At 41.1% G+C, this 50055-nt stretch carries 54 protein-coding genes; 36 read left to right on the plus strand and 18 right to left on the minus strand.

Annotated features, from left to right (window positions below; all coding sequences use genetic code 11):
- Window positions 1-281 precede the first annotated feature (281 nt).
- The 5 genes from PTT44_RS07590 to PTT44_RS07610 all read left to right on the plus strand — a co-directional run bounded on the left by PTT44_RS07590 (window position 282) and on the right by PTT44_RS07610 (window position 3132).
- A complete protein-coding gene (locus PTT44_RS07590; protein ID WP_005401913.1) occupies window positions 282-590 on the plus strand; it encodes a BolA family protein in 309 nt (102 codons plus the stop codon).
- 14 nt (window positions 591-604) lie between these two features.
- Window positions 605-997, plus strand: coding sequence for a SirB2 family protein (locus PTT44_RS07595; RefSeq protein ID WP_168159529.1), 393 nt, complete (start codon window positions 605-607; stop codon window positions 995-997).
- 85 nt (window positions 998-1082) lie between these two features.
- Window positions 1083-1937: a ParA family protein gene (locus PTT44_RS07600; protein ID WP_104221872.1), complete on the plus strand. Its 855-nt coding sequence runs from the start codon at window positions 1083-1085 to the stop codon at window positions 1935-1937.
- A complete protein-coding gene (locus PTT44_RS07605; RefSeq protein ID WP_168159528.1) occupies window positions 1934-2323 on the plus strand; it encodes a hypothetical protein in 390 nt (129 codons plus the stop codon). The genes PTT44_RS07600 and PTT44_RS07605 overlap by 4 nt, the downstream gene beginning before the upstream one ends.
- Window positions 2324-2538: 215 nt before the next feature.
- Window positions 2539-3132, plus strand: coding sequence for a LysE family translocator (locus tag PTT44_RS07610; protein ID WP_005401909.1), 594 nt, complete (start codon window positions 2539-2541; stop codon window positions 3130-3132).
- Here the strand turns inward: PTT44_RS07610 and PTT44_RS07615 are convergent.
- Complete coding sequence (locus PTT44_RS07615) at window positions 3129-3773, minus strand: DedA family protein (RefSeq protein WP_168159527.1); 645 nt, start codon at window positions 3771-3773, stop codon at window positions 3129-3131. The two genes, PTT44_RS07610 and PTT44_RS07615, sit on opposite strands and share 4 nt — an antisense overlap.
- A 194-nt stretch (window positions 3774-3967) precedes the next feature.
- On the opposite strand from PTT44_RS07615, the gene PTT44_RS07620 reads away from it, so the two are divergent.
- The 8 genes from PTT44_RS07620 (at window position 3968) to PTT44_RS07655 (ending at window position 10658) form a co-directional block, all read left to right on the plus strand.
- Window positions 3968-4384, plus strand: a complete 417-nt coding sequence (locus PTT44_RS07620) for a DoxX family protein (RefSeq protein WP_168159526.1) — start codon at window positions 3968-3970, stop codon at window positions 4382-4384.
- Window positions 4385-4494: 110 nt separating this feature from the next.
- Window positions 4495-4860 carry a NirD/YgiW/YdeI family stress tolerance protein gene (locus PTT44_RS07625; RefSeq protein WP_168159525.1) on the plus strand — a complete coding sequence of 122 codons (366 nt, stop codon included), beginning with the start codon at window positions 4495-4497 and terminating at the stop codon, window positions 4858-4860.
- Window positions 4861-5007: 147 nt separating this feature from the next.
- A complete protein-coding gene (guaA, locus tag PTT44_RS07630) occupies window positions 5008-6576 on the plus strand; it encodes a glutamine-hydrolyzing GMP synthase (protein ID WP_004983995.1) in 1569 nt (522 codons plus the stop codon).
- Between the two features lie 92 nt (window positions 6577-6668).
- On the plus strand, window positions 6669-7589 hold the full coding sequence (locus tag PTT44_RS07635) for a restriction endonuclease (RefSeq protein WP_168159524.1): 921 nt from the start codon (window positions 6669-6671) through the stop codon (window positions 7587-7589).
- A gap of 230 nt (window positions 7590-7819) precedes the next feature.
- On the plus strand, window positions 7820-8767 hold the full coding sequence (locus PTT44_RS07640) for a pirin family protein (RefSeq protein ID WP_168159523.1): 948 nt from the start codon (window positions 7820-7822) through the stop codon (window positions 8765-8767).
- Between the two features lie 102 nt (window positions 8768-8869).
- A complete protein-coding gene (locus PTT44_RS07645) occupies window positions 8870-9268 on the plus strand; it encodes an OsmC family protein (RefSeq protein WP_168159522.1) in 399 nt (132 codons plus the stop codon).
- A gap of 131 nt (window positions 9269-9399) precedes the next feature.
- Window positions 9400-10041, plus strand: coding sequence for a glutathione S-transferase family protein (locus tag PTT44_RS07650; protein ID WP_168159521.1), 642 nt, complete (start codon window positions 9400-9402; stop codon window positions 10039-10041).
- A gap of 14 nt (window positions 10042-10055) precedes the next feature.
- Window positions 10056-10658: an alpha/beta fold hydrolase gene (locus PTT44_RS07655; protein ID WP_168159586.1), complete on the plus strand. Its 603-nt coding sequence runs from the start codon at window positions 10056-10058 to the stop codon at window positions 10656-10658.
- A gap of 29 nt (window positions 10659-10687) precedes the next feature.
- Here the strand turns inward: PTT44_RS07655 and PTT44_RS07660 are convergent, their stop codons facing one another.
- Window positions 10688-11290: an SPOR domain-containing protein gene (locus tag PTT44_RS07660; protein ID WP_168159520.1), complete on the minus strand. Its 603-nt coding sequence runs from the start codon at window positions 11288-11290 to the stop codon at window positions 10688-10690.
- A gap of 278 nt (window positions 11291-11568) precedes the next feature.
- Window positions 11569-13374 (minus strand): arginine--tRNA ligase, encoded by a 1806-nt coding sequence (argS, locus tag PTT44_RS07665; protein WP_168159519.1) that lies wholly within the window; start codon window positions 13372-13374, stop codon window positions 11569-11571.
- 177 nt (window positions 13375-13551) lie between these two features.
- On the opposite strand from argS, the gene PTT44_RS07670 reads away from it, so the two are divergent.
- Window positions 13552-13836, plus strand: a complete 285-nt coding sequence (locus tag PTT44_RS07670; protein WP_004684392.1) for a DUF2798 domain-containing protein — start codon at window positions 13552-13554, stop codon at window positions 13834-13836.
- Window positions 13837-13844: 8 nt separating this feature from the next.
- Here PTT44_RS07670 and PTT44_RS07675 read toward each other — a convergent pair whose 3' ends face one another.
- Window positions 13845-14444 carry a hypothetical protein gene (locus PTT44_RS07675; RefSeq protein WP_168159518.1) on the minus strand — a complete coding sequence of 200 codons (600 nt, stop codon included), beginning with the start codon at window positions 14442-14444 and terminating at the stop codon, window positions 13845-13847.
- A 273-nt stretch (window positions 14445-14717) separates the two neighbouring features.
- Between PTT44_RS07675 and PTT44_RS07680 the strand changes: the two genes are divergently transcribed.
- The 5 genes from PTT44_RS07680 (at window position 14718) to PTT44_RS07700 (ending at window position 23448) form a co-directional block, all read left to right on the plus strand.
- Entirely contained in the window at window positions 14718-16418 is a 1701-nt protein-coding gene (locus tag PTT44_RS07680; RefSeq protein ID WP_131229816.1) for an NAD-dependent malic enzyme, read from the plus strand.
- 150 nt (window positions 16419-16568) lie between these two features.
- A complete protein-coding gene (locus tag PTT44_RS07685) occupies window positions 16569-19964 on the plus strand; it encodes a type VI secretion system Vgr family protein (protein WP_168159517.1) in 3396 nt (1131 codons plus the stop codon).
- 6 nt (window positions 19965-19970) lie between these two features.
- Entirely contained in the window at window positions 19971-20504 is a 534-nt protein-coding gene (locus PTT44_RS07690) for a hypothetical protein (RefSeq protein ID WP_168159516.1), read from the plus strand.
- Window positions 20504-22924 carry a hypothetical protein gene (locus PTT44_RS07695; protein WP_168159515.1) on the plus strand — a complete coding sequence of 807 codons (2421 nt, stop codon included), beginning with the start codon at window positions 20504-20506 and terminating at the stop codon, window positions 22922-22924. Before PTT44_RS07690 ends, PTT44_RS07695 begins: the two co-directional genes overlap by 1 nt.
- A complete protein-coding gene (locus tag PTT44_RS07700) occupies window positions 22924-23448 on the plus strand; it encodes a hypothetical protein (protein ID WP_168159514.1) in 525 nt (174 codons plus the stop codon). The genes PTT44_RS07695 and PTT44_RS07700 overlap by 1 nt, the downstream gene beginning before the upstream one ends.
- 105 nt (window positions 23449-23553) lie before the next feature.
- Here the strand turns inward: PTT44_RS07700 and PTT44_RS07705 are convergent, their stop codons facing one another.
- Entirely contained in the window at window positions 23554-24474 is a 921-nt protein-coding gene (locus PTT44_RS07705; protein WP_168159513.1) for a Dyp-type peroxidase, read from the minus strand.
- Window positions 24475-24635: 161 nt separating this feature from the next.
- Here PTT44_RS07705 and PTT44_RS07710 point away from each other — a divergent pair, with 161 nt between their 5' ends.
- Window positions 24636-25256: a LysE family transporter gene (locus tag PTT44_RS07710; protein ID WP_168159512.1), complete on the plus strand. Its 621-nt coding sequence runs from the start codon at window positions 24636-24638 to the stop codon at window positions 25254-25256.
- On the opposite strand, the gene PTT44_RS07715 is transcribed toward PTT44_RS07710, so the two are convergent.
- The 4 genes from PTT44_RS07715 to PTT44_RS07730 are packed head-to-tail and all read right to left on the minus strand — an operon-like array spanning window position 25237 to window position 27804.
- The gene (locus PTT44_RS07715; RefSeq protein ID WP_078389786.1) at window positions 25237-25734 is read right to left on the minus strand and encodes a DUF523 domain-containing protein; all 498 of its coding nucleotides are present in this window, start codon (window positions 25732-25734) and stop codon (window positions 25237-25239) included. The genes PTT44_RS07710 and PTT44_RS07715 overlap by 20 nt on opposite strands.
- Window positions 25735-25738: 4 nt before the next feature.
- On the minus strand, window positions 25739-26539 hold the full coding sequence (znuB, locus tag PTT44_RS07720) for a zinc ABC transporter permease subunit ZnuB (RefSeq protein WP_004984031.1): 801 nt from the start codon (window positions 26537-26539) through the stop codon (window positions 25739-25741).
- Window positions 26540-26542: 3 nt separating this feature from the next.
- The gene (gene znuC, locus PTT44_RS07725) at window positions 26543-27325 is read right to left on the minus strand and encodes a zinc ABC transporter ATP-binding protein ZnuC (protein WP_058952383.1); all 783 of its coding nucleotides are present in this window, start codon (window positions 27323-27325) and stop codon (window positions 26543-26545) included.
- Window positions 27310-27804 (minus strand): transcriptional repressor, encoded by a 495-nt coding sequence (locus PTT44_RS07730; RefSeq protein ID WP_168159511.1) that lies wholly within the window; start codon window positions 27802-27804, stop codon window positions 27310-27312. Before PTT44_RS07730 ends, znuC begins: the two co-directional genes overlap by 16 nt.
- 141 nt (window positions 27805-27945) lie before the next feature.
- On the opposite strand from PTT44_RS07730, the gene PTT44_RS07735 reads away from it, so the two are divergent.
- The 12 genes from PTT44_RS07735 (at window position 27946) to PTT44_RS07790 (ending at window position 37670) form a co-directional block, all read left to right on the plus strand.
- On the plus strand, window positions 27946-28785 hold the full coding sequence (locus PTT44_RS07735) for a metal ABC transporter solute-binding protein, Zn/Mn family (protein WP_168159510.1): 840 nt from the start codon (window positions 27946-27948) through the stop codon (window positions 28783-28785).
- Window positions 28786-28956: 171 nt separating this feature from the next.
- Window positions 28957-29355: an ATP synthase subunit I gene (locus tag PTT44_RS07740; RefSeq protein WP_086210813.1), complete on the plus strand. Its 399-nt coding sequence runs from the start codon at window positions 28957-28959 to the stop codon at window positions 29353-29355.
- A gap of 107 nt (window positions 29356-29462) precedes the next feature.
- Complete coding sequence (atpB, locus tag PTT44_RS07745; RefSeq protein ID WP_004684418.1) at window positions 29463-30338, plus strand: F0F1 ATP synthase subunit A; 876 nt, start codon at window positions 29463-29465, stop codon at window positions 30336-30338.
- 84 nt (window positions 30339-30422) lie between these two features.
- On the plus strand, window positions 30423-30668 hold the full coding sequence (gene atpE / locus PTT44_RS07750; RefSeq protein WP_000424060.1) for a F0F1 ATP synthase subunit C: 246 nt from the start codon (window positions 30423-30425) through the stop codon (window positions 30666-30668).
- 38 nt (window positions 30669-30706) lie between these two features.
- The gene (locus PTT44_RS07755) at window positions 30707-31177 is read left to right on the plus strand and encodes a F0F1 ATP synthase subunit B (protein WP_004684420.1); all 471 of its coding nucleotides are present in this window, start codon (window positions 30707-30709) and stop codon (window positions 31175-31177) included.
- A gap of 12 nt (window positions 31178-31189) precedes the next feature.
- Window positions 31190-31726, plus strand: a complete 537-nt coding sequence (locus tag PTT44_RS07760) for a F0F1 ATP synthase subunit delta (protein WP_004984037.1) — start codon at window positions 31190-31192, stop codon at window positions 31724-31726.
- Between the two features lie 44 nt (window positions 31727-31770).
- Window positions 31771-33315 (plus strand): F0F1 ATP synthase subunit alpha, encoded by a 1545-nt coding sequence (gene atpA / locus PTT44_RS07765; protein WP_004684423.1) that lies wholly within the window; start codon window positions 31771-31773, stop codon window positions 33313-33315.
- 88 nt (window positions 33316-33403) lie between these two features.
- Entirely contained in the window at window positions 33404-34273 is an 870-nt protein-coding gene (atpG, locus tag PTT44_RS07770; RefSeq protein WP_004984038.1) for a F0F1 ATP synthase subunit gamma, read from the plus strand.
- A gap of 26 nt (window positions 34274-34299) precedes the next feature.
- A complete protein-coding gene (atpD, locus tag PTT44_RS07775) occupies window positions 34300-35694 on the plus strand; it encodes a F0F1 ATP synthase subunit beta (RefSeq protein ID WP_004684425.1) in 1395 nt (464 codons plus the stop codon).
- 26 nt (window positions 35695-35720) lie between these two features.
- Entirely contained in the window at window positions 35721-36140 is a 420-nt protein-coding gene (locus tag PTT44_RS07780) for a F0F1 ATP synthase subunit epsilon (protein ID WP_058868679.1), read from the plus strand.
- 81 nt (window positions 36141-36221) lie between these two features.
- Window positions 36222-37142, plus strand: a complete 921-nt coding sequence (locus PTT44_RS07785) for a hypothetical protein (protein ID WP_168159509.1) — start codon at window positions 36222-36224, stop codon at window positions 37140-37142.
- A gap of 207 nt (window positions 37143-37349) precedes the next feature.
- Window positions 37350-37670 (plus strand): hypothetical protein, encoded by a 321-nt coding sequence (locus PTT44_RS07790; RefSeq protein ID WP_168159508.1) that lies wholly within the window; start codon window positions 37350-37352, stop codon window positions 37668-37670.
- Window positions 37671-37701: 31 nt separating this feature from the next.
- Here the strand turns inward: PTT44_RS07790 and PTT44_RS07795 are convergent, their stop codons facing one another.
- The 6 genes from PTT44_RS07795 to PTT44_RS07820 all read right to left on the minus strand — a co-directional run bounded on the left by PTT44_RS07795 (window position 37702) and on the right by PTT44_RS07820 (window position 41772).
- Complete coding sequence (locus PTT44_RS07795; RefSeq protein WP_168159507.1) at window positions 37702-38637, minus strand: hypothetical protein; 936 nt, start codon at window positions 38635-38637, stop codon at window positions 37702-37704.
- A gap of 81 nt (window positions 38638-38718) precedes the next feature.
- Window positions 38719-39162, minus strand: a complete 444-nt coding sequence (locus PTT44_RS07800) for an AAA family ATPase (protein WP_168159506.1) — start codon at window positions 39160-39162, stop codon at window positions 38719-38721.
- Window positions 39163-39251: 89 nt separating this feature from the next.
- Window positions 39252-39842, minus strand: coding sequence for a hypothetical protein (locus PTT44_RS07805; protein ID WP_168159505.1), 591 nt, complete (start codon window positions 39840-39842; stop codon window positions 39252-39254).
- Window positions 39843-39976: 134 nt separating this feature from the next.
- On the minus strand, window positions 39977-40351 hold the full coding sequence (locus PTT44_RS07810; protein ID WP_168159504.1) for an RcnB family protein: 375 nt from the start codon (window positions 40349-40351) through the stop codon (window positions 39977-39979).
- 197 nt (window positions 40352-40548) lie between these two features.
- A complete protein-coding gene (locus PTT44_RS07815; protein WP_004984048.1) occupies window positions 40549-41094 on the minus strand; it encodes a glutathione peroxidase in 546 nt (181 codons plus the stop codon).
- Between the two features lie 123 nt (window positions 41095-41217).
- The gene (locus PTT44_RS07820) at window positions 41218-41772 is read right to left on the minus strand and encodes a hypothetical protein (RefSeq protein ID WP_087013940.1); all 555 of its coding nucleotides are present in this window, start codon (window positions 41770-41772) and stop codon (window positions 41218-41220) included.
- 335 nt (window positions 41773-42107) lie between these two features.
- Here PTT44_RS07820 and PTT44_RS07825 point away from each other — a divergent pair, with 335 nt between their 5' ends.
- Window positions 42108-43028, plus strand: coding sequence for a DMT family transporter (locus tag PTT44_RS07825; RefSeq protein ID WP_168159503.1), 921 nt, complete (start codon window positions 42108-42110; stop codon window positions 43026-43028).
- 399 nt (window positions 43029-43427) lie between these two features.
- Here PTT44_RS07825 and PTT44_RS07830 read toward each other — a convergent pair whose 3' ends face one another.
- The 3 genes from PTT44_RS07830 to PTT44_RS07840 are packed head-to-tail and all read right to left on the minus strand — an operon-like array spanning window position 43428 to window position 46353.
- Entirely contained in the window at window positions 43428-43997 is a 570-nt protein-coding gene (locus PTT44_RS07830) for an L-threonylcarbamoyladenylate synthase (RefSeq protein WP_168159502.1), read from the minus strand.
- A 45-nt stretch (window positions 43998-44042) separates the two neighbouring features.
- Entirely contained in the window at window positions 44043-45176 is a 1134-nt protein-coding gene (dprA, locus tag PTT44_RS07835; RefSeq protein ID WP_168159501.1) for a DNA-processing protein DprA, read from the minus strand.
- 22 nt (window positions 45177-45198) lie between these two features.
- Window positions 45199-46353 (minus strand): LysM peptidoglycan-binding domain-containing protein, encoded by a 1155-nt coding sequence (locus PTT44_RS07840; RefSeq protein WP_273795605.1) that lies wholly within the window; start codon window positions 46351-46353, stop codon window positions 45199-45201.
- Window positions 46354-46473: 120 nt separating this feature from the next.
- Between PTT44_RS07840 and def the strand changes: the two genes are divergently transcribed.
- The 3 genes from def to PTT44_RS07855 all read left to right on the plus strand — a co-directional run bounded on the left by def (window position 46474) and on the right by PTT44_RS07855 (window position 49654).
- Window positions 46474-47007, plus strand: a complete 534-nt coding sequence (def, locus tag PTT44_RS07845) for a peptide deformylase (protein ID WP_004684452.1) — start codon at window positions 46474-46476, stop codon at window positions 47005-47007.
- Window positions 47008-47098: 91 nt separating this feature from the next.
- Window positions 47099-47536 carry a DUF2946 family protein gene (locus tag PTT44_RS07850; RefSeq protein ID WP_168159499.1) on the plus strand — a complete coding sequence of 146 codons (438 nt, stop codon included), beginning with the start codon at window positions 47099-47101 and terminating at the stop codon, window positions 47534-47536.
- 72 nt (window positions 47537-47608) lie between these two features.
- Window positions 47609-49654 (plus strand): TonB-dependent copper receptor, encoded by a 2046-nt coding sequence (locus PTT44_RS07855; RefSeq protein WP_168159498.1) that lies wholly within the window; start codon window positions 47609-47611, stop codon window positions 49652-49654.
- Window positions 49655-50055: the final 401 nt, after the last annotated feature.

Here is a 50055-nt window from a genome sequence, read left to right on the forward strand (position 1 = left end):
AGACTCGAACTCGCGACCCCAACCTTGGCAAGGTTGTGCTCTACCAACTGAGCTATTCCCGCATAGCGCTGTATGATACAGCAAGCAAGTTCAGGGTCAATAGCTTTATGAAAAAGCTGAGTTTAATTGCATAAAATAAAGACAGTTTTAGACTGCGTATTGAGCTTTTTTAACTTTTGTTCACGAAACGCTGTGCCTCATGTTAGTGAAAAGAGTTTTACGCATTCAACATCCCGAAGGAACAGGTATACTTTGAACGAATCATCATTTTGGAGACAGGTATGAGCTTGGAGCAGCAATTGATTGAACGCTTACAACAGCTTTCCCCATCACATTTAGAAGTCGTGAATGAATCTTCTGGTCATGGCGGCTATTTCCCAGGGAAAGAATCACATTTTAAAGTAATCGTGGTGAGTGATATTTTTGCGGGATTACGTTTAGTTCAGCGCCATCAAAAAATTTATGCGGTAGCAGGAGACTTACTCAGTCCAGGTAAAATTCATGCTTTAGCTATTCATGCCTTTCTACCTGAAGAATGGCAAGGACAAGACACTTCTAGTCCAAATTGCGCACATGCCCCGAAAAGCTAAGCAGAGATTCAGTTATGGAAACACAATTATTGATTAAGATCGTGCATATGAGTGCGGTCAGCTTGGCATGTGTCGTGATTTTGGCGCGTGCCATGACGCTATTTAAAGGCGTTCAAGGCAATCAGCCCAATCCAGCGGGTCGAACAGCTTTTGTAGCCCTTCAGCACTTAAGTATGCTGGTGATTGTACTGACTGGAATTGCACTTTTGGTCATGAAAAACTTTGATGTGCAAACATGGTTTTATGCCAAAGTGGTTTTATTTTTAGTGATCTTGTCCTCTTTGTCGAAAGCTTATAAAAAAGAAGACAGCATTTTACTTGCACAGCGTCGAGCGGGCTTATTCTTGGCGGTGGTTGCGATGATATCCATTTTAGGTTTAGTTATGATTAAACCAAACTTTGGCTAATTGTTAGACATAATTATCGGCACAGCGATTGTTCTGCGCTACACTGCTATCTATAGCGGAAAAATAACAAGAGGGAGGGGATTTCATGCATACACGTGTGGTATTTAATCAAAAAGGTGGTGTCGGCAAATCCAGTATTGCAGTGAATTTGGCAGCAATAAGTGCACATCAAGGTTTAAAAACCTTACTGATTGATCTCGATCCGCAAGCGAATTCGAGTCAGTATGTGCTGGGCGATGACGCAACGTATTCGGCAGACAAGCCAGCTTTAGAACCCAATATTGAAAACTATTTTGAAGAAGTGCTTGGAACGGCTCAAAATAAAAGTCTATTGGGCAGTGCCATTGGTTCGATCCTCAAAGGACGAGCTAAAGGCTTAGAAAGTTATGTACACCAATCCCCTTTTAAAAATTTGGATGTGATTCCAGCCAGCCCAAGCCTGGGAGCATTGGCTTATGCGTTAGAGTCAAAACATAAAATTTATAAACTGCGCGATGCGTTACAACAGCTTGCTGGAAAATATGATCGTGTTTATATCGATACACCGCCAGCCTTTAACTTCTTTACTTTGTCGGCGTTGATTGCAGCCAATAAAGTCCTGATTCCGTTTGATTGTGATGTCTTTTCTAAACGCGCACTGCAAACTTTGATCGAAAATGTGCTCGAAACTCAAGATGATCATAATGATCATTTGGAAATTGAAGGCATTGTGGTGAATCAGTTCCAAGCGCAGGCCAAACTGCCGCGTGAAGTGGTGCAACAGCTGAAGGATGAAGGTCTTCCTGTACTAGAAAGTATGTTGCCCCCATCGGTGTTGATGAAAGAATCGCACCACAAAAATTTACCCTTAATTCATTTAGCACACGATCATAAATTGACGCAGGCCTATCAATCATTGTTCAATGAGATTGAGAATAATAAACTGCGAGATTCAGCATGAAAAATATCACAATTGCTTTTTTAGTGGGCAGTACGCTGTTATTGAGCGCCTGTGCCACAACGGTTAAACCAACTTATGTCTCTCCTACACAGTATCAAGCTTTGAACTGCCAACAGTTACAAGCGGAATATAATAGGATTCAGCAACATTTAGATGAAGGTGTACCCACTGCGAAACGCACTGGTATGGGAGTCGATGTAGGGCTGGGCGGTGGTTGGAGTCATGGTGGTGGTTGGGGCTTTGGTCCAAGCGTTTCACTCAATATGGGACAATCATCGAACACCAAAAAAACTGAAATTTCACGACTTTTGGGTCAGCAAGAGGCGATTGTACAAGCTGCAAAATTCAAAGGCTGTGCGATTACTGTGCAAAATAAGACGAATTAATGCCGCATTTATTCATTCTGCTGAAGGGTTCAACCTTTCAGCAGTCATTAAAATCTTAGCAAAATGTTTCGAAAATAATTTCAATAAAACAATGGACTATCGTTTTAATACGCACTTTTTTACCTCATGGGTTCTGTGTTTTTTCCCGCTTTGACTTGAGGAAACCGCTCTTTTTCGGCTAAATTGCGCATCTTTAATGCTGTTGTTGGATGTCTATGATTGAGAGTTGGCTGTTTGTATTGGCAATGATTGCTGTCTTGATGATTCCGGGACCAACCAATGCTTTACTCGCAAGCTCTGCACATCAGCAAGGTCTGGCGAAGACCAGCTTACTTGTACCCGCAGAACTGTTTGGGTATTTCTATGCCATCAATTTATGGGCACTCCTGATTCATCTCAGTACACCGACTTGGCCTTATCTGATAGACCTTTTACATGCACTGAGCGCAGTCTATGTGTTCTGGTTGGCTTTTCATTTGTGGAAAAGCTCGCACTTAGAAAAACATAATCAACGTTTTACCTCGATTCGACCTAAACAATTATTTTTTTCTACTTTGAAAAATCCGAAAGCGGTCTTATTTGCTGCGGGTATTTTTCCCTATGAAGCTTGGGATAATCCCACCAATTTCTTTTTGGTGTTTGCGGTGTTTAGTCTGGTGTTATTGCCAACGGCACTGTTCTGGATGTCTTTTGGCCGTGCCATTTTATCGGGCGAGTCCAAGCAAATAAAAGCCGATCTCTTATATAAAGGATCGGCCATGTTGTTGGTGGTGTGTATGTTTCCCGTGATTCTACGCTTTTTTGCTTAAGCTTCAGTGGTTGATTTTTTCTTTAATTTGGCACGAATAAAACCAATGATCCCCGGCAAGACACTAATAATAATAATGCCGAAAATCAGATGCGTGAAATTGTCTTTGACCACAGGCACATTACCAAAAATATAGCCTAAAGTAATGAATGAACCAATCCAGCAGAATGCGCCAATTAGGTTATAAGACAGGAAAAATTTGTAGTCCATTTTTCCTGCACCTGCTACAAAAGGTGCAAAAGTCCGCGCAAAAGGGATAAAACGCGCAAAAATAATAGTTTTACCACCATGTTTTTCAAAGAATTTTTGTGTATTAATCAGGTGTTGTTTATTGATGAAACGGGATTCGATTTCAAAAACGCGCGGTCCAATATAACGACCAATGTGATAATTCAGCGTATCGCCCAGTACAGCTGCGACAAAAAGTAAAACACCAAGAGTCCATGGATTCATTGCACCTGTGGATGCAGCTAAGGCACCTGCGGCAAACAATAAACTGTCGCCGGGTAGGAACGGCATGACCACCAAACCTGTTTCCACAAAGATGATGAGAAACAAAATTGCATAAATCCAAACCCCATAGTTGGTGATAAACTCAAGCAGATGGTCATCGACATGTAATATAAAATCAATCAGTTCCATGGGGCACAAATAAGCAAAAGAGTGCGGAAATCCTAGCAGTCTCGTTATCAGAAGTCAGTATTAAAACGTAAATAAATTTAGCTACTGGTGTTCTTATTTTGAAACGATGCGTGATGAAAATGCATATTTATTCTAAAAATAGAGAACATTAAGATAGCTACAACTTCAAATAAAACGTATTTAAAGGTGTAAAAATGTTTAATCCAAATGTTGTGGTCAAAAATATTGTCAATCAACCCAATACAGATGCAGTTTTAGCTTTAATTGCCCGTGTACTCATGGCTTATATTTTCCTTGTTGCAGGCTGGGGGAAAATTTCAGCTTATAGCGCAACTGTAGGGTATATGGAGTCTATGGGGGTTCCCGGAGCGCTATTACCTTTAACCATTTTAGTTGAGTTTGGTGGTGGCTTAGCGCTGTTATTTGGTTTTCAAGCCCGCTTTGCTGCGTTTGGCTTAGGTCTATTTAGTGTTATTACCGCGTTTATTTTTCACGATGGCGCGCAAGACAGCATTAATTTTATGAAAAATTTTGCCATGGCAGGTGGTCTATTTTTGCTAATGCTGCATGGTGCAGGAAAAATGAGTCTAGATCATCTGATTGAAAAATAATTCAAAATGAAAAGCAGCATTCACGATGCTGCTTTTCATTTTACAAAAAAGTACGGTGTGGACGTCCATTTTTGTTTTGATCAAGATCAATAAAACATGAGGAAAATAAGATGAAAAATCTTTTTAAAATAGGGTTATGTATTACAAGTTTAAGTCTTGCCGCAGGTGCATGGGCCAAGGATGACCATATCATTTTACAAGCAGCAGCAAAGAATCATGTCTCTGTGTCAGCCATTTCAAAGCTCAAAGATGAAACGGCGGTCACTTTAAAAGGGACACTGCTGAAACATCTCAATGAAGACCACTACGAGTTTAGCGATGGTACAGGAGTTATTTTGCTGGATATTGATGACGATTTATGGAAAGCATCCAATATTAAAGCAGGCGATAAGGTGCAGGTTGTGGGCGAGGTGGATACACATCGTTATAAACCGACCGATATTGAAGTCGTAAAAATAGAAAAAGTTTTGAAATAAACATCAGGCACGCGAAAGCGTGCTTTTTGGTATAAAAACCATTGGGTTTTAAGCGTTGTATAAAGCTTGTCCGAATTATGTGCGTTATGCGCGGAAAAATGCTAGAATACGGCGCTTATATTCGTTTGCCTTTCATAGTTGTTTGTCATGACTACCAATACTCAAATTACTGAAGATCGTATCCTTATTTTGGATTTCGGTTCTCAATATAGCCAGCTTATTGCACGCCGCGTACGTGAAGCTGGTGTATATTCTGAAATGTATGCCTATGACATGTCTGAAGAAGACATTCGTGCATTTAATCCAAACGGTATCATCTTATCAGGTGGTCCTGAGAGCGTACACGAAGAAGGCAGCCCACGTGCGCCAGAAGTTGTGTTCAACTTAGGTGTGCCAGTTTTGGGTATTTGCTATGGCTTACAAACCATGTCTGCACAGCTTGGCGGTAAAGTTGAGCCGGGTACTGTACATGAGTTCGGTTATGCCGAAGTAAACATCCAAGTTCGTGACAAGTTGATTGGTGATCTTGAAGACACCAAAGACCAACTTAAAGTCTGGATGAGTCATGGTGACAAAGTGACAGCGATTCCTGAAGGTTTCCAAATCACTGCGAGCACACCAAGCTGTCCAGTGGCGATGGTTTCTGATGAAACGCGTCGTTTTTACGGGATTCAGTTCCACCCAGAAGTAACGCACACTGCAAAAGGTGCAGAGTTATTATCTAACTTTGTACACAGCATTTGTGGCTGTCGTAGCCTGTGGAACTCTGAAAACATCATTGACTTACGCGTTGAACAATTACGTCAACAAATTGGCGATCAAAAAGTTCTTTTAGGTCTGTCTGGTGGAGTTGATTCATCAGTGGTTGCTGCGCTTTTACACCGTGCGATTGGCGATCAATTGACTTGTGTATTCGTTGATAATGGTCTGCTTCGTTTGAACGAAGGCGAACAAGTGATGGACATGTTTGCGAAAAACATGGGTATCCGTGTGATTCGTGCCGATGCTGAAGATCGTTTCTTGACTGCACTTGCTGGTGAGGTTGATCCTGAGAAGAAACGTAAAATCATTGGTCGTGAGTTCATTGAAGTTTTTGCTGAAGAAGCGCGTAAACTTGATGGCGTAAACTTCCTTGCTCAAGGGACAATTTATCCAGACGTGATTGAATCTGCTGCAACCAAAAATGGTAAAGCGCATGTGATTAAATCTCACCACAATGTGGGCGGTTTGCCAGATGACTTAGCTTTTGAATTGGTTGAGCCAATCCGTGATTTGTTTAAAGATGAAGTGCGTCGCTTAGGCACAACTTTAGGTTTACCGTTTGAAATGCTATATCGTCATCCATTCCCAGGTCCAGGTTTGGGCGTGCGTATTTTGGGTGAAGTGAAGAAAGAATATGCAGACATTTTACGTCTTGCAGATGACATCTTTATGCAAGAGCTTCGTGCAAGTGGTTGGTATGATAAAACTGCACAAGCCTTTGCTGTATTCCAACCTGTAAAATCTGTTGGCGTCGTCGGTGATGGCCGTCGTTATGCATGGGTGATTGCACTTCGTGCGGTTGAAACCGTTGACTTCATGACAGCACGTTTCGCACATCTTCCTTATGATCTTGTAGATAAAATTTCGACACGTATCATGAACGAAATTAAAGATGTTTCTCGTGTTGTTTATGACGTATCGTCTAAGCCACCAGCAACGATTGAGTGGGAATAATTTTCTAACGAAAATTATGTTAAAAAAAGAGCGCTTAGGCGCTCTTTTTTATTTTATACTGAATGAAAATTAGGATTCAAATTTGAGTTTTTATGTATACGCATTATGATTTAATGTTGCCTTTACTACGTATTATGCAATCACATGATGTGACATATAGTTTAAAAGAGGCTTATGAAGCATTACTGCAAGAGTTAAAATGTCCAGAAGAAGAACGTAATGAAACGATGGAAGATGGGAGAAACATCATCTTTTATCGTTTACAATGGGCGAAAACTTATTTAAAGAAAGCAGGATTAATAGATTATTCTAAAAGAGCACATTTTAATTTATCGAATGTGGGAAGAGATTTAGATTTAAGAAAAGTTGAAAAAATAGATAAGAAATATTTATCCAGATTTGATAGTTTTAATGAGTTTAGAAAAATAAATTCAAAAAATGAAAAAGTGCAAAAAATTGAAAATACACAAAAAGATAGTTCAGATTCTGAGGAATTAACACCTCCTGAGATTATTTACCAGCAATCAAAAATATTAAATAATGATTTGAAAGATGAGCTATTAAATTTAATTAAAAACAATTCCTCATCATTTTTTGAAAGACTGGTTGTCGATTTACTCGTTGCTATGGGGTATGGAGGATCGCATCAAGATGCCGCTCAAGCGATTGGCAAAACTAGTGATGGTGGTATCGATGGAATTATTAGTGAAGACCGTTTAGGTTTAGACAAAATTTATATTCAGGCTAAACGCTGGGAAAATACAGTGGGTCGGCCTGAGATACAGCAATTTAAAGGCGCACTAGCAGATCAAGTAGCTAAGAAAGGTGTCTTTATTACAACTTCCAATTTTAGTAAAGAGGCGATGGAATCGGCTAAAAAATCAGGCATTGTTTTAATTGATGGTAATAAATTAACAGCTCTCATGATTGAATTTGGTTTAGGTGTTCAAGTGGAGCGTAGTTTCCATATCTATAAAATCGACCAAGATCGTTTTGATGAAGAAAACTTCTGATTTTTCCTAAGTCATTGCTTTCCATCGCCTCTAAAACACTTTAGCAGAGCTAAAACATACCTTAGAAAGATGTAACAACATTTTTACATCCACTCATTGCCTGGTAGTTAGGTTTTGAAAACACAAGATATTGTCCCAAGTTTAAGAATCAGCATTCTATTTTTAGGGATGTGCAGTTGGGAATCTGCTTGTTATGATCTAGGACATATGGATCTGTAATGAGTAAGCACATGACGAATAATAACTATACTGAACTTTCACATTCGGATGACTGTGAAAAATACGTAAATCAATTCATTCAAGAGTTTCCACTGAGAAGTGCTGAAATCGGCCAAGGGACGGTCATCAAACGCGCGCTGCCAAGTCGCCATAAACGAATGATTGGTGCATGGTGTTTCTTAGATCATGCAGGCCCTGTAACCTTCCCTCAAGGGGACGGTTTAGATGTTGGCCCACATCCACATATCGGTTTGCAAACCTTTACATGGATGATTGAAGGCACCATGATGCATACCGACAGTTTGGGCAGCAAACAGCTGATTCGTCCAAAACAGGTCAATTTAATGACCGCAGGACACGGGATTTCCCATACGGAAGTCGCACCAGATACAGAAACCAAAATGCATGCAGCACAATTGTGGATTGCATTGCCCGATGCAGAAATTGCTGTTGAACCATGTTTCGATCACTATCCAGAACTGCCAGTGGTGGAAAAAGATGGGGTGGAGTTTACTGTTTTGGTTGGAGAGTTTTTAAATACCACTTCACCTGTGAGCGTTTATACCGAGCTATTAGGAGTGGACTTAAGCGCAACAGAAAGCACAAAAACCCGTTTAACACTCAATCCAAACTTTGAATATGGCTTTATGGCTTTAGAAGGAACGGCTACGGTCAATGGGCATGAACTGACAGAAGACAATATGGTGGTACTCGAGCAGGGTGTTAGTGCGATTGAAATTGAAATTCATGCTGGCAGCCGCTTGTTACTGTTAGGTGGTGAACCGTTTGAAAGTCCAATTTTACTGTGGTGGAATTTTGTGGGTCGTACTCAAGAAGAATTGAAAATTGCGCGTGATCAGTGGATTGCGCAAGATGAACGTTTTGGTTCAATTCCTGACTATGAAGGGCCACGACTGGAAGCACCGGCATTTCCAGACCAAATGCGTGCTTCAAAATAAAAGGAATACTGCGAAAAGTCGTTTAATAATAGAATAGGTGGATAGTTTAAATACTTGAAATCTATTCAAAATAATATCAATGAAAAATAGGATAATAAAAAAATGGCAATAATTGCGAATGCAGAAGTCAAAACATGCGTCGAAGCATGGTCTGGTGAAGTAAGTACTGGACGACATCAATTCATTACCGATAAACCAGCGTCTTTTGGCGGTCATGACAAAGGCCCAGCACCTTATGATTTTATTTGTACAGGTTTGATTTCCTGCACCATGATTACCCTACGGATGTATGCACAGCACAAAGGTATTGAGTGGGGGGCTTTTAGTGTCGAAGCAGATTTTAATGCCAATAAAGAAGGCCGAGAATGGATTAGTCGTCGTTTGTCGTTTGAGCAAACATTGACAGAAGAAGCACGCCAAAAAATCTTAGACATCTGTCAAAAAACACCAGTCACTAAAACTTTATTACGTTCCGTCGAGATTGAAACCTCAATTGTTTAACTCGCTTGACGGTTTTTTATAGGCGGTAAAGGATTTTGCGCGACTGGATATTCATGTGTATCGACAGGTGCAAAATCCAAATTTTAGCGTAAAGTGAGTGCTAGATTTCAATTAAAAGAAAAGGTAAAACAATGATCACCCTGCACCATTTGGAACATTCACGCTCTTTACGCATTTTATGGGCTTTGGAAGAGTTAGGGCTGGAGTATGAGGTGAAGTTTTATAAACGCCTACCGACCTATGCTGCACCACCTGAGTTAAAAAACATTCATCCCTTAGGTAAAGCACCCGTTTTGACCGATGGTGATTTGGTCATAGCAGAATCTGCGGTGATTTTAGAATACTTGCAAGCCACCTACGATACGGAGCACAAGTTTAAACCGAAAAATCCAAAGGACTTAATGCAATACAACTACTGGATGCATTATGCCGAAGGCTCTTTGATGCCATATTTGGTTATGACCTTGGTGATGAGTAATGTACCCAAGCATGTTCCCTTTCTAATTAAACCGCTTGCCAATAAAATTTGTGATGGGGTGAAAGGCGGTTTTATTAATCCACGCTTGAAAGAGCACAGTGCATATTTGGAAGATTATTTATCTCAACATGACTATTTTGCAGGTGATTTTTCCTTTGCTGATATTCAAATGAGCTTTCCTGTGGTGGCGATGCAAGAGCGGGTAAAAGCCCATAACCCTCAAATGGTGGCTTATGCACAGCGTATTCAGCAGCGCCCAGCATTTAAAAAAGCCAAAGAGCTCAGTGGGTTCTAATGGGTGGTGATGGTTTGAACTTGATTTTCTTACCCGGTGCATCGGGCAATACGGCATTTTGGCAACCTGTCATACAGTGTCTTCCTCAGGACTATTCAACCATGGTCGTCGCTTATCCGAGCTTTGGTGGCTATCCTGATGATGTGGATATACAGAGTTTTGAGGGCTTACAAGACGATGTATTGAATCAAATCCAACAGCCTTCTGTGGTCGTTGCACAATCGATGGGCGGCATTTTTGCAGTACAAGCTGCCTTACAAAAGCCTGAGCAGGTGCAGGCTTTGGTACTCGTGGCAACCTCAGGTGGCATTGATTTAAGTTCTTTTCAGGTGGCAGATTGGAGAGAGGATTATCAACAGAGCTTTACGGTTCCTGATTGGTTTGTTCAGCATCAGTCTGATTTGACAGACAGTCTGGAGCGTATCCAGTGTCCAGTTTTGTTGATTTGGGGCGATGCAGATCCGATTAGTCCTGTTGCGGTGGGGCAGTCCTTACACCGTCAAATACCACATGCAGAATTGCACATCGTGTCACAGGGACAACATGATTTGGCTTATGTGCATGCAGAGCATGTTGCGCAATTGATTCAAAATTTTCTCGTCAAACTCAGAGTATAAAAAAGGATGCCGAGGCATCCTTTTTTATTTTAGCGTTTGACCACAATTGAATCAATGCCGCTATGTTGTAGGGTTTGCTGTGCAATCACCGCGGCTTCTTGCGAGTCATATGGCCCTGAAATCACACGATACCATGTTTGGCCGCCTTCAACGGTTTTGACGACATCGGCAGAGAGACCATTTAAGATAATTTCTGCACGACGTGCATCGGCACTGTCAGGGTCAGGGTAACTGCGGACTTGCAATATAAAACTTGGCGCTTGCGGTGTCGGTGCTGCTTCGGTTAAACCCGGTTCAGCAGGGGTGATTTCTTCGGCAGCAGGTGCTTCAACAATCACCACAGTGCTTGGATTATCTTTGGTTTCAGGAATGGCTTGATCAGGAATTGGCGTCACTTGCTGCTGTGGCAGTAGGTCATAGAAACGGTAGTCTTTATTGGTTTCTTCTTGATAATGTTCCGAAGTGATTTGACCTTTCGGTTTCACTGGTGCCCAAGGCTTCCACAGTAACAGTGCTACAGCAAAACAGAGCACGATTAAAATGACCACAAGTGTACCGAGCCAAGCTGGAATCAGTGGCTTTTTGGGTTTGTTCGGTCTTTCAGATACACCGCGCTGCGTTTTTCCAAACACGTGGAAACCTCTTTTCTTCTAATCAATATGAGGGACTGGCCCATTCTTTTCTTTATTTTAATACTTGGCCTCAATGGATTCAAAGAGGCATCATCGTAAAATAAAGAATCGCTTTGCAAAATTCAAGTTTCACAAAGCGAGCAATACATCAGGGTTGATATGGCTACTTCGGGCAAAGCCCTTCATCTTGCGACGATGTGCAAAGCGTTGCTTTTTACATCGTTACCTCAAGCATAGCTTTCGGTCTTGCAGCCATGTGTGAAGCTTTGCTTCACTTATTACATGGCTTCAGGTGCAGACACACCTAGTAACTCTAAACCATTACGCAAAACTTGTTGTACGTTTATTGAAAGTAATAAACGGGCTTGCGAAAGGGCAATATTCTGTTCGTCGATAATTCTTGTATTATCCAAGTTATACCAACCATGGAATAATGCTGCGAGTTCTTTCAAATAGTTACCCACTTGGTGTGGTTCATAGCTATTTGCAGCACGAAGCACAATTTCAGGATAGGCCGCAAGTTTGGCAAGAATTTCAGTTTCAGCATCAAGAGTTAATAAGGTCGCATCGTAATCAGCTGCTTTGCTACGATCAAAAGGAATGCCTTTTTCAGGTGCTTTCACATCGATCATACGATTGACACGTGCATGTGCATATTGGATGTAGTACACCGCATTGTCTTTGCTTTGTGAAACCGCAAGGTCTAAGTCAAAGTCAATGTGTTGCTCAGACTTACGCATCACGTAGTAAAAACGTGCAGCATCGTTGCCCACTTCTTTACGCAGGTCACGTAAAGTCACGAACTGACCAGAACGAGATGACATTTGTACCATCTCACCACCACGCCATAGGCTGACGAACTGAACCAATAGAACGGTGAGTTTTTTCGAGTCATAACCCAAGGCATCAATCGCGGCTTTAACCCGTGAAATATAGCCATGGTGGTCTGAGCCCCAGATATCAATGATATCGGTATAGCCACGTTGTAATTTGTTCAGGTGATAAGCAATGTCAGAAGCAAAGTAAGTGGTTTGTCCATTACGACGCTTCACAACACGGTCTTTTTCATCGCCAAATTCAGTCGATTTGAACCAAATGTTGCCGTCTTTTTCGTATAAGAAACCACGTTGTTCTAAAGTTTCTAAAGCTTCATCAATTTTGTCTGTCAATGAGGCTTCGCTGAACCATTGGTTAAAGGTTACACCAAACTCGCCCAAGTCATCTTTGATGTCATCTAAGATCGCATTCAGCGCTGCTTGGTGGAATACGCGGTAAGCTTCACCGATTAAGCTTTGTGAATTATGGATTAAACCATCGATGTGCTTTTCTTTGTCGCCTGAAAGGACAACTTTATTGCCTTCAGCATCGAGTTCTTCTGCATATTGCACATCTTCAGGGACATCTTTATAGACGTCTGCCACAGGGCGGACGTAGGCATTGCCATCAGCATCAATAATACTTTGCGCGATTTCTTTAACATAATCGCCTTGATAGGCATTTTTAGGGAAAACCAGTTCTTGGCCTGTTAATTCGAGGTAGCGTAAATAGGTAGATGTTGCAAGGATGTCCATTTGACGGCCTGCATCATTCACATAATATTCACGGTCTACGGTTGCACCTGTTGCTTCAAGCAAGGTTGCAACGGTCATCCCATAGGCTGCGCCACGACCATGACCAACGTGCAAGCTAGACGTTGGGTTGGCAGAAACGAATTCCACTTGGATTTTTTTCGCAGCATTGGCTTGAGTGCGACCAAATTGCTTGCCTTGCGCTTGAATTTGATCAAGTACAGCAAAACGTTGGTCAGCATTTAAAAAGAAGTTAATAAAGCCAGGGCCTGCGATTTCTGCTTTGCTGATGTCCGCCACTTCAGGCAGTGCAGCAAGAATTTTTTCGGCTAAATCACGTGGCTTCATACCCGCAGCTTTAGAGGCAATCATCGCGATATTGGACGCGAAGTCACCGTGGCTTCGGTCTTTGGTACGCGTCAAATTACTGCTGTTGTTCCAGTCTGCTGGAAGGATACCTTCAGCTTGAAGGTTTTGCACTGCGTGCTCGAGAGCTGCTTGGATTGCCGTGTTCATATTCAGTCGAAAATTTGATGTCGCAGAAAAACGCTAAATATAGCAAATTTCCACGTCTTTAGGTGAATCCATTTTCATAGAATAAAAAATGTTCGAAAACTGCTAACGATTGCGCTGCAATAAACATGAAAAGCGCAGTATGATGAAAACTAAAACGCATACTTTTAAGGATAAAACGTGTCTGAACAGCGGCCCATGATCATTGGGAATATTCCCAAGTTACCAGCAAAATATGCCATGTTTATTTTGCCATTTTTTATCTCATTTTTTATGAGTGGCATTATCTCGATGATCAATCTTTGGCGCAATTTGGGCTGGGTGGACAATTTCCTACAGGTTTGGCTGTCCGCATGGATGATGTCTTGGGTGGTGGCCTATCCTGTAGTGCTCATTGTGCTACCGATTGTGCGCCGTTTGACCGGTGTGTTTGTTGATATGTCACATCTGAACCCACCCAAATAACCCTCATTTTAGCTATTTTCACGGCATGAGACAGGTTTGCTCAGGAGTTCCGCATTTTGGTTTTGAAAACGATACAGTTTGCCTGCATGAAAGAGCTTAATCACTTTAGTACTGGTAAGCTGTTGTTGAAAACGACTTAGGGTTTGGCGTTGAAATGGATCAAAGGGATTGCCGTAGTTTTTGTTGTCGAGTAAAAACTGAATCTGTCCTGCTTCTTTATCATAGCCATATAAGATACGTTTGCCTTGCACATCTTGAAGCTCAAATGTAGGCGGATGACTGCTGATTTTACAATTCAGACGTAGCGAGAGCACAAAGCCTTCGGTCGATTTGTTTTGTAGCTGATAAATCCCTTGTTTTTCATTCTCCAAATAGACCCATTGGTTTAACGGTAAATTTGCACTGAGTTGCTCATATTGCTCGATGGTGGCTTTACTGATATCGACAATGCCTTTGGGATCGATTTCAGGCAGTTTTTCGTTATGACCAAATAGCCCTGTAATTTTATCACTCACTGTAGTTTGCGCCGTAGAAATGGATTGGCATGCTGTCATTTGTGTGAGGTAAAGACATGTAAGGCTCAATAACATTACTTTTTTGATGATCATTTTTAATATAAAGAAGAAATAAAAGCGCTAGCTTAGCTTGAGCTTTATTTAAGTTCAAATTTTATCCATGCGCTATTTGACCGAAAAGACTGCCGCAAACTTGATTTTTGCGTTGCGTCGGTTTGATTTTTATTTTCAGACTAAATCGCTTTGATAATTGCATCACGCTTATAAATATCAAAAGATGCGCAAATGGCGCTAAGCTAGTAGCCGAATTAGATGCATAGATTCTCCCCATAGGTTCATCTAAATCTATGTATAACGAGATAGGTAATGACGACAGAATATTTAAAGACAAAACAACCCTTATACATCCCTTATGCGGGCAATACCTTACTTGAGTTGCCGCTGTTAAATAAAGGATCCGCATTTACGGAAGAAGAGCGTACTCGCTTCAACTTGCATGGTTTAATTCCGCATGTTGAAGAAAGCATTGAAGAACAAAGTCAGCGTTCTTATCAACAGTACTGTGCTTTTAATGATGCGATCAATAAGCACATTTACTTGCGTAACATTCAAGATACCAACGAAACCTTGTTCTATCACCTCATTGAAAACCATTTAAGTGAGATGATGCCGATCATCTATACCCCAACGGTGGGTGAGGCCTGTCAGCGTTTCTCGGATATCTATCGTCGCCATCGTGGCACATTTATTTCCTATCCAGACCGTGCGCATATTGATGACATCTTGCATAACATCAATAAGAAAAATGTCAAAGTTATTGTGATTACCGACGGCGAGCGTATTTTAGGCTTGGGTGACCAAGGCATTGGCGGAATGGGTATTCCGATTGGAAAATTGTCGCTATATACCGCGTGTGGGGGTATTAGCCCAGCTTATACGTTACCAATTACCCTCGATGTCGGTACCAATAATCAGCAGTTACTCAATGACCCGATTTATATGGGTTGGAATCAACCGCGCATCAGTGGTGATGAGTACTATGCTTTTGTTGATGAAGTGATTGCTGCGATCAAGCGTCGTTGGCCGAAAGCGTTGATTCAATTTGAAGACTTCGCGCAAAATAATGCCATGCCTTTATTGAATAAGTACCGTGATGAAATCTGTTGTTTTAATGATGATATTCAAGGTACCGCAGCCGTTTCTGTGGGCAGTTTGATTGCTGCATCACGTGCAGCAGGTAAACAGCTCAAAGATCAAACCGTTGCCTTCTTAGGTGCGGGTTCAGCAGGCTGTGGGATTGCTGAGCAAATTGTTGCGCAGATGAAAGTTGAAGGTTTAACTGATGCCGAAGCGCGTGCACGCGTGTATATGGTCGATCGTTTTGGTTTAATCACTGAAAATCAGCCAAATCTACTCGATTTCCAACGTAAATTGGCACAAAAACCAGAGGTGATAGCGCAATGGGGCAATGCTGAAGAAGTGATTTCACTGCTCGATGTCGTGAAAAATGCCAAACCTACCGTGTTGATTGGCGTATCAGGTCAGCCGGGCTTATTCACTGAAGAAGTGATTCGCACTTTGGCTTCGAACTGTGATCGTCCGATTGTATTGCCACTGTCTAACCCAACGTCGCGTGTTGAAGCAGTGCCAGCAGATATTATTCACTGGACGGACGGCAAGGCTTTGATTGCGACGGGCAGTCCTTTTGCTCCAGTCAACTATCAAGGCAAAATTTATAATATTTCGCAGTGCAATAACTCATATATCTTCCCAGGCATTGGGCTGGGCGTGATTGCGGCCAATGCAACTCGTGTCACAGACTCTATGCTGATTGCATCGAGTAATGCTTTGGCAGATTGCTCACCGATGTTGACTAACCCTACAGCAGATTTATTGCCTGAGATTGATGAAATTCAGAAAGTCTCTAAGTTGATAGCATTCAAAGTGGCCAAAGCAGCAATGGATGCAGGTGTAGCCCCGATTATTAGTGATGAGCAATTGCAACACGCGATTGAGAAAAACTTCTGGAAGCCAGAGTATCGTCACTATAAACGTGTTGCCTTCTAAAGCTGAAATGAGATCAAACAAAAAGGAGCATGATGCTCCTTTTTGTTTTTTGAGAGCTGCGTCTTCATTAACATTATTTTACTAGATTAAAAAAAAGACATTTTGTACACTCCGCGCACAAGTATAAAAACCAATAACTTAACAATGATCATGTTCAATTCTATTTATAAAATGCTGGAATCCTTTGGATTCGGCTCACAAAAACGTGCTGTGCATATTCATTTTTCTAATCTGGCTTTGAACACACAGGTGTTTATTCAGCGCATTGAGGGCGAACACCGAATCAATCAAGGCTTAAAAGCTGAAATTCTATGTCTATCGACCAATGCTTATCTGCCTTTAAAACAGTTCATTGGTGGACGTGTCGCGGTTGATCAGGTCACGGATGTGGGGCAGCTTTCTCGTCTGACGGGAGTGATTACCAGTGCCAGTCAGGGACAAAGTGATGGTGCGCTAACCGTTTATAAACTCACGATTGAAGATGCAACAGCGCTGTGGCATAAGCGCAGAAACAGTCGTGTGTTTATGAGTAAAAGTGTTCGTGAAATCACTGAAACTCTGTTTAGCGAGTGGCAAAGTCACAGTACATTATTTGCAGCCAGCTTAAGCCTGAACTTAGATGGTTTGAGCCGTGATTATGATGTACGCCCCTTTGTCATGCAGTCTAATGAAACCGACGCTGAGTTTCTCACTCGACTATGGCGGAGTGAAGGGATTAATTGGTTGATCGATGAACAAGCTCCGACGGTGCTCAGTTCGTCGGAACCGATTCAGGCACAGCAACTTCGTTTGATGGATGATAATCAAGCTTTTACAGCACTGGGTCGCCGAAAGATTCGTTTCCACCGCAGCCATGCCACTGAGCCTTTTGATAGCATCACCAGTTTTATTGCTGAACGTCACTTACAATCCACCACGGTACAGACGCAGCGTTGGCAAGCGCAACATTTAGCTCAAGATCAGAGTCAGGCTGTATTGAGTGCGCATCAGCACAGTGATCAACAAGACAATGAAAGTTTGGGTCTGGAACAAGTCTGGTGTGTCAGTCCAGCATGGACGGCTGATCTACAAGGTGAGGATCAGGCCACGTCTGCCAATAGCAGTCAACTAGATCGTCTCAACCAACAACTGAACCAATATCATGAGCTTCAGGCCAAATATTTCACAGCAAAAAGTAGCGTTCGAGATGCGCAAGTGGGCTATTGGTTTGAAATGGTGGATCATCCTGAAATAGAACAGCATGTGTCCGCAGAGCGTGAATTTCTCATTTTAGGCAAAGTTTTTTATAACCAAAATAATTTACCCAAAGAGTTATTACAGCAAATCAATCTGTTATTAAAAGGAAGTCGCTGGCAAGGTCTGAATGAGGAACGGCAAGCCAATGAACTCTTTGTCGTACGCCGTGAGGTCAAAATTGTTCCTGAATATCAAGCGTGGATACACCGTCCAGCAGCCTATCCTTTACGTGCCAAAGTTGTCGGGCCTGAAGGGGAAGAAATTTATGTGGATGCATGGGGACGGATTAAAGTTCGCTTTATGTTTACACGTAGTGATGACCATGCTCATGATGGTGGGGCGGGTGCAAATGACAATGACACGGACTCGGCTTGGGTCGATGTATTGACCCCATGGGCGGGTGAGGGGTATGGCGCACGTTTTCATCCGCGTGTTGGAGAAATTGTGGTCATCGACTTCTTTGAGGGGGATGTCGATCGACCCTTTGTAGTAGGACGCATTCATGAGGCCGAGCGCCACCAAACCATGTTTGATGTGAAAGGGACATTGCCTGCGACGAAAAAACTCAGCGGGATTCGTTCACAAGAGGTTGCAGGGCAAGGCTTTAACCAACTGCGTTTTGATGATACGACAGGGCAAATTAGTGTGCAGCTACACAGCAGTCATGGAGCGAGTCAGCTCAATCTCGGTAACCTCAGTCATCCAAAAGAAACTGAGAACAGTGATGGGCGTGGTGAGGGGTTTGAGCTAAGAACGGATCAATGGGGAGCCATGCGTGCAGGCAAAGGCCTCTTGATTAGTACCTATGCACAGGATCAAGCGGTCGCAGATCATTTGGCTGCATCCGAAGCCCAGTCCATCTTGCAGCAAGGTCATGACAGTATGCACATGCTGAGTACTTTGGCTGTTAAACAACAGACTGATGCACTGAATGTGATCAATCGTCTGCCTAAATTGATTCAGTCTGTAGAGCTAAAAGGGGCCAATCAAGCCCTCCAAGCAACTGTTGGTTTATTTAAAACTGCAGTCAGTCAGGATCCGATTTCGGCATTAAAAACGTGTGGTGGTTTTATTGAGGATATTCAAAAATTTGGTCAAGACACAGACAATTTGATCAATGAATTTAAAGATTATTTTCAGGATGCAGAGGCTTCAATAGAAAATTTAAAAGCCTTTATTGATAACCTCGAAGAACATGGTACAGATGCTTTAAAAAGTCAGTTGCAAGGCGTGAAAGACAATTTGAATGCGGATCCACTCGGCGCTTTAAAAGATGTTGGTAAAGTGATTGCGAATGTTGATATGAGAGACTTTGACCTGACCAGTGCTTGCGGAAGCTTTAATAAAGGCAGCAAATTGGATGTTAATCCCATGCAGGCATTGGGCTCCATGCAAGGTTTTATGGAGACATATGCTCAAGAGGCAGAGCAAACGCAGGATACTCAGAATCAAGCTCAAGCGAAGATCTTTCGTCAGGCTTTAATGCTGCTGGCTTCCCCCAATGGTATTGCTTTAACGACGCCTGAAGATATTGTTTTACAAGCTTCTCAAGACATTGCTGAAAGCGCACAGGGGTCCATTAACTTAAGTGCCCAGAAGAATATTATTGCGCATGCGCAGGATAAAGTGAGCTTATTTGCTGCACAAAAAGGGCTAAAAGCATTTGCAGCAAAAGGAAAAGTCGAATTACAGGCACAAGATGATGCAATAGAAGCGATTGCGCGTAAGGTGATTAAGCTAATTTCAACAGAAGATAAAATAGAAATAACCAGTCCGAAAGAAATTGTACTCACTGCTGGTGGTTCACAGCTCAAAATCAATGGGGATGGAATTTTTACGACAACAGGTGGAAAGTTTGAAAGTAAGGCGGGGCAGCATAGTTTTGTGGGTGGGGCTACAGTAAATGCTGAATTACCTAAAATGCCTGAAAGTGGAATCTTTAGTCGACGCTTTGATTTCAGTGAGTTGATTAATAATGATCTGTTGAAAGACGGGTTCAAATATAAAGTTATTAATCATGCAAAGAAAACAGAATACATCGGTTTTCTTGATCAGTTTGCAAGGACAGAAAGGATCTTTAGTGATAATGCGGATAACGTTGAAATTCTTCTACTTGGTAAGAGTAATAATAGCTCCGATAAATTACAGCTTATAGAGGAGAAAATTACAGAAGACCAAAGTAAGTTTCCGGATGAAACCTGTTGTGGCGGTGATGATGAACATGGTTATAACAATAGGCAGATTGCTGAAGAGTTAAATGAAGATGATGATTTGAAATTAGATTTTGAAAATTTTGGGCTCAAGGATTAAGTTAAAATGAAGACGTTAAAGATAGTGCTAGGTTCATATATTCTATTTAATAGTATGAATTTATATGCGGAAAACGTTAACGAGTGTATGAAATATTGGAGTGAGCCAGCTGTACAAATACGTGTTCTACCAGATGTGCAATGTTTCGATATCTGGGAAGAAGGTTTTAGTAATGAGAATAAAAAAATAGCAAGAAAAATTGGTTTTAATCTCAAAGATAAAAATTGGATGTCTACAGGGATATGTAATCATATCCAATATAAAAATAAAGATTACTATGTTTACTGGGCTGATATGAAGGATGATAGAACTGATCTTATTATGATTTATAATGAGGATAATTCATTTGCTTATTCAAGGAAGATAGACCAAAAAAATATTAAAAATGGATTTAGAAAAGAAGATCAGGTTGATGTGAATTTATCTTGCGGAAAAATAGGTGATGATATAAAAATTGCATCAGTTCTAAATGGTTATATATTTAAAGAAACATCTATTAGTAATATTTTTAAATATAAAATGTATGATAGGTTTAAGTGATGAATAAAATAATAAAATTTAAAGATGGTACGCTGCAAGATTTCAATTTGGATAGAAATGGTTTTATACAAGCTGTTAGTTATAAAGAGTCTAGTGCTGATTTAAAGTTAAGCCCAAATCATAAGATAAATATAATAGCTTCAGCTAAAAAAAGTGCAGGGGGGCACCGTGGATTTTTCCAGATGGGTGAGTCTGCTTTATTTGAAACAGGATATTACTTGGGAGATCTAGGTGTAGATTTTAGAAAGTTAAACCCAGAAAAAGAGCGGGGGAAAATAAATACTATTAGATCAACTTTTGGTAAAAATGACTGGAAAGGAGAGTGGTCTGGTAAAAATGGAATCTATTCACTTAATGATTTTCTTACAAAACCTGAATTACAATTAATGGCAGTAAATGATTGGATTAATCATTTGTGCAAACGCATGAGGATATTAAACTTTAACCAATATTATGGACAAATTATTAATGGGGTTGAAGTAACAGAGTCAGGAGCAATTGCTGGTGCACACTTGATGGGGGAGGGGGGGTTAGCTACTTTTCTTGGTTCACCTCAATTTAAGCAAAAATCTGCTGTATCTGATGCAAATGGTACGCATATTTCCTCATATATATCGATGTTTGGAGATTTTGACTTAGAAACTTGTTGCAAAAGAAAAATCTATATTACTTTAAAAGATAGCTCTGGTTTAGAGTTGAAAGATAAAGAAGTAATAATCATTTCTAAAAATAATGGAAAATATATTTCAGGAGAAACAAGAGTTAAGGTTAAGAGTGATGAGAATGGTAACCTTCCTGTTATTGTTAGAAATCCAAATACTGAAATAAAAATTGTTGCTAACGGAAAAGAGTCAAATAGCATCATTCAAAAAGCAAATGAGAAGCAAAAGGCAGTTTTAAGTGATTTTAAAGTTTCTAGCTACCCTGCTGTTCTAGAAGCAAATAATACCCCTAATCCAAGGCATCAGACTAATAAAACACCTCAAGAAGTAAGAAATGAACAAGCACAGTCTACTACATCTAAAGATGAAACTGATAAAAATTTAGTACAAAAAGATGTTAGTTTTAATATTCAAATTGTCGAAGGTGACTCTGCTAAACCAATTTCAAATATGAATTTTTATCTCACTTATAAGGGTAATATTAAAAAGCATACAGCTGATGGTACTGGCATTAAACAAGGTATTATTGCAGAAGAAGGACAGGATATTGAGGTTTCTGTTGAAGGAAGCGGGCAAAAACAGGTCATACATCACTTTAGGGTCAGTGCTGCATTAAAAAATCAAACGATTAAAGTGAAATTGCCCGTACATACTTTTAAGGTTTCAGTGATACATGATGGTAATGTTATTCCAAATACACTTTTCAGTATTTTTTATAGGGGGCGTGAAATTCATAAACGAACAAATAGCCTTGGCATTATCAATGTTCGAATGTTAATAGGTTTTGTTTTTGGTTTTGGAGTTAAAGGGAAAAGTCTAGTTTTAAGCCGGGTTGAAAAAGCAATTAAGATACAGAATTTTATAGTTAATAATAATGCTATACAAGCATCAAAAATGTATGAAACTGCGGATGCAAAATACAGGCAAATAGAAGATTTGAAAAACCAGCAAAAACAAAAAGAAGCTCAAGAAAATAAAGCGAAAGAAAAAGCAGAAAGTGCTAAGAGTGAGACTGATAAGAAGAATCAAGCAAAGCAAAACGATACGTATACTGAAAATGGAGGAAAGCCATTAACTGAAGTAAGCAGTCAATCGTCAGTAACAAGTGATACTACTCGATATCATATTTATTATAGTGGAGTCATCAAAAGGGAGAATAAAGCAGCAACAGGCTTTGCTGAATTTATTTATTATGATCAGAATGGTGGAATTCATAATTTAGGAAAATCAAACTTTAATGTAACTAATAGATGGAACTCTAAAAAAGTTAAAGGGGTTGGTTCGGTATATTTGATCGATCAAAGAAAACATAAACAGTATAAAAATGGAAATATAGGCTATTTATGGAGAATAGATAGTGAAGATGGAAGGTATTATCTTTCAGGAGTTGCTCTTTCTGCTGTATTAGGTGCTATGTGCAGCCTTGGGTATGCTGAATATACAGGTTCAGGTTTTAGCTGTAAAGATGGATCACCAGGAGATAGTGTCTCTCACTTAAATGGTGAAAATGGAGATTTTAGGTATATTGCTATTAATAATAGACATATGAATGAACTAACTTATACAAGCCATAAACATTTTGATTGGGATAAAAATGTTGATTTCTTAAATGCATTATATAAATTTGGATATAAACTATTTGGTTCTAATCCTGTTAAAATTAAAGAAAATAAATTGTTACCACATTCCAAAAGTTGGAGTGGGCATAATAACCATGTTCACCTGCATGATTTTAACCCAAATTTAGAGGATATATAATGTTTTTAATGAGATATATAAAAGAAGATAGATTTTTAAAAATGGTGTGTTTCTGTTTTTTATTATCGGCATGTAATACTTTTGATAAAAATGGGAGTTCTTTCAGTAGTTTTAGTGAAGATGGATTTGAGAGTTTTAAAATTGGAGACAATAGTCAAAATTTGACAGAGGTTGATGGTAGTCGTGTAGGTGATTGTTTTATTGCAAAGGATAATAAGAACGCGGATATAGAATTTCAAATTATGAATAATAGAATTTCAATTATTTCCTCTATAGACAGTAATAGGAGATCCTATAATGGCATAAAGGTAGGTGCGCCAGAAGCAGAAATAAATAAAAAATATACAGCTAAAAATTTAGATAAGAGAACAAATCCCTATGGTGATCCTAAAAAAGACTATTCGCTTATTCATTGGAATGATAGCGCTAAAAAATTAGGAACACGTTATGATATTGAAAATGGTGTTGTTGTCGGTATTAAGGTTGGAAATAGTAACTTAACTTTAATGGAAGGTTGTGCTTAGCTAACGTATCTAAAACTTAATCTTACTTATTATGTAAAAATGTGGGTAATAGTAAGATTAAGTTTTTGAGGAAAATTTTTCAACTTTAGATACTGGCTTTAAAAATCACCCTTCCAACACTTCTTCCAACAACTCTTCGCTCGGTGCAAAATAATAAGCACCGTCCACAGGAGCCACAAAATGAAGCATACGGTCATGAATTCCATCACCACTGGTGCCGAACATACGCAGTAACATCGCATCAATAATGTTTAAATCTTTCGTATAGGCAATAAAAAATAAACCTTGCTCACCTTTACCATCGCCATAAGGAAGCGAGTGACGTAGGATTTCCATTTCTTCGCCTTCATCATCTTCAACCACGACACGTGCAACGTGAGAATTTTCAGGTTTAACGTCATCATCTAGTTCAATACTTTCAAGTTTTGTCCGTCCAAAGACTTGCTCTTGAGCATCAACCTTTAGCTTTTTCCACTTTTCCAAATCATGGCAATAGCGCTGTGCAAAGATAAAAGAACCATCTGCGAATATTCCTGCATCTTCACTTAATAAAGTCGTTGCAGCACGATCATCGGGGAACTGCGGGTTTTCAGTACCATCAATAAAACCAGTCAAATCTCGACCATCAAAATTGCGGAAACAGACTCGTTCATCTAAAACATCAACTTTATCTTGGATGCCTTCAAAGAACGATTGGCTAAGGGCAAAACAAATATCGGTACGCTGAGACGCAATATGAATTAAAACATCCGCAGGTGAAACAGGCATATTGAAAGAGCCATAAATGGGCTCTAGCTGTTTAAACCCTGCAGGCGCTGTAGGATGAAGTTGTGCCCAAAGTTCAGGGCCAAAAGCAACAGCTGTTTTAATCTGCGCATGTGGATGTTGGGTAATAAGGCGATCACGAGTTGAAAATAAATCTTCTAATTTTTCTTTAAGTTCTTCAATACTTAAATCTTTTAAACGTAAAACAATAAAACGGGCATGATCTGAAGGTAATGGTAGAATTACAGATTGGGCGGTCATTCATGGCTCCTAAAAAAATTGTTATTTCTATTGGCTGTACTTATTGTGCCTTATGCAGTTTCTGCTTCATAGCCTTAAGTGATAAATTCATTGATGAATAATAAACCCTAAAAGCATGAAAGATCATATAATCTAAAGGTCATTTTTTTCTCAATACCACTATGTCATTTCAAATTTGGCTTGGCTTTGTACTCGCATGTTGGATCATTAGTATTTCTCCAGGGGCAGGGGCCATTGCGTCAATGTCGAGTGGCCTTAACTACGGTTTTCGGCATGGCTATTGGAATGCGCTGGGTTTACAACTCGCCTTGTTGGTACAAATCGGTATTGTGGCGGCTGGGGTAGGGGTACTTTTTGCCACAACGCCGTGGGCATTTTGGGCCGTGAAGTGGTTTGGTGTGGCTTATTTATTGTATTTGGCTTATTTACAATGGATGGCACCCATTCAATCGATTGAAATTCAACAAGAACAACCGACTAAATCACGCTCTAAATTGGTGATGTATGGCTTTTTGGTCAATATGAGCAATCCCAAAGCAATCGTCTTTTTATTGGCAGTTTTACCGCAATTTTTGGATTTGTCTAAACCACAGTGGAGTCAATATGCGGTGATGGCCGTCACGATGGTCACGATTGATTTGATTGTCATGGCAGGATATACGGGATTGGCAGCGAAAGTTTTAAAACTCTTAACATCACCGCGACAGCAAAAATATCTCAATCGTACTTTCGCAGCGTTGTTCAGTTGTGCGGCGGGACTGCTTAGTTTGGTTCATCAGTAAGTTTAGTCTGCGTCAATTCTGCTAAAAACTGTTGTTCGGTAACCACATGTATACCGTGCTGACGAAATAGGGCGGCAGTGATTCCTTCCCCTGCAATTTTTTGTCCAGTAAATGAGCCATCATAAATACCATCGCTGCCACAGGATGGGCTATTGGCTTTGAGCACGGCATGCGTGACATGATTGGCTCGCGCCAATGCTAAAGCTTTGTAAGCACCTTGAATAAAGACATCGCTAATCTGCTGACCATCTGAGGAAAAAACCTGTGCGTGGCCTAATAAAACATCAGCACCTGACCCGTGGCGAATTTCTGCTGCGGGACGCGGGGTTGGAAGTCCTGCACTGACTTCAGGACATAAGCTGACATAATCTTTATCGAGCAAAGCTTGAACTAACTGAGAGACTAAGCAGTCTTTGCCGTCATAACGGACTTTTTGTCCGAGTAGACATGCACTGATAAAATAACGTTGATGGATCATTTAGTTATGTCAGTTTTTTAAACTTCTGCGCGATAAAAATCAACGCAAACAAAATCGACATGGTTAAAACAATGCTGAGCCCTGTAGAGGTATTCAGCCCTGCACTGGACCATAAACCAACGGTCACCCCAATTTGCGCAATCACAAAGGCCCAAATCACCATTTGTTTTGGAGAGTGGGCAAGCAGTCGAGCGGTAAGTGCTGGAATGACAAGCAAGGCACCCATCAGTAAAGAACCCACTGCACGAAGCGCTAAAATGGTAAATAAAGCCAGTAGCAACATAAAAATCAAACGTTGCCATTTCGCACTGACACCTTCACTGACGGCCATATCAGGATCGATCGCGATTTGAATTTGAGCCTGCCAACTCTTATAAAGCACTGCCAACGCAACAACAATAACAGTGGCAAAAACGGGCAGGTCTGCCCATGTGATCGTGAGCAAATCACCAAATAAATAGCTGAGTAGCTCAGGTCTTAAGCTTGGAATATGTTGAATAAACATCAAACCCGAGCAGAGCAAGGTCGCAGAACAGAGTGCGAGTAATGCGTCATTCGGTAACCGTGGATCATGCAAAACCCAAAGGATCGCCACCAACAAGCCCGCAATAAAAGCCACACCCATCCACAGGGGCAACGCCATTGCTCCTGCAATCGCGACACCCAGTAACGTGCCATGTGCCATGGTGTCGGCAAAGAATGACATGCGACGCCATAGCATCAAACAGCCCAGTGGTGCAGTCAAAAAGACCAGAAGCGTGCCCATAATCCATGCAGGCAACAGCAGTTGTAACCATTCCATCATGACTTAAGCTTCCGGTTCAGGGTGAATGTGTGGGCGAGCGTCATGCTGACAAGGCGTTGCACTATCACCATGTGCGCAGTGATCATGATGATGTTGATAGAACACGCGGTTAGTACCAAAAATGGCTTGATACTCAGGGTGTTGTTGCACACTTTCAGGCAGGCCACTACAACAAATGTGTTTATTCAAACACACCACACGATGAGTTCCTTGCATGACCCACTGCAAATCATGTGAAACCATGAGCACAGCACAACCATATTTGGCGGGTAAACTGCGCACATAGTCGTACAGCTCAGCCTCAGACTGAATGTCTAAGCCCTGCATCGGTTCATCGAGAACCAAAATATCGGGTTGACGTAACAGTGCACGAGCCAGTAAAACGCGTTGTCGTTCCCCACCTGAAAGCTGCTGTACTTTAGAATTTTCAAGTTTGCTGATCCCAGTATCGTGGATAATTTCTTGCTTAATTACAGGATCACATTTTTCCAAAGCTAAGAGGTCTTTCACCCTAAGCGGTAGGCTATGTGAGGGATTAAATTTTTGTGGTACATAAGAAAACTTGAGTGGCTTTGTTGTTTTAATTTCGCCAGTATTAGGGTGCACAATACCCAATAGCACTTTAATGAGCGTGGATTTCCCTGCACCATTTGGCCCAATCAGGGTCACAATTTCCCGTTCATGTAAGACAAAATCGACATGCTTTAAAATGTCGCGTTCATCGATACGAACACTAATTTGGGAGAGTTCGACCAGAACAGGATCGAGGCTTATTTGTGGCGACACTGCTGACAAATTCCTGAAATTTCGATAATGCTATGTTGTGCCGTAAAACCATCGGCTGCGGAAAGTGCATCGAGTTGTTGTAATAATCCTTGAGCAGAGGCCTCTGTCACTGATTTGCAATCAGTGCAAATGAGAAAGGCGGCTTGATGGCCTTCACGGGGATGGCAACACGGAATATAGGCATTAATCGAGGTGAGTCGGTGAATGAGACCTTTTTCTAATAAAAAGTCTAAGGTGCGGTACACCGTCGGTGGGGCAGCAGGGCGGTCGGCATTGCTTTTAATTTTAGCCAACAAATCATACGCACCCATCGGGCCTGTCGCATTTAGGATCAGTGCCAAAACTTCTTTTCTTAAGGGGGTTAAGCGCGCACCAGTTGCTGCGCACAAGACTTCTGCTTCAGCCAAACGCATCTCAACGTTGTGATGACCATGCACATCATGTAAAGCATGGTGGTGTTCGTGAGAACAAGCGCTCATAACAAACCTCAAGTGCAAAATTTATAAAAGAAAAACGACATTAAATCTTAACATGAAGCGCAGAGAGTTTCGATTAGGCATAGGTATTTTTGTCGATTTGTTATATTATAACACTAATTGTATTTCTAGTGATTGCTCCCCATGTCCCGTTTCTTGGCTTTTTTTGCGTTTGCGCTGTTTAGTAGTGTTGCTTGGACGCAAGACTTGGTTGTTTCTACACAGCCGATTTACTTGATTGCACAGGAAGTGACAAAAGGCATTGAAAAACCAACCTTATTGTTGGCCGATCAATCTGGACATGATGTGAGTTTGACCCCAATGCATCGTAAAATCATTCAGGATGCAGGCTTGGTTATTTGGTTGGGACGAGCACATGAAGCACCGCTGGATAAACTCCTGACCCCCAATGATAAAGCAGTTTCTATTTTAGATTCAGGCATTATCAATACCTTACCACTACGAAATACCCGTGGTGATGCCTTAAAAAATACCATTGATACCCATGTTTGGCTTGACCCAAACAATGCGGTACGTATTGGTTTCTTTATTGCAGGCCTCCGTTCACAGCAGATGCCTGAGTATAAGGAGCGCTACTGGAATAATGCCAAAATCTTTGCTCAGAAAATGTTGCAAGCCTCAGCTATATATAGTCAAAGTACCCAAGCTCGCCAGTATTGGTCTTTTCATGATGCCTATCAATACATTGAGCGACCTTTAAACTTACGCTTTGCAGGCGCCTTGACAGATGACCCACATATTGCCCCTACGGTTGCGCAAATCAAATACTTAAATGACAGCCGCCCTTACTCAAAGATGTGCCTTTTGGCCGAAGTGCATGCCAGTCAAGCACAATATCAAAAGTTGAACCCATTGGTTTTCCAAGCTGTTGATGAAAGCATGACTGGGGCAGGGGATTTTGTCAGCGCGTGGAAGCAATTGGCCAATCATGTGCATAAATGTGTGCTAAATGCCCGAAAGTGACGCAAAAATTAAACAATAATTGATTAGTTTAAAAGCAATTTAAACATAGAAAAAAACTCGACTTAGGTCGGGAAAAGATTGCATGTTCAGGGGTGTAACTCTATAATGCCTGCGATTAAAAATAATCATCAGCTAAACTTGTCAAGCATGATTGTTGTGAGTGAATAAATAATGAGCCGAACTAGTCGCTTGATTGACCGACGATTAGCGAAAGCTTTAGTCCTCTTACAAGCATGTATGATTCCTGTTTCAGCCTTGATCGGCTGGGTCCTGAAAGACTCAACCGCAGCCCTGAGTGCAGCATTAGGTGCGCTCGTGTGTTGGCTTGCGACTTGCTATTTTTCATGGCAGTCGTTTCGAGCAGCAGGAGCTCGCGCTTCTAAACAAGTTCTTGCGAACATGTATAAAGGCATGATGGGTAAGTTTGCAATTGTGATTGTTGGTTTCATTTTAATTTTAAGCAATGTCAAACCGTTGTCAGCGGTGGCGTTGTTTTGTGGTTTTATGCTCGTTCAAACCATGACGTGGGTTGCTCCATTTTGGGTGTCGCGTCAACAAAAACGAGTTTAATAAGCACTACAAAAAATTGAAAAGTTTTTTAGGAGATGGACGAGATATCAAGCAGCACGCGATGTTCGTTCTCTCTATTTGTATTTGACATTGACCAGGTGTGATTTATGGCTGCTGAAGAACATGCCCTTACTTCGACCGAGTATATCAAGCATCACTTGACGAATATGACTTATGGCAAAATGCCAGACGGTTCATGGAAGTTGGCTGAGACTGCTGAAGAAGCTCAACAGATGGGGTTCACTGCTATTCACTTGGATTCAATGGGTTGGTCTATCACTCTTGGTGTGATTTTCTGTTTGTTGTTCTGGTGCGTAGCGAAAGCTGCAAACTCTGGTGTTCCAACCAAGTTCCAGTCTGCAATTGAAATGATCATTGAGTTTGTGGACTCAAGTGTTCGCGACACTTTCCATGGCAAATCACGCTTAATTGCGCCACTTGCATTGACCATTTTCGTGTGGATTTTCCTCATGAACGCAATGGACTTAATCCCAGTTGACTTTATTCCGTATACAGCTCAACTGATTGGTGCAAGTGTATTTGGTATGGATCCTCATCACGTTTACTTCAAGGTTGTACCTTCTACAGATCCAAACATTACCCTAGGTATGTCTTTATCTGTATTTGTACTGATCCTGTTCTACAGTATTCGCGAAAAGGGGATTGGTGGTTTCGTTGGCGAATTAGCACTTAACCCATTTAACCCAAGTAACCCAGTTGCAAAAGCGTTATTGATTCCAGTGAACTTAATTCTTGAATTAGTAACATTCCTTGCACGTCCAGTTTCATTGGCTCTGCGACTTTTCGGTAACATGTATGCAGGTGAGTTAATCTTCATCCTTATCGCATTATTACCGTTCTGGATCCAATGGGCGTTGTCTGTGCCTTGGGCGATCTTCCACATTCTTGTTATCACGCTACAAGCATTCATTTTTATGATGCTGACTATCGTATACTTGAGCATGGCAAGCGAAAAGCATTAATGGTAATGCCTAACTATCACTGGATGGTTGGGCGCACAATTTTTTAATTTAATTTGGTATAAACCTAACCTCTGAGGAATTATCATGGAACTCACTTTAGGTCTAGTTGCAATTGCATCTGCTATCTTGATCGCTTTTGGTGCTTTAGGTACTGCGATTGGTTTTGGTCTTTTAGGCGGTCGCTTCCTTGAAGCTGTTGCACGTCAACCAGAATTGGCTCCACAACTTCAAACTCGTATGTTCTTAATCGCGGGTCTTCTTGACGCTGTGCCTATGATCGGTGTTGGTATTGGCTTGTTCTTCATCTTTGCTAATCCATTTGTAGGTTAATCAGCTTAATTCCTAAATTAAACTATTGAGGAATAGCAATGAATATCAACCTCACATTGATTGGCCAAGCGATTGCATTTGCGATGTTTGTCGCATTCTGCATGAAATTTGTATGGCCACCACTAATCAATGCGATTAGTGAGCGTCAGCGTAAAATCGCTGATGGCTTAAACGCTGCTGAAAAAGCAAAAGCTGATCTTGCGGATGCGCAAGCTCAAGTGAAAGCTGAATTAGATGCAGCGAAAGCGCAAGCGGCTCAATTGATCGAACAAGCGAACCGTCGCGGTGCACAATTGGTAGAAGAAGCTCGTACTCAAGCGTCAGCTGAAGGTGAGCGTATTCGTCAACAAGCAAAAGAAGCTGTTGATACAGAAATCAATTCTGCTCGTGAAGAATTACGTCAACAAGTTGCTGATCTTGCAGTAACAGGCGCTGAGAAAATTCTTAGCCAAAAAGTTGATGCTGAAGCTCACAATGCCATGCTGACTCAGCTGGCTGCTAAACTTTAAGAGAGGCGGATTATGGCTGAACTCTTGACGTTGGCACGCCCGTACGCTAAAGCAGCATTTGCTTACGCTTCTGAGCAAAATGCAACTGACTCTTGGTCATCTGCATTGAACTTGCTCAGTGCTGCGGTGCAAGACGAAGCATTTTCAGCTTTCTTAACTCGCCCTGAGCTTACTCCTGCTGAGCAGGTAAGTCTTTTTGCAAAAGTATTAGGCGAAGACCAAACTGCAGCAGTGTCAAACTTTTTGACATTGCTTGCTGAAAACAACCGTTTGGCGCTTCTTCCTGAAATTTCTGCTGAATACGAGCAGCTCAAATCACAGAATAACAATACTGTGGATGTAGTCATTGAATCTGCATTCCCATTGACTTCTGTACAAGAACAATTACTTGCACATGCTTTAGAGAAAAAATTCGAAGCTGCGGTAAATGTTTCTGTAGAAGTTAAACCAGAGCTTATTGCTGGTGTTGTTATTCGTGCAGGCGACCAAGTGATAGATGATTCTGCGCTTAACAAGCTAGAAAAAATGCGGACTCGTCTTCTTGCTTAATTGCATATGAAGACTGAACTTTAAAAAGATTGAGGTATAGCGCAATGCAACAACTGAATCCATCCGAGATCAGTGCGCTCATTAAACAGCGTATCGGCGATCTGGACACCAGCGCGACCGCTAAAAACGAAGGGACCATTGTTATGGTTTCCGACGGTATTGTGCGTATTCACGGCCTTGCTGATGCAATGTACGGTGAAATGATCGAATTCGACGGCGGCTTATACGGTATGGCACTGAACCTAGAACAGGATTCAGTGGGCGTCGTTGTTTTAGGTAACTACTTAAGCCTTCAAGAAGGTCAAAAAGCGCGTTGCACAGGTCGTGTATTAGAAGTTCCGGTTGGTCCAGAACTTTTAGGCCGTGTAGTAGATGCTTTGGGTAACCCAATTGATGGTAAAGGCCCAATTGATGCAAAATTAACTGATGCTGTTGAAAAAGTAGCACCAGGCGTAATTTGGCGTCAATCAGTAGATCAACCTGTACAAACTGGTTATAAATCAGTAGATACAATGATCCCTGTAGGCCGTGGTCAGCGTGAGTTGATCATTGGTGACCGTCAAACTGGTAAAACAGCTATGGCGATCGATGCGATCATCGCTCAGAAAAACTCTGGCATTAAATGTGTATACGTAGCTATTGGTCAAAAACAATCGACTATTGCTAACGTTGTGCGCAAGCTAGAAGAAACTGGCGCTATGGCGTATACCACTGTTGTAGCAGCAGCTGCAGCCGATCCAGCAGCAATGTTGTACTTGGCTCCATACTCTGGCTGTACAATGGGTGAATACTTCCGTGACCGCGGTGAAGATGCACTAATCATTTATGATGATTTGTCTAAGCAAGCTGTTGCTTACCGTCAAATTTCATTGTTATTACGTCGTCCACCAGGTCGTGAAGCGTATCCAGGTGACGTATTCTATCTTCACTCTCGTCTTCTTGAGCGTGCTTCGCGCGTTTCTGCTGACTACGTTGAGAAATTCACGAATGGTGAAGTTAAAGGCCAAACTGGTTCATTAACTGCATTACCAATCATTGAAACTCAAGCGGGTGACGTATCTGCATTCGTACCAACGAACGTAATTTCGATCACTGACGGTCAGATCTTCCTTGAAACATCATTATTCAACGCAGGTATTCGTCCTGCTGTGAACGCGGGTATCTCTGTATCTCGTGTTGGTGGTTCAGCGCAGACTAAGATCATCAAAAAATTGTCTGGTGGTATCCGTACTGCTTTGGCGCAATACCGTGAATTGGCAGCGTTTGCTCAGTTTGCTTCTGACCTTGATGAAGCAACGCGTAAGCAACTTGAACATGGTCAACGTGTAACTGAATTAATGAAGCAAAAACAATATGCTCCATATTCAATTGCTGACCAAGCTGTTTCAATTTATGCATCTAACGAAGGCTACATGGCTGACGTTGAAGTGAAGAAAATCGTAGACTTTGATGCTGCGTTAATCTCTTACTTCCGTTCAGAAAATGCTGCGTTAATGCAAAACATCGATGAAACTGGTGATTACAACAAAGACATCGAAGCTGCAATCAAAGCAGGTATTGAAAGCTTTAAAGCGACTCAAACTTACTAATTTCAACTTCAGTTGGATTTAGTTTTGGTTTGGTTCACGGATCAACCTTCGAGGGCTCGAAAGGGCCTTCGAATACTAGGTTAAGCGTATGGCAAATTTAAAAGAAATTCGCGCCAAAGTAGCTAGTATCAAAAGCACGCAGAAAATTACTCGCGCGATGCAGATGGTAGCAGCTTCTAAGATGCGTCGTGCGCAAGAGCGCATGGCTCAAGGCCGTCCGTATGCCGAAAATATGCACCGTGTAATTGCTCACTTGGTTCAAGCGAATCCTGAATACAAACACCGTTATATGGTTGAACGCCCGGTTAAGCGCGTTGGCTATATCATTGTGTCTTCAGATCGTGGCCTTGCTGGTGGTTTGAACATTAACTTGTTCAAAAAAGTGGTTAAACACGTACAACAGCAACAAGAGCAGTCAATTGAAGTTCAATTTGCTTTAATTGGTCAAAAAGCGGTTTCGTTTTTTAAAAACTACGGCGGTAAAGTGCTGGGTGCTACGACAAATGTCGGTGATACACCAAGCCTTGAACAGTTATCTGGTTCTGTACAGGTGATGTTAGACGCATTTGATAAAGGCGAGTTAGATCGTATTTATCTTGTGTCAAACGGCTTTGTCAATGCCATGACTCAAAATCAAAAAATCGAACAACTTGTTCCTTTAGCAACTGCTGAAGAAAACAAGACTCTTAACCGTCAATACGGTTGGGATTATATCTATGAGCCTGAGGCTGAAGAGCTTTTAAATGGCTTATTGGTTCGTTACATCGAGTCTGTGGTATATCAAGGCGTGATCGAAAACATCGCGTGTGAGCAGTCAGCTCGTATGGTTGCAATGAAAGCTGCAACGGACAACGCAGGTGATTTGATCAAGAGCCTACAACTTATTTATAACAAGCTGCGTCAAGCCGCGATTACTCAGGAAATTTCTGAGATCGTTGGTGGTGCCGCTGCCGTTTAACATTATTTTGAATTGAGGAGACAGCAATGAGTAGCGGTCGTATCATTCAGATCATCGGCGCGGTTATCGACGTCGAGTTTGAACGTAACAGCGTTCCTAAGATCTATGACGCTCTCCACGTTGATGGCACTGAAACTACATTAGAAGTTCAGCAACAACTTGGTGATGGCGTAGTTCGTACTATTGCAATGGGTTCTACTGAAGGCCTTAAGCGTGGTTTGAACGTAACGAATACTAACGCTCCAATCTCTGTACCAGTGGGTACAGCGACTTTGGGTCGTATCATGGACGTTCTTGGTCGCCCAATCGACGAAGCTGGTCCAGTTGCGACTGAAGCGCGTTTGCCAATTCACCGTCAAGCACCTTCTTATGCTGAACAAGCAGCTTCTACTGACCTTTTAGAAACTGGTATTAAAGTCATCGACTTACTATGCCCGTTCGCTAAAGGTGGTAAAGTTGGTCTGTTCGGTGGTGCCGGTGTTGGTAAAACTGTAAACATGATGGAGTTGATCAACAACATCGCTAAAGCGCACTCAGGTTTATCTGTGTTTGCTGGTGTTGGTGAGCGTACTCGTGAAGGTAACGACTTCTATCACGAGATGAAAGACTCAAACGTTCTAGACAAAGTAGCAATGGTCTACGGTCAGATGAACGAGCCACCGGGTAACCGTTTACGTGTAGCGTTGACTGGTTTGACGATGGCTGAGTACTTCCGTGACGAGAAAGACGAAAATGGCAAAGGCCGTGACGTACTATTGTTCGTAGACAACATCTACCGTTATACACTAGCAGGTACTGAAGTATCAGCACTTCTAGGTCGTATGCCATCTGCAGTAGGTTACCAACCGACACTTGCAGAAGAGATGGGTGTTCTTCAAGAACGTATTACATCGACTAAGTCTGGTTCGATTACGTCAATCCAAGCGGTATACGTACCTGCCGATGACTTAACAGATCCATCGCCTGCAACTACGTTTGCTCACTTAGATGCAACTGTAGTATTGAGCCGTGACATCGCATCTTCTGGTATTTACCCAGCGATCGATCCACTTGACTCAACTTCACGTCAGTTAGATCCACTAGTAGTGGGTGCTGAGCATTACGAGATCGCTCGTTCAGTTCAAAACGTTCTTCAACGTTATAAAGAATTGAAAGACATCATCGCGATTCTTGGTATGGACGAACTTGCAGAAGAAGATAAGTTGACTGTTTACCGTGCGCGTAAAATCCAACGTTTCTTCTCTCAACCGTTCCACGTAGCTGAAGTGTTTACTGGTGCTCCTGGTAAACTTGTACCGCTTAAAGAAACGATTCGTGGCTTTAAAGGTCTTTTAGCTGGTGAATATGACCACATTCCAGAACAAGCGTTCTATATGGTTGGTGGTATTGACGAAGTAATTGCTAAAGCTGAGAAACTTTAATTAGTTACCTAATTTAGGAGATTCTCATGTCGACTATGCAGTGTGATGTTGTAAGTGTCCAAGAGTCTTTGTACTCTGGCACTGTAACGATGCTAATTGCTAAAGGTGCTGGTGGTGAATTGGGTATTATGCCTGGTCACGCGCCACTAGTAACTTTACTCAAGCCGGGTACAATCCGTGTTCTGCTTGAAAACGGTACAGAAGAGTTAATCTATGTATCTGGTGGTGTTTTAGAAGTTCAACCGCATGTTGTTACGGTTCTTGCAGATACTGCAGTCCGTGCAGAAAACTTAGATGAAGCAGCAATTCTTGAAGCGCGTAAACACGCTGAACAATTGCTTGCAAATCAAAAGAGCGACTTGGACTCTGCTGCTGCTTTGGCTGCTCTTGCAGAAACTGCTGCTCAGTTGGAAACCATCCGCAAAATCAAAAACCGCGCTCAATAAGAGACGGTTTGAGATTAAAAAAAGCCACCGAAAGGTGGCTTTTTTTATGCTATAAACAATTAAAAATAAAAGGAAGATAAAGTGGCTATATTTTTAAGAATTTTTTTACTTATTAGTTTTTTAGCTTATTTAGTTTGTTTTATTTGGGGATTACATTCTTCAGAAAAAGAATATAAAGAAATATTTATTAATATGTTAACCAGTGCTGCGGGGCTAAGTATAATTGTTGCTTTTTTAGCTCTATGGTTAACATTAGAAAATTTTCTAAGAAAGACAAGTTTGAATATTTCTGGGAAATTAGAATTTTATAACTATAAAGCTCAAAAGAGTGGTTACTCATATGATACATCTTTATCCAGTTTCCAACTTAATAACTATAAGGATAAAACTGTAGTAATTTACAGAGCTTATTTATCTCTAAGAAATGGACTTTATATACAGATATTGGATGCTAGTAAAAATCCTATTTTACTAAAAGCATATGATAAACATTTAGAAAAACTAGATATGTTATTTTATTACAAACTGAATAATGAATTTAAAGTTATACAAGATTCGGATATTTCTAAAGCTAAATTGTATTTAGATACAAATGAAGGAAAGTATAAAGTTAGAAATGGTCGAAAAGCTTGGATTCCTGCTAATAATAAAACTCTATTTCCTATATCTGTAGAGCAAAATCATAATCTCAATGTTAAGTTTTGTTTTTATGATCCAGTAAAGGTATCTATGGGTAATCCAACTGTGTATCAAATTGAGTATGGCCAAAAAACTATAGATGTAAGTGGAAAGACTATAGATGTAAGTAATATTAGTAGCGTAGATGATTTAAAAGCTTTATTAAATAAAGAGAGTCCTCCTATAGCACAAGGCTATTATGTATGGGATCCAATTAAAAAACTGCATGAGCAATATCCAGATTGGGTTAATGCAAAGAAAATAAATTTTAAGAATTTTTTGATTGAAGCCATTAGAACTTGTCTAACAAAGTTCAGGAAATAGTAGAAATCCTAAACATTTAATTCCCTACATTACTGACCTTTAAAATTTCATCAAAACCTTTATCTAGCTTTGTATTTGTAGTTTTCTAAAAGAGGCTAACACAACCACTTTGAGAATATTAGACTTGATCAAAGGTCATCTAAAGTTGCATATCTTTTATTCAACAGAAGTTATATTTTGAAAGCTTCTCTGTAAGTGAAGATGAAGATGAACCTGATTGCACATGAATCCCACTTTTGGGAACTTTACCAAGATTTTGAGCATTATTATCTGAGTATCGCAGTCGATATGAGTTCAGTGGTGTCGTGTTGGGACTTGGTACTGACTTCAGAAGAAATATTACAATATGAACATCGGGGTCGCGCGAGTATTCAGGAGCTGACCAAAGTCATGATTGAGGCAGCTTATAAGGGTGATTTTTCAATGATGGAAGCACGTTTAGCCAAGCCATATGAGCGTCACGCCATGCAAAAGGCTTTTAAAGAATGGTTAGCACAGAGCAAAACTCAGGAACAGTCTTCGTTTTGATGAGCTATGAGCTTAAGGCATTGTTTTAAAATTATTTTAAAAAGCTCTGACGCAATTGGCTGAACATCATGCGGTTAACGGTATCGTGCTGCGTCTCGATCAATTTTTTGATTTGTTCAACCTGAGGCTCATCTTCAGGAATCACAATCTCTGAATCGATTTCGATATCCGAATTGGGCATGGTAGTGGATGGTTGCTTAAGTAAATTTGAAGATGGGTGCTCGGCATGCCAAAGCTGTGTTTCGAGTGACATGATGTACTTATATTCATCGGTATTGGGGTTAAACCGCTTATATAGCCTTAAGTCTTGCATTGCATCTTGACGGCTTCGATCAGGCATATCTGTTTCGATTTCCAGCCATTCAGAGATAACCGGATGAATTTCATGTTGCATCAGTTGGTAATAAAGCCAATCACTGAGCAGGCTATGATCGATGTCAGACAGATATGGGCTGTTGTGTTGCAGTAATTGTTGTAAGTGTTCGAGAACCAAAACTTCTTGCTTTTGTAAGGCATAGCGCGCTTCAGCATCAAATTGTTGGTATTCTTCGGCTGGAATTTCAGTGAAATGTTGCTGTTCGACGAAAGCATCTATAATATGCGTTTGGAATAAGGTATTCCATTGCTCTAGCGCATGAATTTCGAGCTGTTGTAGCTCTTTAAACGCTTTGGTTTGATAGCGGCTGAGCTGCAGGCGCTGAATATTTTGCTGGTTGAACTCAATTTTTTGTTTGATGTATTCAGCATAAGCGCCTTGTTGTTTGGGGCTGACTGGGCTTGCAACATCGACCAAAAGTAACTGCTGCTGTTGTTTGTATTTGAGCCAGTCCTGAATACGTTGAACTTCTTTATGCTCTTTAGAAAAAAACTGTGTTAAGTGTGGCGTGGTTTTTTCAGGCATTAAAAAGTGCATCCCGCCAAAGACGATGATTGCTAAACAGGCGATCACAAGAATGACTTTTTTCATTATAAAAATGTTTTTCTGTGTTTCTTATTTGTACATGGTAGCCTAAAAATGAGAAATAGTTAATGTTTTTTCATTAAAGCTTCAAATCTGTATGGGTGAAATTGAAAATTCACCTTGCCCAAGAATACGAACTTTATACAGTGCATCAAAGCCTTCAGCATAGTGTGGTGGTTCAAATTTTTGAGCGGTGGCTCTGATCCCGACTTCAGGAATGCAGGCTTTGCCTTCACGTAAGTGGTTGCGTTCCAGTGCACTTTTAAGCTCAGTCTCAAAGAAATAGCCAACAATTTCAAAGCCTGCGGCCTGAGCACTGGCAATATAACGCGCCCTATCGGCTGGCGTAGGGTTGGTATTATCAATCACCATTTTGGTTTTTGAGGCCAGTCCTGCTTCAAAAATGAGTTTTTCACGATGCCGTGTTTTCAGCATGTCGAGGTTGATGCGCAAATGGCTATGTGCCAAATTCAACAGATAATAGCTCGATTTTCCCGAAGCTTGGATGCCCATAAAAATAATCAGCTGCATGTGTGAAATCGTGCCTCAATCAAAGTAGGAGAAACGGTTGTAGTCATTTTCTCCTACTCTATTGCTGAAAGCACCACTATTTAAATGTTTTAAGATTGGTTTGTGTTTGAACTATCATTCTCAGCTTGCTGAGGAATCATCATTGAAGCGAGTTTCAACATTTCAGATTGGATCGTGCCCATTTGCTGTTGCATCTTTTTAAAGTCGACTTGGCTGAAATCCACCTGTCCATTTAAAAAAGGCGAAGCTAAAACTTGTTGGTTGGCAGACAGTAGTTTTTCACGGATATCATTGATTTCTTGTGTTTTAAGATTCAGGCCATTCAAGGCATTATTGAAACCTGTGAGCTGTTGCTGCAAAGCTGTCGCGGCGTGTTGCAACTGTTGCTGATCGTGCTGTTCAATTGCGGCCTGCAAGTCACTTTGGGTTTCTTGCAGCTGAGTGACGTATTCACCTGCTTTTAATTGCATATCTGCCACATCACGCACGATATAGAGCATGTTGCCACTTTTCAGTTCAGCTTTTTCAGGGCTTTGTGTATTCGCAGATTGGTTTTGCTCAGAGGACTCAGTCTGGATGTCTTGCTGATTAGACTCTGTTGCTTGCTCACAGCCAATGAGTAGGATGCCTGAACTAAACAGTGCAAAAGGAAGAACTAAGTTTTGTAAAAGCTTTTTCATCATCAAATCAATATTGGGCTATGTGTCTTTTAATATAAGGGCAAAATGTGTAGATAAAATGCTGGGTTTCAAAGTCATAACAAATTTTTTAAAACAAAAAAAAGAGTGCCTGAGCACTCTTCATTTAAAGCAGTTTAACCAGCAATGATTTTAATAATGGAATGATTGCGAATGTCTGTCAGTACATAGTCGCCATTCACTTTAATCCACTGTTGGTTTTTAGCCGGTTTGCTGAGTTTTTTGTATTTTTGGTGATCTACTTTATAGGCATTGCTATGGTAAGGGCTTGGGAGTTTTTGACCTGCTTTCCAGTCTTGAGATGGACGCTTGGCTTTCTTTACAGTGGCTTGGGTTGGCTGTTGATGTCCATTTGATGTCTGCTTTTGCGCATGTCCATGTGACTGAGCTGCTTGATGTTGCTGATGTTGTTCTTGTGGTGCTGCTAGTGCAGGAAGGGCAATCAATGCGGTTGAGATAGATAAAATAGCTGCTTTTATAAATGTATTCATGAGCTTCACTTTTGGTTGTCTTGAGCGGATAGATGCATCATAGAGTGAAGTATTTGATTGATCGTGAATGAAGTGTTGTAAAATCATCAAAATAACGAAGGAATCATGAAGATCGAACCGATTCGAGTGCCATTATTCATTTAAAAAATAAAATATAAGCAGCCGTTAAATCTGACTGCTTATAAACAGCTTTCGGCTTATTTGGCCAATTCAGCATTGATAGCATCGACAATACGCGGATCATTGGCCGTAATGTCTGGTGCAAAACGCGCAACCACTTCGCCATTTTTATTGATTAAGAATTTCTCAAAGTTCCACAGCACTTCAGGTGGTTCGTTCGGTGTTAAACCATAGTCCACCAAGTCTTTCCACCAAGGGCCTTCACCAATGCGTTCAGGCACCGCTTGGGTGAGCGTTTCATATAACGGATGCTTATCATCCCCAGCAACCGAGATTTTTGAAAAAAGCGGGAAATCCACTTGATAGTTTAAAGAGCAGAATTCTTGAATTTCAGCGTCTGAACCCGGTTCTTGTGCCAAGAAATTGTTGGCAGGAAAACCTAGAATCTCTAAACCCTGTGATTTTTTGTCTTGATAGAGTTTTTCTAAACCTTCGTACTGCGGTGTGAGGCCACATTTAGATGCCACATTCACCACCAAGAGAACTTTACCTTGGTATTGGTTTAAGTTGATGTCTTCGCCCTGAATGGATTTGACTGGAATATTATAAATCGAAGTGCTCATTTGCGTGTCCTTATACGATGTGCATTTTATTGTGTTGGAAGCGTTCGACAAAGTCACGCCCATTTGCGGATTGATCGCAACAAAAAAGCAAGCCAAGGCTTGCTTTAAAGGGTAGGGGGGGCATTAAGACGCTGGAGCCGCTTTGACTTTCGCTTCCAAAGCCGTTACGTCAGCAATGATCGATTTCTGCAATTCAGTGGCTTTGTTTTGAAGTTCGGTGATTTTCGCGCTATCTGGCGTTGTTTTTGTACTTTCTTTGGTGAGCTCGACACCCAGATCATTGGCGTCCTGCATTTTTTCACGTAAAGCATCTACTTCAGCACTTTTTAAGGTTAAGGCATCTAATTCATCATTAAATTGCTTCACATAGGTTTCTGTTTTTTCAACCATATTTTTAATTTGAGCGGGATCCTTTTTCTCTAAGGTTGCACTCACTTCTTTTTGAAACGCGGCGGCTTCTTGAGCTTTGGCATTCGATAGCGTTTGTACAGCTAACAAATCGGCTTGAATATCGGCAATATTGTTATTGCTGTGATTAGCAACGATAGTGGTTGCTTCGGTTGAGGTCGCTTCAGATGCAGACGTCGTTTGCTCAACGGCTGGCTCAGTTCCTTTTTTTTCGCACGCAGCCAAAGTAAGTGTGGCCATACAAACTGTGGTTAAAAGTAACTTTTTCATAACGACATCCTTCTATCGGGAAATATGTTTTTGTAGGCCAGAGTCTAAGAGCAATGACCAATCAATTAAAAAATACGTTCGCTAGAACAGCATCAATACGATGCAGAGATCGTTGACATTGTTCTATGGTGTTTTTGTAGAGTGAAGCTGCTGAAATGCATCAATTTATTGAAATGTATAGTTTTATTTTGTCTTAATATTATGTTTTTTATGAATTTTATATTTTAAGATAAATGTATCAATTATGTGTGATACCCAAATGATATTCGAATAAATCATAAAAATGTTTTACCATTCATTTAAATTTTGCAAACAAAAGCTAAACGGGAAAAAGAATGAGTACTACACCACAACGTATGTATTGGGCTTTGAGTCTCCCTATCATTGCCGTACTCATTTGGTCGATCAATATTGTCGTTACGCGTTATGTAGCTGATTTCATTTCGCCAGTCAGTATTAGTTTTTATCGGTGGTTCTTTGCCTTCATTCTTTTAACTCCTTTTGTCGTGCGACCTTTATGTCGGCAGTGGGCATTAATTCGAGCACATTTAGGTCAGTTGGCAGTGCTAAGTGCATTTGGCCTGGTGTTGTATCAGGGTTTAGCCTATACCGCAGCGCATTATACGACTGCAACCAATATGGGGCTGATTAATGCCTTTATTCCGATCTTTACCATTTTTGTTTCACTGCTGATCTTAAAAGATATTCCAAATCGTTTTGCGATGATCGGGAGTATTTTATCTTTTGCAGGTTTGGTTTATATCATTGGGCAGGGCAATCTTGCAGGCCTAGTTCAATCGGGCGGGCATTTAGGTGATGTCCTGATGGTGGTTGCGGTATTCTTCTATGCCTTTTATGGGGTGTTTTTGAAAAAGTGGCAATTGCAAATTCCCTTGATGCTGAGTCTCTATGTGCAGATCTTTTTTGCACTGCTTTACCATTTACCTTTCATTGTCTATTTCGGTCTCGATTCAATCAATAGTCAAAACGCGGCAAGTGTCATGTACGCCAGTATTTTCCCTTCTTTGGTTGCGCCTTTACTGTGGATGTTAGCCATTACCCATTTAGGGCCGAATCGAACCAGTATTTTCATGAACTTGATGCCTGTCTTTACCGCAGTGATTGCCTATGTCTGGTTGAAAGAGGCGTGGACGGTTTATCATACGGTCGGTGGCTTGGTCATTATCTGTGGTATTTTACTGGCACAGCGTAAAACAGTATTAAAAACGCCACCTTTAGCAAACTCGATGGATTGATATTGATTAAAAAACGATCATTTGAGTTGTTTTTTTAATAGAATAATTCATTAATAAGTTAATTTATTAATGCTATTTCAGATAGTTTATGTATTTAATGTATGCAAAAGCTGATTAAAAATAGGTAGATAATTTGAATTATAATTTAATTATCTCCATTAATCAGCGTTTTAACGCTGTTTTTAATATAAAAAATCTATTTGTTTAGAAAAGCAATTTGCTACATAATACGCCCACTGCAAACTTAGGCCAATGTCAAAACGGGTATTAAGTGTTTGCTGATCAGTTTTCAGACCCTCTGGATGTGATTACACATCCTTTTTTATGCTCAGCCATCCCTATATGGCTGAGCTTTTTTTTGTCTATTTTTCAGTAAAAATCCTGAGAAAGAGCATGCTTTTAGGCACGAACCACTGCGCCAGTTTCGGCATCGAGTATGCGACTCGGTTCTTGGCTCAAGCCTAGGTCACCATTCAGATAATCGACCTGTTGGGCAAAGTAGTGGTTGGCATCTTGTAGTGAACGGGCAGGTGGCAATCCAGCGGGGTTGGCACTGGTGGAGACAATAAAGCCTTGAAAAGCATTGCAAAGCGCTACACAAATCGGATGCGTAGTTACCCGTACAGCAACTTTAGGATGATTGCCTTTAATCCATGTCGGAATGAGTTCATTTGCCGGTAGTAACCACGTGGTTGCGCGTTCTGATGGGTTACGATCGCTCCAGCTGTCGATCACTTGCTGACGGATGCGAGGATCTAAATGTTCTAAAAGCGGTTCAACTTGAGCAATTTGCCCAGCCAGTAAAATCACCCCTTTTTCAATCGGGCGCTGCTTAATCTGTAAAATATCTAGAAAGGCCTGTTCGTTATACGGATCACAGCCTAAACCCCATACTGCTTCTGTTGGATATGCTAAAACTTGACCTTGTTTTAAACATTGCGCCGCTTCAGTCACAGAGGTGGTAATCATTACAATTTGTACCTTTTATTGATTCATAAAGGGTTATTGTGAACCTTATTGGCTGGAACGGCAACGCAGATAATTGCCAGCCTGTTGTTGTGCGAGTCCTAAAATCTCCAGTTCCATTAACTGGCTAGTGAGTGTGGCAATATCGATGTTAAGTTTGAAATTAAGTTGATCCATATTTTGTCCAACCCAATCCAGTTGATTATAAAGTTCGAGTAAATCAGATGGGATCTCAATACTAGCACTTGGGGTGGTTTCTTGTGACTGGGATTGGCTATGCCATTGAGTGGGGAGTGCCAAGTCTTCAATGATTTGCTCAGGATGATCGACCAAAATCGCCCCTTCTCGGATCAGTTGATGACAACCTTGATGGTGTTCGCTGTAAATATGACCGGGAATCGCAAAAATGATTTTCCCTTGTTCTGCAGCTCTTTGGGCGGTTCCTAGAGAGCCACTTTTGAGTGCGGCTTCTGCAACCACAACCCCTAAACTCAATGCACTGACGATGCGGTTCCGCCGTGGAAAATTATGCTGTAAAGGCGGTGTATGTGGTAAAAATTCAGTAATAATACAGCCATTATTTTCTAATATTTGCGTACGCAGGGCTTGATGTTGGGAAGGGTAAGTGAGATTTAAGCCTGTGCCCATCACTGCAATGGTACGTTGATATTTTAAGCCGCCCTGATGCGCCGCAGCATCAATGCCTTCAGCTAAACCACTGCAAATATAAAAGCCTTTTTCGGCGAGGTAATAAGCAAAGTCATAAGCCACTTGTTTGCCGTGCGGACTGGGTTTTCGACTGCCGACGATAGCAACTTGAGGTTGGAGTAAACTTTGTGGATTGCCCTGACCAAATAAAATCGGTGGTCGGTCAGCATAGGGCAGCAGCTGCGAGGGATAATGACTGTCAGTATCAAGTAAAATAAAATCACAGCTGGCTTGGACGTCCTGCAGTAAAGTTTGTAATTTGAGTTGGCCAGCAGGCGTTTGGATTTCTGCGACACGTTGTAGATGGCTTTTGTGTAAGCCGAGATTTGGCCAGATCTGAAGATTGGAGGCAGCAACAGCTTTTGTGCTTGTGCCAAAATGCTGCTGTAGTTTTTGAAAGCTCGATAAAGAATGCTGAACTAAATACCACAGGGTGATTGTTGCAATCTGTTCATGTGATAAAGAGTTCAGCATATATACACCTTAAGGCAACGGATTATTCATCCACTACAGAGGGAGAAATTTTCGCGCCCAAGTTCATTGGTAGTTCGCTGTCGAGCACATAAGCATAGCTGACACGGTCAAAGGTTTTAAATACCATGATGTTGCCGATACGCTCCGTTGGAAGGGTCAGTTTTTCATTGGTTTTCGGATCACGAATTTCTTGACCCTTTTGACTAACCGAGAACACATAACCCGATTGAACGCCATCCACTGTGCCACGGTCAATGGTTACAACTGAATGCTTCGCAGCTAGACCAATCGAACCTTGAACACGAATCACTTGTCCACCCCCAGTCACATCTTGTGCATGTGTTGGGTAGAACAAGGTTGGAAGCATGGCGTCGTATTCAGGCAGTACGCGATAACCACGACGTACTTCAGAATTATACGAATCTGTGATTTCTAAAGTGGACATGTCATTTTCACCACGAATGGCAATGGCTGAAGCAACCTGAGTCAATTCTAGGCCTAGATTTTGTTTTTTGCCCTCTGCATCCGTCACAATGTACGGTTCGCCTTCACGGTAAATCGCGTAGCGTTGACCGACTTCAATGCCTTGGCCACGTGCATAAACGGTTTGCCCTTTACCTGCAATCACACGCTGATCGGCAGCACCAACGATATACGGTGTACCTTCCAAAGATTCCTCTGAAAGAATAGTGCTGTGTTCAAGCCAGTTTTTAATGTATTCCAGTGGAATGACAGGAATGGCATTGTTTAAAGACTCAACGCGTGCTTGAGGTTGAAGTTTAGTGCCGCCTGTATAACGACGAATAATCCCTTCACAGCCATCGCCTTCGTCTTTACCAATAATTGGACGGCCTTCATGAGTACACATCAGTAAGCGGTCACCTGGAAAAATCCAATGCGGATTTTTGACGTGTCTATTGCTGGCCCAAATTTCAGGCCAACGCACAGGATTATTTAGGAAACGTTTAGAAATATCCCACAGGGTATCGCCTTTTTTCACCACATAAACATTCGGTGAATTGGCTTTTAAAGCAGGTGGATTGTAATTTCGTGTAGGCGCCGCTTGAGCTGTTGAAATGACGCCTGCGCCAACACTTACGCAAACCGCAAGTGCTAACATGTGTTGCTTAAACCCCAAGGCACTAAAAGATGGCATGCCCATAAAAACCTTTTTCATTATCATAATTCCTAAAATTATGTATGTAGTTGCGTTATAATAACGATATTACACACATTTTTTTGATCAAGCATTCCCTTCATTTGGTTTTTTGATCAATGGCATAATTGAGGACGCAGTATGGCCTTATTACCTATTTTAAGTTTTCCTGATCCCCGTCTTCGCACCATTGCAGAACCCGTCGAAGAAGTTACTGATGAAATTCGTCAGCTGGCTGCAGATATGTTTGAAACCATGTATGAAGCGCCAGGCATTGGACTTGCCGCGACACAAGTTGATCGCCATATTCAGTTGATTGTCATGGACTTATCTGAACATAAAGATCAACCTTTGGTATTCATTAACCCCAAAGTTACCCCATTGACTGAAGAAACGCAGCCCTATGAAGAAGGCTGCCTATCAGTTCCCCAAATATACGACAAAGTTGAGCGCCCGTCACGCGTAAAGATCGAAGCAATTAACCTTGAAGGTCAAGCATTTGAGATCGAAGCTGACGAACTTCTCGCTGTTTGCATTCAACATGAAATGGATCACTTAAATGGCAAATTGTTCGTCGACTATTTGTCACCACTGAAGCGTCAACGTGCACGTGAAAAAGTAGAAAAATTGACTCGTCAGCGCCAAAAAGACAAAGTAGCTGTAAAACGCGGTTAAGTTTTTTTTGCTTAAAAATCATCTTTAAAGTGAGCCCAATTTCGATTGGGCTTTGTTATACTGGCCGCGTTCTCAATTCGGATGGAATGGATTGTTTTTTAGAGCTGCGTTGCTACTGTCTTGTGTAGCCGTGTTTTTACAGATTGCTGTTTTTTTACAGCCTTTACTACCGACGCAATATCAAATTGCGCCGGTCTGTGAAACCATTTCGCGTGCGCTTTTACTCAAACCAGTTGAACATCTCAGTTCTCATGCTGAAAAGCATTCCACACATCAGCATGAAATGCAGGCTCAGCATGAACTCGGTTCACAATCTGCCGAACACAATCATCATGATGCAAGTCATCAATGCCAATACTGTACGGTATATGGCAATCTCGTGCTGCCGCCTGATTTAGAGTTGAAAGCGGTACTTGACCGTATTCAAGTCCGTTTAATTGCATTCCAAAAAGCCTTTGCGCATGTTTGGTTTGCACTGCAACAACTCTTTTTACTACCTCAAGGGCGAGCACCGCCACTGTTTGTATAAACCTAGACATATATTTTTCGGGTCTTAACGGACTCTAGCCTAGTTGTATTTATAGATTCAGTGAGAATAAAAATGGCTCAGCCTACATTCTTTTTACAGCCTCTTGCGGCTGCGATTTCTCTTGCTTGTTTTTCAAGCGTAGTCTTTGCCGCTGAAGCAGACAGTGCGCACATGTTAGCACCTATCGTGGTGACGGCTCACCAGGGCAATGATGCCCATGGTCTGATTGTACATGCCGACCCTAAACAACCCACTCAGCCGATTCCTGCGGTTGATGGTGCAGCTTACCTACAAAGTATTGTGGGTTTTAACCAAATTAAAAATGGTGGCGCGAATGGTGATGTCACCTTCCGCGGTATGTTTGGCTCGCGTATTAAAATTCTCACAGATGGTACGGAAAATTTAGGCGCATGCCCAAGCCGTATGGATAATCCTACTTCTTATGTTTCTCCTGAAAGCTACGACAAAATTACGGTCGTAAAAGGACCACAAACTGTTCAGTATGCGCATACGGGTTCAGCCGCAACTGTTATTTTTGAACGTGAACCTGAACAGCTCACTTCGGCGAAACCTTATCGCGGACAAGCCAGTGTCATGCTTGGTTCTTATGGTCGTTTGGATCAGAATGTTGAAGCCGCTGTTGGTGATGAAACGAAATACGCACGTTTAAATGCCAATCGTTCAATTGCAGATAGCTATCAAGATGGAGCGGGCAATACGGTTCCGTCCGATTGGGAAAAGTGGAATGCAGATCTCGCGCTGGGTTGGACTCCGAATGAGGACACATGGGTGGAGCTGAAAGGTGGGAAGAGTGATGGTGAGGCAGTCTATGCTGGACGTAGCATGGATGGCTCTAAGTTTGCTCGTGAAAGTCTAGGTTTACATGTTGAAAAGAAAAACATTGGCGAGGTGATCAAGAAAGTCGAAGCACAAGTTGACTATAGCTATAACGATCATGTCATGGATAATTTTCGCTTAAGAACGCCACCGACAACGACCATGACGATGCATGGTATGCAGATGACAGTGCCGAATAAGATGGAAATGGAAGTAACGCGTCGTACTTTGAATGCGCGTGCTGCAATGACTTCTGAATGGGACAAAGTCAGTCTGATGACAGGAATAGACTCGCAGCGCAATAAGCATGGCGGCAATATGATTATGTATGCTATGCCGAGTATGAATTCTCCCTTTAAAACCAATATGGAATTTGAGTCTTATGGGGCTTTCGGTGAACTGAGTTATGCATTCAATGATCAGCATAAACTGGTGACAGGTGCACGCGTCGATCAAGCGAAGATCGATAACTTAGCCACTGATATAGAGCGCAAAGAAACCTTGCCAAGTGGTTTTATTCGAATTGAAAGTGAACTTGCGGAACATGTTAAAACTTACGCAGGATTAGGTTATGTAGAGCGTGTGCCTGATTATTGGGAATTGTTTAGTACCAAATACCATCAAAGTACAGGTACGACCTTTGCCAATTTAGAGAATGAAAAAACCGCGCAGTTTGATGCAGGTTATCAATATGAACAGGGTGCATTTAAATCATGGGCTTCAGTTTATGCAGGTTTGATTCAAGACTATATATTAGTGGCATATACCCCAACAGGTTCAATGGGCAAGTTGGAAGCCAAAAGCCGAAATGTCGATGCAACCATAGCAGGTGCTGAAGCAGGTGTGGCATACCAGTTTACTGATCAAATTCAAGCGGACATCAGTGCCATGTATGCATGGGGTGAAAATACGACGGATCACACCGCTTTACCGCAAATTGCACCATTAGAAGGGCGTTTCAATCTACGCTATGTGCAAGAGAAATATAATCTCGGTTTGTTATGGCGTGTGGTGGCAGCACAAGATCGTACCAGCTATCGAGAAGGCAATATCATTGGATACGATTTAGAAGACAGTAAAGGTTTTGGAACTCTGTCTTTAAATGGGACTTATAATATCCAAAAAGATCTAGACCTTTCAGTCGGAATAGATAATGTGCTGAATAAAAACTATGCCGAGCATTTGAATAAACTTGGAAGTTCAGGTTTTGGTTATGCTGCAACCGAGCAATTCAATAATATTGGACGTAATTATTGGGCGCGTATCAGTATGAAGTTCTAAATATATTGTGATGATCGGAAACAGCCATTCTAGAAATAGAATGGCTGTTCTTGGTTCTAAGATATAAATTGACGGAGAAAACAGCATTGTGAGTGGATATTCACCATAAAAAGTAGAAAGAAACAGCGATTTAAATAGAATATTTAAATATTATTTCGATTTATTTTTATTTAAATAAATAAAAACAATGTGTTGAGTTTAATTTGTGCGAGTGTGATGGTGTGATTTATGGCGCTAGCTAGGAAGTGGATAAATTTATTAAAAAATATTTAATATAAATAACAAATACTTATTGTTTTATGAGTTTGAAAAATAAACATGCAGAAATATTTATTGGGAAAAGGTGTTGCAAGGGATTAGAAATGCTGTAGAATGCACATCCATCGGCGGTGATGTTGATT

Origin of the sequence: Acinetobacter sp. Gutcm_16 (assembly GCF_028649355.1) — a bacterium.
In the GTDB taxonomy this organism is placed as follows: domain Bacteria; phylum Pseudomonadota; class Gammaproteobacteria; order Pseudomonadales; family Moraxellaceae; genus Acinetobacter; species Acinetobacter johnsonii.

Bases quoted from the DNA above. Each gene is read 5' to 3' on its own strand.
- PTT44_RS07590 (WP_005401913.1), top strand. From the start codon at position 282: ATGAGCTTGGAGCAGCAATTGATTGAACGCTTACAACAGCTTTCCCCA.
- PTT44_RS07595 (WP_168159529.1), top strand. From the start codon at position 605: ATGGAAACACAATTATTGATTAAGATCGTGCATATGAGTGCGGTCAGC.
- PTT44_RS07600 (WP_104221872.1), top strand. From the start codon at position 1,083: ATGCATACACGTGTGGTATTTAATCAAAAAGGTGGTGTCGGCAAATCC.
- PTT44_RS07605 (WP_168159528.1), top strand. From the start codon at position 1,934: ATGAAAAATATCACAATTGCTTTTTTAGTGGGCAGTACGCTGTTATTG.
- PTT44_RS07610 (WP_005401909.1), top strand. From the start codon at position 2,539: ATGATTGAGAGTTGGCTGTTTGTATTGGCAATGATTGCTGTCTTGATG.
- PTT44_RS07615 (WP_168159527.1), bottom strand. From the start codon at position 3,773: ATGGAACTGATTGATTTTATATTACATGTCGATGACCATCTGCTTGAG.
- PTT44_RS07620 (WP_168159526.1), top strand. From the start codon at position 3,968: ATGTTTAATCCAAATGTTGTGGTCAAAAATATTGTCAATCAACCCAAT.
- PTT44_RS07625 (WP_168159525.1), top strand. From the start codon at position 4,495: ATGAAAAATCTTTTTAAAATAGGGTTATGTATTACAAGTTTAAGTCTT.
- guaA (WP_004983995.1), top strand. From the start codon at position 5,008: ATGACTACCAATACTCAAATTACTGAAGATCGTATCCTTATTTTGGAT.
- PTT44_RS07635 (WP_168159524.1), top strand. From the start codon at position 6,669: ATGTATACGCATTATGATTTAATGTTGCCTTTACTACGTATTATGCAA.
- PTT44_RS07640 (WP_168159523.1), top strand. From the start codon at position 7,820: ATGACGAATAATAACTATACTGAACTTTCACATTCGGATGACTGTGAA.
- PTT44_RS07645 (WP_168159522.1), top strand. From the start codon at position 8,870: ATGGCAATAATTGCGAATGCAGAAGTCAAAACATGCGTCGAAGCATGG.
- PTT44_RS07650 (WP_168159521.1), top strand. From the start codon at position 9,400: ATGATCACCCTGCACCATTTGGAACATTCACGCTCTTTACGCATTTTA.
- argS (WP_168159519.1), bottom strand. From the start codon at position 13,374: ATGAACACGGCAATCCAAGCAGCTCTCGAGCACGCAGTGCAAAACCTT.
- PTT44_RS07675 (WP_168159518.1), bottom strand. From the start codon at position 14,444: ATGATCATCAAAAAAGTAATGTTATTGAGCCTTACATGTCTTTACCTC.
- PTT44_RS07680 (WP_131229816.1), top strand. From the start codon at position 14,718: ATGACGACAGAATATTTAAAGACAAAACAACCCTTATACATCCCTTAT.
- PTT44_RS07685 (WP_168159517.1), top strand. From the start codon at position 16,569: ATGTTCAATTCTATTTATAAAATGCTGGAATCCTTTGGATTCGGCTCA.
- PTT44_RS07690 (WP_168159516.1), top strand. From the start codon at position 19,971: ATGAAGACGTTAAAGATAGTGCTAGGTTCATATATTCTATTTAATAGT.
- PTT44_RS07695 (WP_168159515.1), top strand. From the start codon at position 20,504: ATGAATAAAATAATAAAATTTAAAGATGGTACGCTGCAAGATTTCAAT.
- PTT44_RS07700 (WP_168159514.1), top strand. From the start codon at position 22,924: ATGTTTTTAATGAGATATATAAAAGAAGATAGATTTTTAAAAATGGTG.
- PTT44_RS07705 (WP_168159513.1), bottom strand. From the start codon at position 24,474: ATGACCGCCCAATCTGTAATTCTACCATTACCTTCAGATCATGCCCGT.
- PTT44_RS07710 (WP_168159512.1), top strand. From the start codon at position 24,636: ATGTCATTTCAAATTTGGCTTGGCTTTGTACTCGCATGTTGGATCATT.
- PTT44_RS07715 (WP_078389786.1), bottom strand. From the start codon at position 25,734: ATGATCCATCAACGTTATTTTATCAGTGCATGTCTACTCGGACAAAAA.
- znuB (WP_004984031.1), bottom strand. From the start codon at position 26,539: ATGATGGAATGGTTACAACTGCTGTTGCCTGCATGGATTATGGGCACG.
- PTT44_RS07730 (WP_168159511.1), bottom strand. From the start codon at position 27,804: ATGAGCGCTTGTTCTCACGAACACCACCATGCTTTACATGATGTGCAT.
- PTT44_RS07735 (WP_168159510.1), top strand. From the start codon at position 27,946: ATGTCCCGTTTCTTGGCTTTTTTTGCGTTTGCGCTGTTTAGTAGTGTT.
- PTT44_RS07740 (WP_086210813.1), top strand. From the start codon at position 28,957: ATGAGCCGAACTAGTCGCTTGATTGACCGACGATTAGCGAAAGCTTTA.
- atpB (WP_004684418.1), top strand. From the start codon at position 29,463: ATGGCTGCTGAAGAACATGCCCTTACTTCGACCGAGTATATCAAGCAT.
- atpE (WP_000424060.1), top strand. From the start codon at position 30,423: ATGGAACTCACTTTAGGTCTAGTTGCAATTGCATCTGCTATCTTGATC.
- PTT44_RS07755 (WP_004684420.1), top strand. From the start codon at position 30,707: ATGAATATCAACCTCACATTGATTGGCCAAGCGATTGCATTTGCGATG.
- PTT44_RS07760 (WP_004984037.1), top strand. From the start codon at position 31,190: ATGGCTGAACTCTTGACGTTGGCACGCCCGTACGCTAAAGCAGCATTT.
- atpA (WP_004684423.1), top strand. From the start codon at position 31,771: ATGCAACAACTGAATCCATCCGAGATCAGTGCGCTCATTAAACAGCGT.
- atpG (WP_004984038.1), top strand. From the start codon at position 33,404: ATGGCAAATTTAAAAGAAATTCGCGCCAAAGTAGCTAGTATCAAAAGC.
- atpD (WP_004684425.1), top strand. From the start codon at position 34,300: ATGAGTAGCGGTCGTATCATTCAGATCATCGGCGCGGTTATCGACGTC.
- PTT44_RS07780 (WP_058868679.1), top strand. From the start codon at position 35,721: ATGTCGACTATGCAGTGTGATGTTGTAAGTGTCCAAGAGTCTTTGTAC.
- PTT44_RS07790 (WP_168159508.1), top strand. From the start codon at position 37,350: ATGAACCTGATTGCACATGAATCCCACTTTTGGGAACTTTACCAAGAT.
- PTT44_RS07795 (WP_168159507.1), bottom strand. From the start codon at position 38,637: ATGAAAAAAGTCATTCTTGTGATCGCCTGTTTAGCAATCATCGTCTTT.
- PTT44_RS07800 (WP_168159506.1), bottom strand. From the start codon at position 39,162: ATGCAGCTGATTATTTTTATGGGCATCCAAGCTTCGGGAAAATCGAGC.
- PTT44_RS07805 (WP_168159505.1), bottom strand. From the start codon at position 39,842: ATGAAAAAGCTTTTACAAAACTTAGTTCTTCCTTTTGCACTGTTTAGT.
- PTT44_RS07810 (WP_168159504.1), bottom strand. From the start codon at position 40,351: ATGAATACATTTATAAAAGCAGCTATTTTATCTATCTCAACCGCATTG.
- PTT44_RS07815 (WP_004984048.1), bottom strand. From the start codon at position 41,094: ATGAGCACTTCGATTTATAATATTCCAGTCAAATCCATTCAGGGCGAA.
- PTT44_RS07820 (WP_087013940.1), bottom strand. From the start codon at position 41,772: ATGAAAAAGTTACTTTTAACCACAGTTTGTATGGCCACACTTACTTTG.
- PTT44_RS07825 (WP_168159503.1), top strand. From the start codon at position 42,108: ATGAGTACTACACCACAACGTATGTATTGGGCTTTGAGTCTCCCTATC.
- PTT44_RS07830 (WP_168159502.1), bottom strand. From the start codon at position 43,997: ATGATTACCACCTCTGTGACTGAAGCGGCGCAATGTTTAAAACAAGGT.
- dprA (WP_168159501.1), bottom strand. From the start codon at position 45,176: ATGCTGAACTCTTTATCACATGAACAGATTGCAACAATCACCCTGTGG.
- PTT44_RS07840 (WP_273795605.1), bottom strand. From the start codon at position 46,353: ATGAAAAAGGTTTTTATGGGCATGCCATCTTTTAGTGCCTTGGGGTTT.
- def (WP_004684452.1), top strand. From the start codon at position 46,474: ATGGCCTTATTACCTATTTTAAGTTTTCCTGATCCCCGTCTTCGCACC.
- PTT44_RS07855 (WP_168159498.1), top strand. From the start codon at position 47,609: ATGGCTCAGCCTACATTCTTTTTACAGCCTCTTGCGGCTGCGATTTCT.